Genomic DNA, 57015 nt, shown 5'->3' on the forward strand with positions numbered 1-57015 from the left:
GTCCTCGGTCCGGCCGGCCGTTTCCGACGAGCGCTCAGTGTCTCGGTGCCGGCCGCTGCGGGCGGACACCCCCCACCCCGGCCCCTTCCCGCCGTCGGCGCCTACCGGCCGTCGTCGGCTGAGCAGCGCGCCGCCACGTCGGGCGGCCGTCCTCCCGCGCGGCTGCGGGCCGCCGTCTCACGTAGCTGTAAGGCCGGCGGTGCCGACATGGCTGCGGGCAGTCGTGCCGCTGGGGCGGCACGGGTGGGCGCTGGGGTCCCCCTGCTCGAAGAGCTCGGGGGAGGCACCCGGCCGGCGCCGGTGAGCGGACCTACCCCGGCCGCGACGCCGGGCGCCCCCGAACGCCGGGCCCCTGCCGGACGAAGTCGACGTGCACCACTGGATGCCGGGCACCGGGACGGTCCCGTGTCAGCGCCGGGCGCAGCCCACGCTCAGGCCCGCGGCAGCGACTAGGCTCTGGCCAAGGACGACGTGGACATCAAGGAGGCCGCAGATGACGGCGCCCGGGCGCAGGAGCAGTACCTTTTCTCGGCTGCTGCGGCACGGCTTCACCGACCCGTCCGCCGCCGAACGCCTCCTGGAGGGCACCGACCTCGCCCCCGTCCGCACCGACCCCGTCCTGCTGGAAGCCCTCGGCGGGACCGCCGACCCCGATCTCGCCCTGCAGGGCCTGGCCCGTCTGCTGGAGGCGCAGCCCGATGCGACCGCGCGCCGGGAGCTGCTCGACACCGTCATAGCGGCCAAGCCGCTGCGGGACCGGCTGCTCGGCGTGCTGGGTGCCTCCGCGGCGCTGGCCGACCACCTCGCGCGGCACCCGAAGGACTGGCACGCGCTGGTCACGTACGAGCCCTCCGACCTGCATCCGGGACTCGCGGAGTTCGAGCGCGGTCTGGAGGAGGCCGTCGACCCCGTCTCGCTGCGCGTCGCCTACCGTCGCTGTCTGCTGTCCATCGCCGCCCGTGACGTGTGCGGGACGACGGACGTGGCCGAGGTCGCCGCCGAGCTGGCCGACCTGGCCACGGCGACCTTGCGCGCGGCGCTGGCCATCGCGAAGGCGGCCGCTCCCGAGGACGCCGCCGCCTGCCGGCTCGCGGTGATCGCGATGGGCAAGTGCGGCGGCCACGAGCTGAACTACGTCTCCGACGTCGACGTCATCTTCGTCGCGGAGGCGAGTGAGGGGGGCGACGAGGGCAAGGCCCTGAAGGCCGCTGCCCGGCTCGCCTCGCATCTGATGCGGATCTGTTCCGAGACCACCGTCGAGGGGTCCATCTGGCCCGTCGACGCCAACCTGCGGCCCGAGGGGCGCAACGGCCCGCTGGTGCGGACCCTGGCCAGCCATCTCGCGTACTACCAGCGCTGGGCCAAGACCTGGGAGTTCCAGGCCCTGCTCAAGGCCCGGCCCGTCGCCGGTGACGCCGAGCTGGGGCGGGCGTACATCGAGGCGCTGGAGCCGCTGGTCTGGCAGGCGGCCGAGCGGGAGAACTTCGTCGCCGACGTGCAGAAGATGCGGCGGCGGGTCGTCGAGAACATCCCGGTGGCCGAGGTGGAGAGGGAGCTGAAGCTCGGGCCAGGGGGGCTGCGCGACGTCGAGTTCGCCGTCCAGCTCCTTCAGCTGGTGCACGGGCGCGCCGACGCCTCCCTGCGCAGCGGTACGACGCTGGACGCGTTGCAGGCGCTCGCGGCGGGCGGGTACGTGGGCCGTGCGGACGCCGTCCAGCTCGACGACGCCTACCGTTTCCTGCGGTCCATGGAGCACCGGATCCAGCTGTTCCGGTTGCGCCGGACGCACCTGGTACCCGAGGACGACGCCGATCTGCGCCGCATCGGACGCTCACTGGGGCTGCGCACCGACCCGGTGACCGAGCTGACCCGCGAGTGGAAACGCCACACCGGTGTCGTACGACGCCTGCACGAGAAGTTGTTCTACCGGCCGCTGCTCGACGCGGTCGCCCAGCTCGCGCCGGGGGAGGCGCGGCTGAGCGCCAAGGCGGCCAGGGAGCGGATGATCGCCCTGGGGTACGCCGATCCGGCCGCCGCGCTGCGGCATCTGGAGGCGCTGGCGTCCGGTGTCACCCGCAAGGCCGCCATCCAGCGGACGCTGCTGCCGGTGCTGCTGGGGTGGTTCGCGGACTCCGCCGACCCGGACGCCGGGCTGCTGAACTTCCGCAAGGTGTCGGACGCGCTGGGGAAGACGCCCTGGTATCTGCGGTTGCTGCGGGACGAGGGCGCGGCCGCGGAGAACCTGGCGCGGGTGCTGTCCGCCGGGCGGCTCGCTCCCGACCTGCTGATGCGGGCGCCGGAGGCCGTGGCGCTGCTCGGCGACGGGGACGGTGGCGGGCTGGCGCCCAGGTCGCGCGGCCATCTGGAGCAGGAGATCCTCGCGGCGGTGGGACGTGCCGAGAACGCCGAGCAGGGCGTCACGGCGGCCCGTGGCGTGCGCCGCCGCGAGCTGTTCCGCACCGCCGCCGCCGACATCGTCGGTTCCTACGGCACCGAGACGCAGTCCGCCGAGGCCGACCAGGGCGCTCTGGTGGACCGGGTCGGCGCTGCCGTCTCCGATCTGACGGCCGCCACCATCGCCGGCACCCTGCGGGCCGTCGTGCGCGAGGGGTGGGGCGACACGCTGCCCACCCGGTTCGCCGTCATCGGCATGGGACGCTTCGGCGGCCACGAACTGGGCTACGGCTCCGACGCCGACGTGCTGTTCGTGCACGAGCCGCGGGACGGGGTCGACGAGGGGGAGGCCGGCGCGGCGGCGAACAAGGTCGTCGCCGAGATGCGGCGGCTGCTGCAGATCCCCAGCTCCGACCCGCCGCTGCTGATCGACGCCGATCTGCGCCCGGAGGGCAAGTCCGGGCCGCTGGTGCGCACCCTGAAGTCGTACGAGGCGTACTACCGTCGCTGGTCGCTGACCTGGGAGTCGCACGCGCTGCTGCGGGCCGAGCCGGTCGCCGGGGACGAGGAGCTGGGGCGCCGGTTCGTGGAGCTGGTCGATCCGCTGCGCTACCCGGCGGGCGGGCTCGGGGAGGACTCCGTGCGGGAGATCCGGCGGCTCAAGGCCCGGATGGAGTCCGAGCGGCTGCCGCGCGGCGCCGATCCCAAGCTGCACACCAAGCTCGGGCCGGGCGGGCTGTCCGACGTCGAGTGGACGGTACAGGTGCTGCAGCTGCGGCATGCCCGGGAGGTTCCGGGGCTGCGCACCACCCGGACCCGGCAGGCCCTGGCCGCGGCCCTGGACGCCGGGCTGCTGTCGGCCGAGGACGCGGAGATCCTGGACGAGGCGTGGGTGCTGGCCACCCGGGTGCGCAACGCGGTCATGCTGGTACGCGGGCGGGCCGGGAACACCTTCCCCACGGAGAGCCGCGAACTGGCCGCCGTCGGGCGCTACCTCGGCTACGGCCCCGGGCACGTCGGGGACATGCTCGACGCCTACCGGCGTACGACACGCCGGGCCCGGGGCGTCGTCGAGGAGCTGTTCTACGGCGGCTAGCGGGCCGCCGTGACCGGTTCCCGCGCTGCCTCGCGGGCCACCTGCCGCGGCAGGGCGTACGGCAGGGCGCCGTACCACAGGCGGGCCACCGTGAAGCCGAAGGCCAGGCACAGGACGCCGCCCACCGCGTCCAGCCAGAAGTGGTTGGCTGTGGCCACGATGACCAGCAGGGTCGCCGCCGGGTAGAGCAGGCCCAGGACGCGCGCCCAGGGCGTCCTCGCCAGTGCGAAGATCGTCAGGCCGCACCACAGGGACCAGCCGATGTGCATCGACGGCATCGCCGCGTACTGGTTCGACATGTGCTTCAGGTCGCCGGAGGCCATCGAGCCCCACGTCTGGTGGACCATGACCGTGTCGATGAAGTGGCTGCCGTTCATCAGCCGGGGCGGCGCGAGCGGATACAGGTAGTAACCGGCCAGGGCCACACCCGTCGTGGCGAACAGGACCAGCCGGGCCGCGCCGTAGCGCCCCGGATGGCGGCGGTACAGCCAGACCAGCACGCCGATCGTGACGATGAAGTGCAGGGTGGCGTAGTAGTAGTTCATCCCGATGATCAGCCAGTTCACCGAGTTCACGGCATGGTTGACGGACTGCTCGAAGGCGATGCCGAGTTGGTGCTCCAGCCGCCAGATCCAGTCGGCGTTGCGCAGTGCCTGCCCGCGCTGCTCCGGCACGGCGTTGCGGATCAGCGAGTACGTCCAGTAACTGACCGCGATCAGAAGGATCTCGAACCACAGCCGCGGGGCCCGCGGGGTGCGCAGCCGGCCGAGCGGGCCTGTGCGCGAAGCGGCCGTGACGGACTGCGGGAGGGCCTCTTCGCGGCCTTCCGGGGTCGTCACGGTCGTCTCACCCATGAACACGAATTCTGCCAGAAAAGCCTTCTCCGACCGATCATCCTCCGGTCGGGTCCAAAGCGCACCTTCTCCACCCTGCGGACGACTTGGGTGTCCGTGACCCCCTACGGGCGGTTTCGCGTGCCGCCCTACGGGCGGCGGTTCCGGTCGCCCGGCGCCGAGGCAGTGGAGCCGCGCACCACCAGTTCGGGCATGAACACGAACTCGCTGTGCGGTGCGGGGGTCCCGCCGATCTCCTCCAGCAGCGTGCGCACGGCCGCCTGGCCCATCGCCGGGACCGGCTTGCGGACCGTCGTCAGCGGCGGGTCGGTGAAGGCGATCAGCGGCGAGTCGTCGAAGCCGACGACGGAGATGTCCGTGGGGACCTCCAGGCCCCGCTGGCGGGCCGCCCGTATGGCGCCGAGCGCCATCATGTCGCTGGCGCACACCACGGCCGTGCAGTCGCGGTCGATCAGCGCGGTCGCGGCCGCCTGTCCGCCCTCCAGCGTGTACAGCGAGTGCTGGACCAGCTCCGTCTCGATCACGTCCGGGGCCAGTCCGAGCTGGTCCTGCATGGCCCGCACGAACCCCTCGATCTTGCGCTGGACCGGCACGAAACGCTTCGGGCCGAGGGCGAGGCCGATCCGGGTGTGGCCGAGCGAGGCCAGGTGCGTGACCGCGAGGGCCATCGCAGCGCGGTCGTCGGGGGAGATGAACGGCGCCTGCACCTTGGGCGAGAAGCCGTCCACGAGCACGAACGGCACACCCTGGGCGCGCAGCTGCTCGTAGCGCTGCATGTCGGCGGTGGTGTCGGCGTGCAGCCCGGAGACATAGATGATGCCGGCCACCCCGCGGTCGACGAGCATCTCGGTCAGCTCGTCCTCGGTGGAGCCGCCCGGGGTCTGTGTGGCGAGCACCGGGGTGTAGCCCTGGCGGGTCAGCGCCTGGCCGATGACCTGGGCCAGGGCCGGGAATATGGGGTTCTCCAGCTCCGGGGTGATCAGTCCGACGAGGCCCGCGCTGCGCTGGCGCAGCCGCACGGGCCGTTCGTAGCCCAGCACGTCGAGCGCGGCCAGCACGGACTGGCGGGTGGTGGCGGCGACGCCGGCCTTGCCGTTCAGGACGCGGCTGACGGTCGCTTCACTCACCCCCGCCTGAGCAGCGATGTCGGCAAGCCGTGTGGTCACGGCACCGGACTGTACCGGCCGGATCCCGGCTTGCACACCGACCGGGCGCCGGGGGCGGGCCGTCGAACGTCCCGCGGTGGGCTGCTGCGTCATCGCGCTCCCTCGTGCAATCGGCGGCAAGAGCTTGCAGAGTCTTTCACAGGGCGGCTACGCCCCGTGCAACCCGCGTAAACAACAGTCTCACAGCGGTCTCATGTCGGTCGAGTCCCGATCACGCCCGGGTAACTTCGGAGATGTCTTGCACTTTTTTGCTGCAAGGTCTTTCGTGACGCTTACATGGCTGTTACGTTCACGTCGCCCGACGGCAAGCAAAGGCGCAGTCGGCACCACTCGGGCTTTCACCTCAAGGAGAACTCATGCGGCGTGGCATAGCGGCCACCGCGCTGGCGGCGTCCCTCGCGCTGGCGGCGACGGCCTGCGGCGGCAGTGACAGCGGCGACAAGGCCGACGGGCCGGTCACCATCACCTGGTGGGACACCTCCAACGCCACCAACGAGGCCCCCACGTACCAGGCCCTGATCAAGCAGTTCGAGGCCGCGAACAAGGACGTCAAGGTCAACTACGTCAACGTCCAGTTCGACCAGGCCCAGAACAAGTTCGACACCGCCGCCGGCTCCAAGGGTGCCCCCGACGTGCTGCGCTCCGAGGTCGGCTGGACCCCGGCCTTCGCCAAGAAGGGCTACTTCCTGCCGCTGGACGGCACCGAGGCCCTCGCCGACCAGGCCAAGTTCCAGCCCAGCCTGATCAAGCAGGCCCAGTACGAGGGCAAGACCTACGGCGTGCCGCTGGTCACCGACACCCTCGCGCTCGTCTACAACAAGCAGCTGTTCGCCAAGGCCGGCATCACCGAGGCGCCCAAGACCTGGGACGACCTGAAGAAGGCCGCGGCCACCGTCAAGGACAAGACCGGCGTCGACGGCTACTGGGGCTCCACCCAGGCCTACTACGCCCAGCCCTACCTCTACGGCGAGGGCACCGACACGGTCGACGCCGCGGGCAAGAAGATCACCGTGAACTCGGCCGCCGCCAAGAAGGGCTACGGCACCTGGCTGAGCCTGTTCGACGGCAAGGGCCTGCACAAGGCCGACACCACCGCCGACGCCTACGCCCACATCCAGGACGCGTTCGTCAACGGCAAGGTCGCCGCGATCATCCAGGGTCCGTGGGAGATCACCAACTTCTACAAGGGCTCCGCCTTCAAGGACAAGGCCAACCTGGGCATCGCCACCGTCCCGGCCGGCTCGGCCGGCAAGGCCGGCGCCCCGACCGGCGGACACAACCTGTCGGTCTACGCGGGCTCGGACGCCGCCCACCAGAAGGCGGCACTGAAGTTCGTCAACTTCATGACCTCCGCGAAGTCGCAGACACAGATCGCGCTGAAGAACTCCACGCTGCCGACGCGTGACGACGCCTACACCGCCGAGGTCAAGGCCGACCCGGGCATCGCCGGTTACCAGACCGTCCTGCCCGCCGCCCAGCCCCGCCCGGCGCTGCCGGAGTACAGCTCGCTGTGGGGCCCGCTCGACACCGAGCTGCCCAAGATCGCCGGCGGCAAGGAGTCCCTGGACAAGGGCCTGAGCAACGCGGAGACCGCGATCACCAAGCTGGTCCCGGACTTCAGCAAGTGACCCCGCGTGGCCGCCGGATCCCCCGTCTTGAGCGGGGGGAGGGATCCGGCGGCCACCGGCCTGTGCGCCGTACTCCCTGATCGTCTTCGAAGGTGTCGAGAACCATGACAGTCGCCCAACGTCTCAAGCACGGCTACCAGAAGCACTGGTACGCCTACGCGATGGTCGCCCCCGTGGCCGTCGTGCTCGGCGTCCTCGTCGTCTATCCGCTGGTCTACGGCCTCTACCTCACGCTCACCGACGCCAACAGCCTCAACACCGCCCGGACGATCGGCGTCAACCACATCGACGCCACCTACAAGTTCATCGGGCTGGACAACTACCAGGACATCCTCTTCGGCCCGACGGCGTACGACCGCTTCTGGTCGCACTTCATCTGGACGATCGCCTGGACGGCGCTGTGCGTCGCCCTGCACTACACGATCGGCCTCGGCCTCGCGCTGCTGCTCAACCAGAAGCTGCGCGGCCGCACCTTCTACCGGCTGATGCTGATCGTCCCCTGGGCCGTGCCCACCTTCGTCACGGTCTTCGGCTGGCGGATCATGCTCTCCGACGGCGGTGTCATCAACACCTTCCTCGACGCCCTGCACCTGCCCTCGCCGGCCTGGCTGGAGGACACGTTCTGGCAGCGGTTCGCCGCGATCATGGTGAACACCTGGTGCGGTGTGCCGTTCATGATGGTCTCCCTGCTCGGCGGCCTGCAGTCCATCGACGCCTCCCTGTACGAGGCCGCCGAGATGGACGGTGCGAGCGCCTGGCAGCAGTTCCGCTACGTCACCCTGCCCGGCCTGCGCTCGGTCAGCTCCACCGTGGTCCTGCTCGGCATCATCTGGACCTTCAACCAGTTCGCGGTGATCTTCCTGCTGTTCGGCGCCACCTCCGCGCCCGACGCCCAGATCCTCGTCACCTGGGCCTACTACCTCGGCTTCGGACAGCAGCCGCGTGACTTCGCCCAGTCCGCGAGCTACGGCATGCTGCTGCTGGCCATCCTGATCGTCTTCACCTCCTTCTACCGCCGCTGGCTGAACCGCAACGACCAGCAGCTCGCGATCTGAGGCAGGAGCCCTCCTCATGACCACGACCACAGTCGAGACCTCCGCCGCGGTGACCGAGAAGACCTCCACGGGCGCGCCCCGCACGGTGCGCGGCCGCGGCAAGCGCTCACTCGCCGCCACCTTCGCCTCCCACGGCCTGCTGATCGGCGCGAGCGTGATCGCCCTTCTGCCGGTGGCCTGGCTGGTGTTCCTCTCCCTCGGCCCGGACAAGGACGACTATCTGCACCCCGGCCGGATCTGGGGGAAGATGACACTGGACAACTACTCCTTCGTCCTCCAGCACACCAGCTTCTTCGACTGGCTGAAGAGCTCGCTGATCGTCTCCCTCGGCACCACCGTGATCGGCGTCCTCGTCGCCGCCACCACCGGCTACGCCGTCTCCCGCATGCGCTTCCCGGGCTACCGCAAGTTCATGTGGGTCCTGCTGGTCACCCAGATGTTCCCGGTGGCCGTGCTGATGGTGCCGATGTACCAGATCCTGTCCGAGCTGCAGCTGATCGACAACTACCTCGGTCTGATCCTCATCTACTGCTCGACCGCGGTGCCGTACTGCGCCTGGCTGCTCAAGGGCTACTTCGACACCATCCCGTTCGAGATCGACGAGGCCGGACGCGTCGACGGCCTGACCCCGTTCGGCACGTTCGCGCGGCTCATCCTGCCGCTCGCCCGGCCGGGTCTGGCGGTCGCCGGCTTCTACAGCTTCATCACCGCCTTCGGCGAGGTCGCCTTCGCCACCACCTTCATGCTCGACGACAGCAAGTACACCCTCGCCGTCGGCCTGCAGAGCTTCATCAGCGAACACGACGCGCAGCGCAACCTCATGGCCGCCACCGCGGTCCTGATCGCGATACCCGTCTCCGCGTTCTTCTACCTCGTGCAGAAGAACCTCGTGACCGGCCTCACCGCCGGCGGCACCAAGGGCTGACACCCGTCAGCGACGAGCTCCCGCGCGCCTGACCGCGCGGGCAGGCGGCCGCGGTACTCATCCGACCCCGCTGCACCGCGGCCGCCTCACCCTCCTGCCGCCGTCACCCACAGACCCGATGACCGCACTCTCCTTACGCATCAAGGACGTCATGACCCAGCACTCCCCGGCACCGAACTCGGCCCTCGCCACTGTCGCCCAGCGCCGCGACTGGTGGCGGGAAGCGGTGATCTACCAGGTGTACCCGCGCAGCTTCGCCGACAGCAACGGCGACGGCATGGGCGACCTGGAGGGCGTACGCTCCCGCCTGCCGTACCTGCGCGACCTGGGCGTGGACGCCGTCTGGCTGAGCCCCTTCTACGCCTCCCCGCAGGCCGACGCCGGTTACGACGTCGCCGACTACCGGGCCGTCGACCCCATGTTCGGCAACCTGCTGGACGCCGACGCGCTGATCCGCGACGCCCACCAGCTGGGCCTGCGCATCATCGTCGACCTGGTCCCCAACCACTCCTCCGACCAGCACGAGTGGTTCAAGCGTGCCGTCGCCGAGGGGCCCGGCTCCCCGCTGCGCGAGCGCTACCACTTCCGCCCCGGCAAGGGGGAGAACGGCGAACTGCCCCCCAACGACTGGGAGTCCATCTTCGGCGGCCCCGCCTGGACCCGGGTGGCCGACGGCGAGTGGTACCTGCACCTCTTCGCGCCCGAGCAGCCCGACTTCAACTGGGACCACCCGGCCGTCGGCGACGAGTTCCGCTCCATCCTGCGCTTCTGGCTCGACATGGGTGTCGACGGCTTCCGCATCGACGTCGCCCACGGCCTGGTCAAGGCCGACGGCCTGCCCGACCTCGGCAGCCACGACCAGCTGAAACTGCTGGGCAACGATGTCATGCCGTTCTTCGACCAGGACGGCGTCCACACCATCTACCGGCAGTGGCGCACGATCCTCGACGAGTATGCGGGCGAGAGGATCTTCGTCGCCGAGGCCTGGACCCCGACCGTCGAGCGCACCGCCAACTACGTCCGCCCGGACGAGCTGCACCAGGCGTTCAACTTCCAGTACCTGGCCACCGAGTGGGACGCCGAGGAGCTGCGCACGGTCATCGACCGCACGCTGGACGCCATGCGCCCGGTCGGCGCCCCCGCCACCTGGGTGCTGTCCAACCACGACGTCACCCGGCACGCCACCCGCTTCGCCAACCCGCCCGGCCTCGGCACCCAGATCCGCACCGCCGGCGACCGCGCGCTGGGCCTGCGCCGGGCCCGCGCCGCCACGCTGCTGATGCTGGCGCTGCCCGGTTCGGCCTACGTCTACCAGGGCGAGGAGCTGGGTCTTCCGGACGTCGTCGACCTGCCCGACGAGGTGCGCCAGGACCCTGCGTACTTCCGCGGCGCGGGCCAGGACGGCTTCCGCGACGGCTGCCGGGTGCCCATCCCCTGGACCCGGACGGGGTCGTCGTACGGCTTCGGCAGTGGTGGCAGCTGGCTGCCGCAGCCGGAGAACTGGGGCGAGCTGAGCATCGAGGCACAGACCGGCGTGGAGGGGTCGACGCTGGAGCTGTACCGCTCCGCGCTCGCCGCCCGCCGCGAGCACCGCGACCTCGGCGCCGGTGACAGCGTGGAGTGGCTGCGCGCTCCCGAGGGCGTCCTCGCCTTCCGCCGGGGCGACTTCGTCTGCGTCGCCAACACCACGGGGGAGTCCGTGACGACTCCGGTATACGGCCGCGTGCTGCTCACCAGCGGTGAGGTGACCGAGGCCGGCGGCGAGGCGAAGGTGCCGGCCGACACGACGGTGTGGTTCACCACCGCCTGAGCGGCGGCCCCTCCCGGTTCGAAAGAATCTTCAACAACTTCATCCGGCCCGCTGCCTTTTCAGGCGGCGGGCCTTTAACATCTGCGTCACCGCAAGTTTGCTGAAGCTTTCAGCAAGCCCTTACGCGGTTCCCCACATGCCTTCAAGGACGAAGGAACCCCACATGGCACGCAGAACCCTCGCCGGGGCCGCCGCACTCGCCGCGGCACTTGTCATGACCCCGGCCGCCGCGCACGCTTCCCCGCCCGGCACCAAGGACGTCACGGCCGTCCTCTTCGAGTGGAAGTACGACTCGGTCGCCAAGGAGTGCACCGGCACCCTCGGCCCCGCCGGCTACGGATACGTCCAGGTCTCCCCGCCCGCCGAGCACATACAGGGCTCCCAGTGGTGGACGTCGTACCAGCCGGTGTCGTACAAGATCGCCGGGCGGCTCGGCGACCGGACCGCCTTCCAGAACATGGTCAGCACCTGTCACGCGGCCGGTGTGAAGGTCGTCGTCGACACCGTCATCAACCACATGTCGGCCGGCAGCGGCACCGGCACCGGCGGTTCGTCGTACACGAAGTACAACTACCCCGGGCTGTACTCGTCGTACGACTTCGACGACTGCACCAGCCAGGTCAGCAACTACCAGGACCGCTGGAACGTCCAGCACTGCGAGCTCGTCGGCCTCGCCGACCTGGACACCGGCGAGCCCTATGTCCGCGGCGCGATCGCCGGGTACATGAACGACCTGCTCTCCCTCGGCGTGGACGGCTTCCGCATCGACGCCGCCAAGCACATCGACGCCGCCGACCTGGCGAACATCAAGTCCCGGCTGACCAACCCGTCCGTCTACTGGAAGCAGGAGGTCATCTACGGCGCGGGCGAGGCCGTCCAGCCGACCGAGTACACCGGCAACGGCGACGTCCAGGAGTTCCGCTACGCCTACGACCTCAAGCGCGTCTTCAACAACGAGAACCTCGCCTACCTGAAGAACTACGGCGAGGGCTGGGGCTACATGAACAGCTCCGTCGCAGGAGTCTTCGTCGACAACCACGACACCGAGCGCAACGGCTCCACCCTCAACTACAAGGACGGCGCCAACTACACCCTGGCCAACGTCTTCATGCTGGCCTGGCCCTACGGCGCCCCCGACATCAACTCCGGCTACGAGTGGTCGGACGCCGACGCCGGGCCGCCCAACGGCGGCACGGTGAACGCCTGCTGGCAGGACGGCTGGAAGTGCCAGCACAAGTGGCCGGAGATCATCCGGATGGTCGGCTTCCGCAACGCCACCCGCGGCGAGGCCGTCACCAACTGGTGGGACAACGGCGGCGACGCGATCGCCTTCGGACGCGGAGCCAAGGGCTTCGTGGCCATCAACCACGAGTCCTCGAGCCTCACCCGCACCTACCAGACGTCCCTCCCGGCCGGGACGTACTGCAACGTCCAGAACAACACCCCGGTGACGGTGAACGGCTCCGGCCAGCTCACCGCCACCCTCGGCGCCAACACCGCGCTCGCCGTCTACGCGGGCAAGCCGAGCTGCTGAGCTCCCCCCAGCCGGGCCCACGGCACTCCTGCACGGCCGCCGTGGGCCCGGCCCGGTGGGATCGCCAAGCGGAGCAACAGCGCGTGCGCGCGTGCGGTCCGGAACGGAGGCTGGCGTCATGAGCATCCGTCCGTGGGTCGTCGTCGAGGCGCCAGACGATCGCGGCCTCCGCCGGGTCATCGTGGGGGGCAGTGCCGCGGGCAGCGTCTGGTCGCTGCGCGAGCTGCGGAAACTGCTGGAGCGTCTCGGTTACCCGGACGTCGACGTGGAGGACTCCGCCTCGGTGTGCTGGCGCGGAGGGGGCAGCGGCACCTGGCCCGACCGGCCCTACCGGCGGCGCACGACCATGGTCGTCATGATGGCCGGGCTGATCGCCTCCGGGATCCTCAACGCGATCATCGGCTGGCCGGACGCCTCCGGCGCCCTGACGTTCGCCCAGCGCATCGCCGGGGCCGTGCTCGTGCTGACCGGTGTGGTCCAGTGGGCCGGGGCGGCGCTGGTGCCCGACCACCGGGGCCGGCGGGAGGTCAGGGCCTCGGGCGCGATCATCCTGCTCGGCGCCGTCATCGCACTGGCCACGGACAGTCTTCTCTTCCTGCTGTGGCTGGAGGAGAAGGAGATCACGCCCTACCTGTTCGCCTTCATACCGCTGGGGTGCTGGGCAGTGTGGGCTTGTGTCCTGTTGATCAGGGAGAAAGCCTGGACAGGGCTGCCGCACCCCAATAAGTTCGTGGCGGGTTTTTATGCGACAGCGCTGCTGTCCGCGGTCAGCCTCGCGTACTCCACCCTGTACCAGCCCACGACGGCTCCCCTGCGTTTCTCCCTCAAGGCGGAATTCGGGAGGGCCCGCCAGGACCGTTCTCTCCCTTTCGTGCAGATTCCGCTGACACTCTCCGTGAAGAACACCGGAGACGTGTCGGTGTACGTCATCGTGAGCGACTTCAGCGTATACGGGAGAACCGCCAGGTATTCCGAGTCGGGGGACAACCTGTCGCGGACGTGGAGGGAGAGCGTCGGCAAGGCGGAGGAGGCGGAACGGTACGTCGATCGACTCTCCTACAAGTCGCTGAGCAGCGGACGCGTGAAGGACCCGGGTGAGGTGCTCGAGGCCGGGCAGGAGGACACCCTGGAGCATGTCTTCGAGATCCCCAGGGACGTGCCGTACGACCTGCTGGACGTCGACCTGCAGATCACCTACATGAGGAAGGACCGGGGCCGGATCGATGTCGACCACTACCGGAAACCGTACGCGTCGTGGCGGCATCCCCGGTACGCCTGCCGCGCTGTCGAGTGCAAGGGCGCGGACACGCTCACCTACGTCGCCAGGATCCGGCACGACAACAACCTCGTCAACGTGACCCGGGCACCGCTCTATGTGACGGCATTCTGGTCTCCGAGCGCTCCGCCGGTGTACTCCATCTCCTCTTTCCACTTCGCAGGCGGCTCGATCGATTATGGCGCGCAGAAGAGAGAACTGAGGAAATTCGGAATCGCGACCCGGCATGCCACGGCCGAGGTGTCCGTCGCGGAGCTGCTGAGATTCATACCTGCTGAGCCGCGTTGACCCAGTTGCCCGACTTCACGCCCGCCTCCTGGTCGAGCTGCCTCGCCGCCTGGAGGCAGTGGAGCGCGGGCACGCCGAGGGACGAGAAGATGTCGTTCGCCGGGAGCGAGTGGGCAAGCTGGGGGATCATCTGCTTGATGGCCAGCGCGGTGTCGTCGAGCTTGTCGTTCCGCAACTGGGCGAACACGTCCAAGGAGTCGTTCCGCGCTTCCTGGGACTTCCAGAAGTCCTGGACCCCCTCGCTGTCCCACGTGTGCGGCGTCAGGCGGTCCAGATACTTGGCGAGGGCCGTGTCCGGGACGGACTGGAAGACGGAGTTGGTGCAGAGCTCGGCCGCCTTGCCGAGCGGTTCGTCCGGTAGGCCCTGATCGGAGATCGCCTGCTTCAGCTCCTTCTCCAGGCGGCGCTTCTTGTCCGCCGCCCTCGGGTCGCCGGGCTGTGACGCACTCGCCTCCTGGGCGCTTTCCGCGAGCCCCTTCCGGCTGTCCTCGGAGGTGTCCGGGTTGGTCGCGGTCTCCAGTGCGGTCGCCACCAGCAGCGTCGATGTCGGCTGAGCGCCGGCGGGGGCACCGGTCCTGCCCTCCCCGTTCGCCGTGCCCTCCTGCACGGACGAGAGCACGTTGTTCGCGGCCCCGACGAGGTTCTTCTCCACCTCCGGTGGCGTGTCCTGGCCGGCGACGATCCCCAGTACGGACGCCGACCTGGCCACGACCACGGCGAGCATGCCGCTCTCGGGCGGTGTCTCCGACCCGTTCGCCGCGGCCAGGGCGGCGGCCACCTGCTGCACCATCCCGGTCAACCGGTCACGCACCGCGGCAGGTGTGTCCGGGTCGTCGATCACCTTCAGCGCGGCGGTCACCTGCTGTCCGCTGCGGACGGCTCCGTCACGCTCCTGCGGCGGGGTCTGCGTGTCGTTCACCGCCTGCAGCACGTCGGCCAGATGCTGCACGCTCGGCACCAGCTCGTCGGGGACGTCGGCCTTCTTGCCTTCCAGGTCCGCCGCCACGCTGCCGGCCACGTTCTGCTGCTGCTTCAGGGCCGTGGTGGCCGGTGCGCCACCGTCGTGCGGGCCGGTCGGCGGCGTCTCCGGCGGCGGGGGTGGCGGAGGTGGCGGAGAAGGCGGGGGCGGCGGAGAAGGCGGGGGCGGAGAAGGCGGGGGCGGCGGAGACGGCGGGGGCGGCGGAGAAGGCGGGGGCGGCGGAGACGGCGGCGGTGGCGGGGATGGCGGGGGAGGGGGCGTGGAGTCGGCCCGGGCCGAGAAGGGGAGGCTGCCCCCGGCACCGTCGGGAGCCGCGGCCGCCGCGGGTACCGGGCCCATGGTCAGCGCCATCGCTGTGACCACGGCGGATGCGCCGGCCAGGGGGAGGATGTGTCGCGGGGTGGTTCTGGTCATGGTGGATCCAGAGGGGTTCGCACACGGACTGCGCCACACCAGCCACGATTCCCCCATCCGGCGTACTCCGCAACGTCAGCGCGGCCCCCGGTGAAAATTCTTGCTGGGCGTTTCAGACCTCTTGCTGTAAGTCTTTCGTCGGCGATACGGTCCCCGCGGGCGCACGCAGCGCAGCCCGCGCCAAGACGCCGGGGTCGGACCCGAACGAGCCGTAAGCACAAGGAGTCTCCGCCTGTGATACCGAGATGGCCGGCGCCCGGGACGCGCCGCAGTGCACGGAGCAGACGAGCCGCAGCCGTCACCGCAGCCGCCCTCGCGGCCGCGCTGGTGCAGCCGCTTGCCGCCCACGCCGACCCCCCGCCCCCGCCGCCCTCCGACGCGGCGCTCGCCGCGCAGCCCGCCCGGCACGACGCCACCCGCGAGCAGTTCTACTTCGTCATGCCGGACCGCTTCGCCAACGGCGACCGGACCAACGACCAGGGCGGACTGACCGGTTCACGCCTGGCCACCGGCTACGACCCCACCGACAAGGGCTTCTACCAGGGCGGTGACCTCAAGGGCCTGACCCAGCGCCTCGACTACATCAAGGGCCTGGGCACCACCGCCATCTGGATGGCGCCCATCTTCAAGAACCGGCCCGTGCAGGGCACCGGCGCTGGGGGTACCTCCCAGGCGTCAAGCACTGGGGGAGCCTCGGCCGGCTACCACGGTTACTGGATCACCGACTTCACCCAGGTCGACCCGCACTTCGGCACCAACGACGACCTCAGGAAACTCATCGCCCGGGCCCACGCCAAGGGCATGAAGGTCTTCTTCGACGTCATCACCAACCACACCGCGGACCTCGTCGACTACGAGCCCGCGTCCTACGACTACCTCTCCAAGGGCGCCTTCCCGTACCTCACCAAGGACGGCCGCCCCTTCGACGACGCCGACTACGCCGACGGCAAGCGGGCCTTCCCCGCCGTGGACGCCGCCTCCTTCCCGCGCACCCCGAAGGTCACCAGCCCGGCCAAGGTCCCGGCCTGGCTCAACGACCCGACGATGTACCACAACCGCGGCGACTCGACCTATGCCGGCGAGTCCACCACCTACGGCGACTTCTCCGGCCTGGACGACCTGTGGACCGAACGTCCCGAGGTCGTGCGCGGCATGGAGAAGATCTACGAGCGGTGGGTGAAGGACTTCGCCGTCGACGGCTTCCGCATCGACACCGTCAAGCACGTGAACATGGAGTTCTGGACCCAGTGGGCGACGGCGCTCGACAAGTACGCCGCCGCACACGGCCGTAGGAACTTCTTCATGTTCGGCGAGGTGTACTCCGCCGACACGTCCGTCACCTCGCCGTACGTCACCCAGGGCCGGCTGGACGCGACCCTCGACTTCCCCTTCCAGGACGCGGCCCGCACCTACGCCTCGCAGGGCGGCAGCGCGCAGAAGCTCGCGAAGGTCTTCGCCGACGACTACCGGTACACCACCGACAAGGCCAACGCCTACGAGCAGGTCACCTTCCTCGGCAACCACGACATGGGCCGCATCGGGTCGTTCCTGAAGCAGGACAACCCCAAGGCACCCGACGCCGAACTCCTCGCCAAGGACAAGCTCGCCAACGAGCTGATGTTCCTCTCCCGCGGCAACCCGGTCGTCTACTACGGCGACGAGCAGGGCTTCACGGGCTCCGGCGGCGACAAGGACGCCCGCCAGACCATGTTCGCCTCGAAGGTCGCCGACTACCTCGACGACGACGAGATCGGCACCGACCGCACCCACGCGAGCGACGCCTACGACACCTCCGCACCGCTCTACCGGCAGATCAGCGCCCTCGCCCAGCTCCGCAGGGCCAACCCTGCGCTGACCGACGGCGTGCAGCAGGAGCGGTACGCGGCCGACGGGCCCGGCATCTACGCCTTCACCCGTACCGACGCCCGCACCGGCCAGGAGTACGTCGTCGCGTTCAACAACGCCGGCTCCGCGCAGACCGCGACCTTCGCCACCGGGTCCGCGGACATGACGTACCGGGGCATCCACGGCGCCGACGGCACGCTCACCACGGACGGGGACCGCAAGCTCAGCCTCACCGTCCCGGCCGGATCCGCCGTCGTCTACAAGGCGGCCGGCAAGCTCGCCGCCCCCGCCGCCAAGCCGTCCCTCACCCTCACGGCTCCCGCGCCCGGCGCCACGGGCATGGTGGACCTCACCGCCGACGTGAACGGCGGCGCCCTCGACCGCGTCGTCTTCGCCGCCCAGGTCGGCGACGCCAAGTGGCAGATCCTCGGCTCCGCCGACCACGCGCCCTACAAGGTCACCCACACCCTCGGCAAGGACGTCCCGGCCGGCACCGCCCTGCGCTACAAGGCCGTCGTGGTCGACTCCGCCGGGCACACCGCGAGCGCCACGGCGAGCAGCACCACCGGCACCCCGCCCGCACCCGAGGTGCCCACCGCCTCCTCGCGCGACTACGCGGTCGTGCACTACAAGCGTGCCGACGGCGACTACACGAACTGGGGCCTGTACGCCTGGGGCGACCTCGCCGACGGCGAGGCGACGAACTGGCCGGCCAGCCACCCCTTCAACGGCCGCGACGCCTACGGGGCCTTCGCCTACGTCAAGTTGAAGCCGGGCGCCTCGAACGTCGGCTTCCTGGTCATCGACAAGGACGGCAACAAGGACGTCTCCTCCGACCGCTCGATCGACGTCACCAAGACCGGCGAGGTGTGGATCGAGCAGGGCAAGACCGACGTGTCGACGCAGCGGCCCGCCTACCCGGCGCAGGACACCACCAAGGCGGTCATCCACTACCACCGGGCCGACGGTGCCTACGACGGCTGGGGTCTGCACGTCTGGACGGGCGCCGCGAACCCCACCGACTGGACCAAGCCGCTGCAGCCGGTGCGCACGGACGCCTACGGGGCCGTCTACGAGGTGCCGCTCGCGGCCGGTGCGACCAGTCTCAGCTACATCCTCCACAAGGGCGACGACAAGGACCTGCCCACCGACCAGTCCCTGGACCTGAAGAGCAACGGGCACGAGGTGTGGCTGCTCGCCGGGCAGGAGAAGTACCTGCTGCCGCAGCCGCAGGGCTCCTCCGCCGCGCTCGACCTCGCCACCTCCAAGGCGGTCTGGATCGACCGGGACACCGTCGCCTTCAACGGCTCCGAGGCCGCCGCGTCCACCCAGCTGCTGTACTCCCGCGACGGCTCGATCACCGTCAAGGACGGTGCCCTGACCAGCGATGACGAGCGCTGGATCCGGCTGTCCAGGAGCACGCTGACCGACGCGCAGAAGGCGAGGTTCCCGCACCTGAAGGACTACACCGCCTGGTCCGTCGACCCGCGCGACCGCGACCGGGTGCGTGCGGCGCTCCAGGGCCAGCTCGTCGTCTCGCAGCGTGCGGCCAACGGTGCCGTACTGGCCGCGACCGGCGTGCAGATCGCCGGCGTCCTGGACGACCTGTACCCGGGCGCGGCCAAGGCCCACCTCGGCCCGACGTTCCGTGCCGGGAAGCCGACCCTCGCCGTGTGGGCGCCGACGGCGCAGAGCGTGTCGCTGGAGCTGGACGGCTCGCTCAAGGCCATGCACCGCGACGCCGCGACCGGCGTCTGGTCCGTCACCGGCCCGGCCTCCTGGAAGAACAAGCCGTACCGGTACGTCGTGAAGGTGTGGGCGCCCAGCGTCCGCAAGGTCGTCACCAACCAGGTCACCGACCCGTACTCCCTCGCCCTGACCGCCGACTCCGCGCGCAGCCTGGTCGTCGACCTCGACGACAGGGCCCTCGCGCCCAAGGGCTGGTCCACGTCGGCCAAGCCGAAGGCCGTGCCGCTGCGGGACGCGCAGATCCAGGAGCTGCACATCCGGGACTTCTCGGCCGAGGACCCGACCGTCCCCGCCCAGGACCGCGGCACCTACCGGGCCTTCGCCGACACCGGCAGCGACGGCTCGAAGCACCTGCGGGAGCTGGCCCGGGCCGGCACCTCCTACGTGCACCTGCTGCCCGCGTTCGACATCGCGACGATCCCCGAGAAGAAGGCCGACCAGGCCACCCCGGACTGCGACCTGGCCGCCCTTCCGGCCGACTCCGACCGGCAGCAGGAGTGCGTGACGAAGAGCGCGGCGAAGGACGCCTACAACTGGGGATACGACCCGTACCACTACACGGTCCCGGAGGGCTCCTACGCCACCGACCCGGAGGGCACGGCCCGCACGGTGCAGTTCCGTGAGATGGTCCAGTCGCTCAACCGGGACGGGCTGCGCGTCGTCATGGACGTCGTCTACAACCACACGGCGGCAGCCGGGCAGGCGGACACCTCGGTGCTGGACAAGGTCGTGCCCGGCTACTACCAGCGGCTCATGGCCGACGGCTCGGTGGCGACCAGCACCTGCTGCGCGGGCACCGCGCCCGAGAACGCCATGATGGGCAAGCTGGTCGTCGACTCGATCGTCACCTGGGCCAAGGAGTACAAGGTCGACGGGTTCCGCTTCGACCTCATGGGCCACCACCCGAAGGCCAACATCCTGGCAGTCCGCAAGGCGCTGGACGCGCTGACCGTCGCCAAGGACGGCGTCGACGGCAAGAAGATCATCCTGTACGGCGAGGGCTGGAACTTTGGCGAGGTCGCGAACGACGCCCGTTTCGTGCAGGCCACGCAGGCCAACATGGCCGGCACCGGCATCGCCACCTTCTCCGACCGCGCCCGTGACGCCGTGCGCGGCGGCAGCCCCTTCGACGCCGACCCCGGCGTCCAGGGTTTCGCCAGCGGGCTGTACACCGACCCGAACTCCTCCACGGCCAACGGCACCCCGGCCGAGCAGAAGGCCCGCCTCCTGCACGACCAGGACCTGATCAAGGTCGGCCTGTCCGGGAACCTGGCGAAGTACCACTTCACGGACTCGGTCGGCAAGGAGGTCACCGGCGCCGAGATCGACTACAACGGCGCTCCCGCCGGGTACGCGGCCGACCCGGGCGACGCCCTCGCCTATGTCGACGCGCACGACAACGAGGCCCTCTTCGACGCCCTCGCCTACAAGCTGCCCGTCTCGACGAGCGCCGCCGACCGGGCCCGGACGCAGGTCCTGGCGATGGCCACGGCCACCCTCTCGCAGGGCCCGGCGCTCTCCCAGGCCGGCACCGACCTGCTGCGCTCGAAGTCGCTCGACCGCAACTCCTTCGACAGCGGCGACTGGTTCAACGCGATCCACTGGAACTGCGCCGACGGCAACGGCTTCGGCCGCGGACTGCCGCCGGCGGCCGACAACGCCTCCAAATGGCCGTACGCCAAGCCGCTGCTGGGGACGATCACGGTCGGCTGCCCGCAGATCGACGGCGCGTCCGCCGCGTACCGGGACCTGCTGAAGATCCGGACGACCGAGCCGGACTTCTCCCTCGCGACCGCCGCGCAGGTGCAGTCCCGGCTCTCCTTCCCGCTGTCCGGGAAGGACGAGACGCCCGGAGTGATCACCATGCGCCTCGGTGATCTGGTCGTCGTGTTCAACGCGACGCCCGAGCGGCAGGAGCAGCGGATCGCCGGCCTCGCCGGGACGGCGTACGGGCTGCACCCGGTGCAGGCGGCGGGGGCCGATCCCGTGGTCAAGGGCGCGTCCTACCAGGCGGCGACCGGCACCTTCGCCGTTCCGCCCCGGACGGTCGCGGTCTTCCGGCACGTGGACTGAGCGGACGGTCGCGGTCTTCCGTCACTAGGCTGACCGCGACCGCCGTAGAACAGGAGTGCCCATGCCGCAGATCACCGTCGACTACTCCGAGCGCCTCGCCGACGCCTTCGACCGGCCCGGTTTCGCCCGGGCCGTGCACGAGGCCACGGTCGAGATCGCGGCCGCGAAGCCGCCGGCGTGCAAGACGCAGTTCCGCCGGACGGAGGACACCGTCGTCGGCCCGGACACCGAGGGCCACGCCATCGTGCACGTCACGATCGGCCTGCTGGCCGGCCGCACCGAGGAGACCAAGGCGCGGCTGGCCGAGCAGGTGCTGGAGCTGCTGCGGCAGCACGTGAAGCCCACCGACGGCCTCGCGCTGCACGCCTCCGCGGAGGTCCGCGACCTCGACGCGTCCTACCGGAAGTACGACGCCTGAGCGAGCGCGGTCGGTCGGGCTCGCTGTCTAGGCGAGCGCGACGTCGGTCGGGCTCGCTGTCTGGGCGGCGAGCGAGATGAGCCGGGTGACCAGGTCCGCGAAGGGCCCGTCGCCCGGCTCGTCCTTGATCACCCGGCGCAGCAGCGCGCCCATCTCCTCGTCGTAGGCCGCGCTCACCGCGAGGAGCGCGGCGAAGTCGTGCACCAGCTGCGCCTCCAGCTCCGCGCGCGGGATGCGCCGGCCGTCCAGCCAGATCAGTGCGGTGGACTCGGCGAGCGAGATCCAGGAGCGGATCACCAGCTCCAGACGGGCCGGCGGTTCCTCGACGCCCAGGTGCGAAAGGATCTGGACATAGGCGGCCTGCCGTACGGAGTCGATGAGCGCGTTGGTCGTCGACGAGCCCACGGCCGGGCCGCCGCGCATCAGCGCGGAGAAGCCGGGGCCGTGGTCGTCGACGAAGTCGAAGAAGCGGGACATCACCCGCAGCAGCCGGGCGCCCAGCGGCCCCTCGCGCGGCTCCACGAAACGGGCCGCCAGTTCGTCCGAGGCACGCTTCAACGCGGCCTCGTACAGGCTGAGTTTGCCGGGGAAGTAGTGGTAGACGAGCGGGCGTGAGATGCCCGCGGCCGACGCTATCTCGTCGATGGAGACCTCGTCGGGCGAGCGGCGGCTGAACAGCTCGAGGGCGACGCCGATCAGCTGCTGCCGTCGCTCCTCGACGCCCATGCGGCGGCGTACCCCGGTAGTCATGCGAACACCTTACCGATCGGATCCGGCCGCCCACGGACCCGATCGGCCACGGAGGTTCACATGTCGAGCACCAGCCGTTCGCCGCGGGCGCGGGAGACACAGATCAGCATGGAGTCGTCGCGCTCCGCGTCCGTCAGCAGCTCGTCGCGGTGGTCCACCTCGCCCTCCAGGACCCGCTGCTGGCAGGTGCCGCAGAAACCCTGCTCGCAGGAGTAGGCGGTGTCGGGGAGTTCGGCGCGCACGGCGGCCAGCACGGTGGTGTCCTCGGACACGGTCACCACCCGCCCGCTGCGGCGCAGTTCGACCTCGAAGGCGGCGCCGGACGCCGACTTCGGTGTGAACCGTTCCATGTGGACGTGCGGCACCCGCTGCTCCACCGCCGCCATCAGCCCCTCGGGCCCGCAGCAGTACACGGCCGTGTCCTCGGGCAGTTCACCGAGCCACGCGTCGAGGTCCGGCAGTCCGGCCTCGTCCTCGGCGACGACGGTGACCCGGTCACCGCCCAGCTTCCCGAGCTCCTCCAGGAACGGCATCGAGGCCCGGCTGCGGCCGCCGTACAGCAACCGCCAGTCGGCGTCCTCGGCGGTGAGCGCGCGCAGCATCGGCATGATCGGGGTGATGCCGATGCCGCCGGCGACGAAGACGTGCCGCGGTGCCCCCGTCAGCGGGAACCGGTTGCGCGGGCCGCGGACCTCCAGCTCCATGCCCTCGCGCACCTGCTCGTGCACCTCGCGTGAGCCGCCCCGCCCGTCCTCCACCAGCCGTGTGGCCACCGTGTAGGAGGAGGTGTCCTCGGGGTCGCCGCACAGCGAGTACTGCCGCACCAGGCCCGACGGCAGCACCAGGTCCAGATGCGCGCCGGGCTCCCAGCGCGGCAGGTCGTGTCCCTCCAGGCGGAGTTGGACGACCCCGTCGGCGATTTCCTCGCGCCCGGTCACCAGCAGCGTCAGCGCCCGCGACCGGGGCTGCCCGCTGATCGGCGTCTCCAGTGCGGGCATCGGCCACAGCGGCGAGGCCTGGACTCGGCGGCGCAGCGCCCGCCGGGCGAGCAGCGCGGCCCCGGCGACGACCACGACAGTGCGCAGTTTCGGCATCAGGCGGTCCTCTTCTCTGCCGCGCGGGCTGCCGGGGAGGAGGCGAGGTAGGCGACGGCCTGCTCGGTGCAGCCCTCCTGGGAGGGGTGGTAGGTGCGGCTGAGATAGCGCGGGATGGACCTGAGCATGTCGCCGGTCGACGGCAGCAGGCCCTGCCGGCCCCGCGTGTACAGATCACGCAGGCTGGGCCTGGCGTCCAGCAGGGTCGGGTCGTTCTCCATGAAGAACCGCACCCCGCGCTGCCACAGGAACACCAGTGCCGTGAACGCGGTCGCCCAGGTCCGCGCCCGCCGCCGGTAGCTGCCGTCGACGTGCAGGAACAGGTCGAAGGCGACCGAGCGGTGCTCGACCTCCTCGGCGCCGTGCCAGCGCAGCAGGTCCAGCATCGTCGGGTCGGCGCCGCGCCGGTCCAGTTCCTCGGCGCCCAGCACCCAGTCGCCGAGGAAGGCGGTGTAGTGCTCGATCGCCGCGATCAGCGCGACCCGCTCCATCAGCCACCAGCGGCGTGCCCGGCCCGGCGGCAGTGTCCGGTCGCCGAGCAGCTTCTCGAAGAACCAGTCGACCTGCGCGGTGTACGGCGTCGGGTCGAGCCCCTGCTCGCGCAGGTGCGGCAGGACCTCGTCGTGGGCCTGGGAGTGCATCGCCTCCTGCCCGATGAACCCGATGACGTCCTCACGCAGCCGCTCGTCCCGGATGTAGGGCAGCACCTGCTTGTAGACGTGCACGAACCACCGCTCCCCGGCCGGCAGCAGCAGATGCAGCACATTGATGGTGTGCGTGGTGAACGGATCCCCGGGCACCCAGTGCAGCGGCGTGTGCTCCCAGGAGAAGGACACCTTGCGGGCCTTGAGCGCTATCCGCTCCGCCTCGACCGGCTGGGGGACCCGAGCGGCCTGCTTGTTAGACATGGCGTCAATGTACTGATGGGTAGGCCGAGGGGGAACCCCTCCTGCGCGACCTTGTTGACGTCACTGTCAGCAGCCCGTGTGGCCGTCCGGCTGCCGCACGTCGCGTGACCTAGTGCAGCCCGCCGATCTCCCGGCCGTCGTTCAGGGTGCCCTTCAGCTCCGCCTGCAGGCCCTGCTTGCCGCGCGCCGCGAGGACGTGGCCGTCCGCGCTCGTGCGCAGACCGCCCGTGGTGCTGATCGACGCCGTGTCCTTGCCGCCCGCGGCGAGCAGGTACCAGGTACCGCCCTGCGACTTCCACAGCACCCCGGCGAGCACCTGCGGATCGCGCGGACCGCACGCCGGCACGTCCTCGGCCTTCGCCGCGACCGCCCCGTAGGTGCCGCCCGGGGTGTGGAACTGCGCCAGCACCCGCGCCCCGCCGCCCCGCCAGGTCTCCGCCCGCGTGCACACCCAGTCGGCGGTGCCGCCCCCGCCCGGCAGCTTCTGCTCGGCGTACTGCCACGCGTTCACGGAGCTGACGCCCTGCGAGCGCACAGCGCCCAGCGAGCAGGCGTACGGCGCCCACGCACGAAGGCTCTCGGCGCCGGACACCTCGCGCTCCTTGCCGGGGTGGCCCGCGGTGAGGCGGGCGGGCATGAGTTCACCGAGGTCGGTCAGGACATGCGTGCCGCTGTCGTCGGTGACCTGCAGGGCGTTCCACGACGTGCACGGGCCGGTCCTCGTCGCCGGGCTGGCCATCGGCGAGGTGACCCCGTCGGTCAGGGCCAGGTCCCTCGCGTCGGCGGCCGGCTTCATCAGGTCCCGCTCGGCCGTCTTCGTCACCCACGGGGCGGTCAGATAGCGGACGTTGCCGTCGGCCCGGCCCAGCACCACCGCGGCCGCCCCGGTGCCGCTCGCGCCGTCCGCGCGGGCGAAGTCCAGCGCCGCGCCCTGCGTGCCGTCCTTCGGCTCGGCATAGCGGGCGATGCGCAACCCGTCGTAGAGGATCACCACGTGCGCGTTGTCGACGGTGCCCGCGTACAGCAGCTGCGGCGGGCCGGCCGGGCCGCCGGAGGCCGTGCCGGGCGTCGCCGAGACACGAACCGTCTCACCGGGGCGGGCCCACACGGCGAGGGCGCGGCGCAGCAGGGACGTGTCACCGGTGAGGTCGCCGCGCGCCGGCCACAGTGAGAAGTCGGTGCGCGACGCCGTCTTCCACGCACTCGGCGTGGCCTTCACCAGCCGGCCCGGGTCGAGGGCGGCCTCGGCGGCCGGGTTCTGCGCGTATGCCGGGGCGGCCGCGCCGTCCGGTCCCCAGCCGCCGCCGGGCAGCGCCACCAGCGCGCCGCACACGGCGAGGGCCGCGGCGGCGGCGAGCGCGGCCCTCGTGTGCTGGCGCCGGCGCATCAGATCGGTCGGCCGGGCCTGCAGCGAGCACGGATCGAACTCGGGTGAGGTCAGCAGCCCGTACCGCGCGGGCACGTCGTCGGCCTCACGCAGCGCCGCGCCCACGTCCTTGACCCCGGCCGCCGTCAGGACGCGGCGCACCTCGTCGTCGGACAGCTGCTCCAGGCCGCGCAGCGCGTAGACGGCACGCGCCGGGGCGGGCAGCGCGGACAGCCGCTGGTCAAGGGCGAGTTCGTCGGCGCCGCCCGAGCGCGGGAACAGGCGCAGTCCCCACACCTGCGGCAGCAGCGGCGGCAGCTGGGGCCGCCTGAGCCGGCCGAAGCGCCCGGACGGCAGCCCCGCCTCCAGCGCCGCGCGCAGCACCTGCCGGCGTACGAAGGCGTACCCCGGGTCGCCGTCGCGCCCCGTGGACTGGGCCGGGACGGCGGCGGTGGCGGCCTTGCCGCGAGGCAGGGCGCGCTGGGTGAGGGCGTGGGCGGTCAGGACGCGCCGGCCGCGGCCGAGGCCCGGAGGCAGCACCAGATAGGCGAGCCGCACCAGCCGCGGGTAGTGCTCGACGAGCGCGGCCTCGGCCTGCTCGACGTCGACGACCGGGCCGGCGGGGGACGATGAGGGGCGCGGGGCGACATCCTGTGACTGCACGTTCAGCAGAACGAGCGAATCGGTGGATGGTCACCGCCGCCCGGGTGACTCAGTCCTCGGGCTCCACGAGCAGACGGGCGTAGTTCGCCATCGACCGCTGGTAGCGCGGCAGATGGGGGGCCAGGGCGCCCAGCACCAGCGACAGCCCCTCGCGGTCGCGCCCGAGGCCGGACAGGCACAGCGCGAGCGTGGCGCGTACCGCGTCGTCCAACTCGTCCGAGGGAGCGTCCAGTTCGGGCGTCAGCAGCTTGACGCCCTCCTCCGGCTGCCCGATGTTGCGCAGGGAAGAGGACAGCTGGATCTTCGCCCGCCGGCCCCGGTACCCGTCCAGGCCGCGCGCCAGCGCCTCCCGGTACAGCGGAACGGCCCTGTCGGAGTGGCCCGTCGAGTCGAAGGCGCAGGCCCGCTCGAAGGGGCCCACCGGGCTGTCCTCGGGCAGCTCGGCGACGAGCGCGTCGATCCGGGCACGGAACTCGGCGGCCCGCTCCTCGGGGTAGTCGTCCAAGGCGGCCCAGGCCGCGGTCATCCGGTCTTCCCAGTCCTGGTTCACCGGCCCACTCTCGCACAGGGGTACGGATCGGTGACAGCGGGCGAAAGGATTGAGCGCGAGGCCCGCGGCAGCCGTATCGACAGGCGTCCCGCACCCCCGGACCCCGGAGGAAACACATGAGGCTGACCCGACCGTTGCTCGCCGTGACCGGCGCCCTGGCCGCGCTGGCGGTCGCGGGCTGCGGCGCCGGCGGCGGCCACGACGACGCCGTACCGCCGACGGCCACCGGCAGTCTGGAGCACCTGGCCGCCGAGGCGAAGTGCCGGCCGGACATGCAGACCGACGCCGACGAGATCCGCCAGGCCATCTGCACCACCACTGCCGGGAAGTTCGTGCTGGCCACCTTCGCCACCGACCGCGGGCAGCGGGAGTGGATCAACGAGGCGAAGGACTACGGCGGTCACTACCTCGTCGGCCGCAAGTGGGTCGCCGTCGGCGACGACGGGGTGGTCGGCGCGCTGCGCTCCACGCTGGGCGGCACCATCGAGCAGGGCAAGCAGCACGGGGGAGGGCACTCCGGTCACCACTGATCGGGTGCGCGGCATACGAAAGCCGGCGGTGGGGGAGTGGCACCGCCGGCTTTCGCATGTGGGGGGTCAGGGGGTCACTGGCATTTCTGCCCCTGGTTGATGCAGTTCGCGATCTTGCTGTTGAGATTGCCGTTCATCACGTTGATGAAGTCGTCGTGGTCCGTGATCGCCTTGTGCAGCTGCTCCGGGAAGCCGTCGACCGCGTAGGCGTTCTTCACCTGGCCGTTGCTGATCACCGGCGCCGGCACGTCGTACACCAGGCGCATGGTCAGCTGCGGGATCGCCTTGAAGCCGTTCTTGCAGCGGCCGCTCGCGTCGGCGAACGCGACGTGGGTGCGGTGGTTGGCGCTGTCGATGTTCTGGCCGTCCCAGCAGGACTGGAAGGCGAAACTGCGCACCACACTGCTGCCGGCGGGGCAGATCGGGTACTTGTCGGTGAGCTGGACCTTGTTCTCGAAGCCGGTGCAGCTCCAGTGCGCGTTGGCGTTGCCGGGCCCGTTGGTGAAGGCCTTGGCGTCACCGGTGATGATCCGCAGGAACTGCGGCATCGCGACGACCTTGCCGACCGGGTTGCCGACGAACTTGATCTGCGCCTGCCTGGCGAGCAGGATCTTGCCGACGTTGCCCTCCTTGCCGCCGCCGTCGTTGTTCTGGTCGAAGTCCTGCGTGCCGTCCTGCACCCGCAGCACCGGCCAGTAGTACGACGACTTGTCCTGCTGGTTCTGGCAGGTGGTCTCGGCCGCGGCGAAGGTGCCGTTGTTGGCGAAGGCGTCGTTCGACTGGTTGCCGACGTAGTCGTGCAGGTGGTGCGCGCCGTTCTTGACGCCCGGGGCCACGATCACGTTGTCGGTGTTGTGATTGCCGTTGGCGTTCACCCCGCACCGGGTGGTGAAGGTGCCGACGGAGGCGTTGCGCATCCTGCGGGGCTTGGCGGGGACGTTCGGCTGGACCTTGGTGATGTCGACGAAGTCGGCGGCGGAGGGGCCGTTGCCGGCCTGGCCGCCGCTGTTCTGGCCACCCTGCTGACCGTTGTTCTGGCCACCGTTGTTCTGGCCGCCCTGTTGCTGGCCACCGTTGTTCTGGCCGCCCTGTTGCTGGCCGCCGTCCATCTGGCCGCCGTTGTTCTGGCCGCCGGTCGTCTGCGGCTGGTCGGCGGGGCTGGCCGTGCAGGCGGCGAGGTCGTCCAGGCGGCCGGGGGCGTTGCCGCCGACCCGGTTGATCTCCAGCTGGATGCGGTCGATGATCGCCGCCCGCCGGTCCTTCAGCGGCTGGAGGATGGAGTTCTGCACGAAGCTCGCGTCGCGGGTCTGCGCGTCGCGCGTCGTCGCCAGCCGCTGGTAGGCGTCGGTGATCTGGCGGTCCAGGTTCGCCAGTTCACCGTCCACCTCCGTGCGTGCCTGACCCGGCACGTCCGTGAGCTGCTGACCGACGTCCGGGCAGGAGATCGTCGCCACCTGCGCGGCCGCCGCCTTGGTGCGGTTGCCCCAGGAGTCGTGCGACTCGTGGGCCGACGCGTAGAAGTTCGCCCAGATCAGCCCGCCCCCGCCGAGCGCTAGGGCCGCCGATGCGGCTATGGCCTTGCCGGCCATGGACGAGCGGCGTTTTCGTGTGTTGCGTGCCATGGAACTCCTCTGACTTCCGTGCGGGCTTCCGGGGCGGCAGCGAGGCGCCCGAGGGGTGAAGCGGCGCCCTTGGATACGCAAGCGGCTCCAGTGGTGTTCAAAGCCCGTGAGGATTCAGTGGAGTTGCAGGTCGGCGACGGTGGTCCGGGAACGCCGGCTCGCCGTCGTCGTTCGTCGCTCGTCGCGCGGAACAGTCCCGCCGGGCGCGACGGGTGTCCGCACGGGGCCGGGGACCCCGTCAGGGGGTGGTGCCGGATACACCCTCGTCGATGCCGAGCACCTTCGCCTCGGCCTCCGGGTCGAGCCCCTTGGCCGTGCGGTCCGCACGCATCGGTGCCGCGCCGCCGAGGTCGCGCAGCCAGCGCCAGGTGTCGGCGACGGTCTCCTCGACGGGACGGCAGCGCAGGCCCGTGGCGAGGGCCCGGGAGACGTCCGCGCGGTGCAGCGCGTCGTGCAGGTCACTGTCCGGCGGCACCCACACGGGCAGCTGCACCCACGGCTCGATGCCCGCGTCGAGGATCGTCCGCGGGTCGGTCCAGCGCAGGTCGGCCGGGCCCGAGGTGGCTTGCACACAGGACTCCAGCAACGCGCCCATGGTGGCGTGTCCCGAGGGGCTGATCAGGTTGTACGGCCCGCTCAGTTCCTGCTCCACCGCCCCGAGCGTCCACCGGGCGAGGTCGCGGGCGTCGATGAACTGCAGCGGCAGCTCCCGGGGGCCGGGCGCGAGCACGGGGCCGCCGCGCGCGATCCGGTTCAGCCACCAGGGCAGCCGGCCGACGTTCTCGTACGGCCCGAGGATGAGCCCCGCCCGCAGCAGCAGCGAGCGGTCCGCGCCGAACTCCGCGACGGCCGCCAGCTCCCCGCCGCGTTTGTCGCGCCCGTAGTCGGTGTGGTCGGCGTCGGGGGCGGCGCCCTCGACGAGCGGCGCGTCCTCGCCGTACCCGGCGGGGCGCGGCCAGGTGTACACCGAGCAGCTCGAGACGTACACATGCCGTCCGGCGCGCTCCCGCAGCAGCCGTGCCGTGTCCCGGACCGCGCGGGGCGCCGCCGACCAGGTGTCGACGACGGCGTCCCAGTGCTCGTCCGTGCCGGCCAGGGCCGCGAGGCCGTCGGGGGCGGTGCGGTCGCCGTGCAGCGACCGCACCCCTTCCGGGGCCGCGTGCCGCCCCCGGTGGAAGACGGTCACCTCCCAGCCGTGGTCGAGGGCCGCCTCGACCACGGCCCGCCCCACGAACTCCGTACCGCCCAGCACCAGAAGTCTCATGCCGACGACTGTGCCGGAGCCGGGCGTGGGACGGAACCGTGTTCTGCTCGCGGCAGAGGTGTCAGCGGCCGGCCGGCGGCGCGTACTTGTAGCCGACGCGGCGCACCGTCTGGATCGCCTTGCGGTGCTCGGCGCCCAGCTTGCGGCGCAGGCGGGCGACGTGGACGTCGACGGTGCGGCCGTCGCCCACGTGGCCGTATCCCCACACCGTGGTGACCAGCTGGTCGCGGGTGTGCACCCGGTGCGGGTTGGCCACCAGATGGGCGAGCAGCTCGAACTCCAGGTAGGTCAGGTCGAGTTGGCGTCCGCCGACCCAGGCGGTGCGCTGCACGGCGTCGATCCGCACGAGCGGCTCTTCGAGGGCCGGGCCGAGCGCGTCCGGCTCCGGCTGGTCCGGCACGGCCACCGGCAGGAACGGCGGCTGCTGGTCGGCCGGGACGAGCACCAGGTAGCCGACCATCGGCGGCCGGCCGGGCAGTGCGGGCAGGGCGTGCTGCGGGGCCGGCAGCCAGGTGGCACCGGGCGGCAGGAAGTCCGCAACGTCGACCACCTCGTCCCGGTCGACGGCGCGCAGCCGGTGGCGGGCGGCCGGGGCGGGGGCAGGGGCGGGCAGGGTGGCGGTGCTGAGGGAACGAGTGGTCGCCATGAGAGGTCAGCTCTTTCGCGCGAGAAGTTCGTCGTTCGTCGGACAGGTCGACGGCGGCGACTCGTGGTCGCGTCGCGTCGGGGGACGTACGGCTTGTCGCGCCGGCCGAAGGCCGGGGTTACGGCTTTAGAGGGCCGGCGCGTTCGTCGCGCGGCAACACACCCGGTCGAAGTCGTGGTGCTGACGGGAAGGCCAGAAGGGCTCGAGGTCCTGGCGACCTGTCGCGGAGTACTTCTGGAAGCTGGCCATGGACTTATTGAAGCAGACGTGAGCCGTTAACAGGAGCCCTCCTCTCACTGTGTGGACACCGAGTGGACACTCATCCGCACCGAAGCCGCCCCGGAGCCCCTCATCCGACCAGGCGTTTGCGCCAGTCCAGGGGTATGACGGTGACCGAACGGCCCGGGTCGCCGTCCCACTGTGTGGACGACCCCGCCTCCTCCAGCGCCGTGACGACCTCGCGCCCGACGGCCGCCGTGGTCTCCTCGGAGCCGTCGAACCCGCCGTAGTGCAACGTCAGTCCGTGCCCCTCGGCGGCGGCGCGGGTCGCCTGGTGGTGGAAGAACACGAAGCCCCGCGTCAGCTCCGGGTCCCTCACCTCACCGCCGATCTCCTCCATGCCGCATCTGCGGCAGCAGGTGAAGTCCTCCCGGGCGATGACGCCGGCCCGCTCCAGCGCGGCGAACGCCTCCGTGAGACGGTCCGGGTCGGTCGGGCCGTCCCAGCTCTCCTGCTCCGACACCCGCTCCAGCCACAGCCGTTCGACCAGCTCGCGTGCCTGGGCGGTGGAGACGGCGTCCTCCATGAGGTGGACGGTCTCCTCCACGAGGCGCTGGATGCCCAGATACCCGTCGGTGAGCATCGCCCGCACATGCTCCCCGGCCTCGGCCGCGACCTGCGCGTCGAGCGGCGGGACCTCCTCGCTCGGCGGCAGCTCGACCGGCTCCCACTCCACGCCCGCGTCCCAGCCGGGCTCCTGGCGCGCCCAGCCGGCCAGCAGCCGGGCCACCCGCTCCGGGTCCGTCAGCTCCGCGCCGAGGAACTCGTCCTCCCCGCGCCGGTGTTCCAGCCGCCAGTCCCCGCCTTCCTCGTGCCACACCTGCGCGAACACCAGCGGCAGGTCCGGTACCCGCTGCACGACGATCCAGCGGTCGCCCGCCTCGCCGATGCGGTGCACCAGAGCCCGCAGCACGTCCGCGGTCGGCCGCAGATGGGTGTCCCCGTACTCCGTCTCGGCCTTGACGGCCAGAGCCCCGTTCATCCCCGCGCCCCCGACGATTCCCGTGCCCCCATTGCTCCCCCTGCCCCCGTCGATCTCCATGTCCTCACGATGACATGCCCCACTGACAGCGCGAGGGGCGTCCACCTCGACGGTGGACGCCCCTCGCGCGAAAAAAGGGGGGTGGATCAGCGGGGGATCAGACCTGGCCGGCCTTCTCCAGCGCCGAGCAGCAGGTGTCGACGATCAGCCGCGTCACGACGTACGGGTCGACGTTGGCGTTGGGGCGGCGGTCCTCGATGTAGCCCTTGCCGTCCTTCTCGACCTGCCACGGGATGCGGACCGAGGCGCCGCGGTCGGAGACGCCGTAGGAGTACTTGTCCCACGGGGCGGTCTCGTGCAGGCCGGTCAGCCGGGCGTCGATGCCGGCGCCGTAGTTCTTGACGTGGTCGAGCGGCTTGGAGCCCTCGCCGAGCGACTCGCACGCGGTGATGATCGCGTCGTAGCCCTCGCGCATCGCCTTGGTGGAGAAGTTGGTGTGCGCGCCCGCGCCGTTCCAGTCGCCCTTGACCGGCTTGGGGTCGAGGGTGGCGGCGATGCCGAAGTCCTCGGCGGTGCGGTACAGCAGCCAGCGGGCCACCCACATCTGGTCGGAGACCTCCAGCGGGGCGAGCGGGCCGACCTGGAACTCCCACTGGCCCGGCATGACCTCGGCGTTGATGCCGGAGATGCCGAGGCCCGCCTTCAGGCAGTTGTCCAGGTGCGCCTCGACGACGTCACGGCCGAAGATCTCGTCGGAGCCGACGCCGCAGTAGTAGCCGCCCTGCGGGGCCGGGAAGCCGCCCTTGGGGAAGCCCAGCGGGTAGCCGTCCTTGAAGAACGTGTACTCCTGCTCGATGCCGAAGATCGGCTCCTGTGCGGCGAACCGCTCCTCGACCCCGGCGAGCAGGGCACGCGTGTTGCTCGGGTGCGGGGTCATGTCCGTGTCCAGGACCTCGCACAGCACCAGGATGTCGTCGCCGCCACGGATCGGGTCCGGGCAGCTGAAGACCGGCCGCAGGACGCAGTCCGAGGAGTGGCCCTCGGCCTGGTTGGTGGAGGACCCGTCGAAGCCCCAGAGCGGCAGCGCCTCCAGGCCGGCGGGGGCGCCCGTGATGATCTTCGTCTTGGAACGGAGCTTGGCCGTCGGCTCGGTGCCGTCGATCCAGATGTACTCAGCCTTGAAGGTCATCGGGGCCACATCCTTAACGTGGGTCTGGCGCACTGCGGGTGCTGCGGCGCTGCGGCACTGGGCGCCGCGGTGGATGTCGGCAGCCTGCCAACAGGCGATTTCCCGTCCATTGCTCGAATGTGAACCCCGTGTTACCTGGGGGTGGTGTGGCGCGTCTCACGTCGCCGGGCGGGCGACTGTGAGGAGGGGCGTGACGGGCGCCTACCACGCCCGAACTCGTATGCGATGCGGTTGAGCTGCCGCAGCGTGGGCCTGCAGCCCCCTGGCTCAGGAGCCGTCGGCCGCCGCCTCCCGCACCCCGGCCAGGAAGTCCCGGATCGCCGCCCGTTCACGGTCGTCGTAGTGTGCGAGCAGCTCGACCGTTCGGCCGATGAGCGGTCCGAAGAAGTCCTGGCCGAGCCGTACGGCCCGCTCGTCCACCTCGACGACCACCGTCCGCCGGTCCAGCCGGCCCCGCGCGCGGCGTGCGTGCCCGGCCCGCTCCAAGCGGTCGATGAGGGCCGTCGTCCCGGCCGAGTTCAGCCCCAGCTCGGCGCCGAGGCGACCGGCCGTCATCTCCTCGCCCGCCCGCCGGGCGTCCATCAGCGCGATCAGGGCCCGCACGTCGGTCGGGTGCATGCCGTTGCGCTGGGCGAAGCGGGCACTGTGCAGCCCCAGCTCGACCGCCACCGCGCGCAGCAGATGAACGATCTCCATCTCGGGTTCCTGGGACACCACGGCCGCCTTCCGCTATCGTCTCGCTGAACAAGAATCTTGCTCAGCGAGATAATAGGGGGTGCGGTGTGATGAGCGGCCGGTTCGACCCGGACGGATTCCGGACGGCGTACGACAAGGTCATGGCGAAGTGGCCGGCGGAGCGGGAGACGCTCCTCGTGCCCACCCCGTACGGCACGGCGTACGTCAACGCCTGCGGACCGCGCGACGCGCCCCCGCTGCTGCTCCTGCCCGGCGGCGGAGGCGCGACCTCGGCCTCCTGGTACGCCCAGGCCGCCGAACTGGCCCGCACCCGGCGGGTGTACGCCGTCGACCTGCCCGGAGTCCCGGGTCGCAGCGAGCTGCCCGCCGATCGCCGCCCCCGCACGCCCGACGACCTGTGCGACTGGCTCCAGGCGCTGCTGGACGGCCTCGGCGCCGGCCCCGCGACCGACCTCGGCGCGCACTCCTACGGCGCCTTCGTCGCCCTCCACTTCGCGCTGCGCTCGCCCGAGCGGGTACGCCGCCTGTTCCTCCTGGACCCGACCCAGTGCTTCGCCGGGTTCAAGGCGGCGTACCTGCTGCACGCGCTGCCGATGCTGCTGCGCCCCGCGCCCCACCGCACCCGGGCCTTCCTGGTCTGGGAGGCGTCAGGAGTGCGGCTGGACGCCGACTGGCTGCGGTTGCAGGAGGCGGCCACCGGCTTCCCCGCCGTCAAGCCGGTGACCGGCCCCCGCCCGGCGCCCCAGGCGCTGCGGGGCCTGGACGTGCCGGTCCTGCTGCTCGTGGCCGCGAACAGCAGGACCCATGACCCGCACGAGGTGGCGGCCAGGGCCCGGGCGCTGCTGCCGCGGGCGGACGTGGAGGTCGTACCGGACGTCTCCCACCACGCGCTGCCGCACGCCGCGCCCCCGCATCTGGGCCGCCGCCTCAGCGGTTTCCTCAGCGGCCGGAGCGACGGCAGCGACTGAGGTGATCGGTCGGCTCTACGGGCCTCACCCCACCTTCTCGATCAGCGCCCGGCGGATCAGGAACTTGCCGGGCTCGCGGACCTGCTCGAAGGCCGCGTTGTTCAGCAGCACGCAGCTGCCCGAGACCGAGGTGACCTGGACCGTCGTGGTCTTGTTGTTGTCCAGGTTGGTGACCTTGAGCTTCGTCCCGGCCGGGAACTGGTTGCTGGACGCGGCCGGGGCGCCGCCCTCGCCGGAGAGGGTGACCGTCGACCCCTTGCACACCTGCTGACCGGAGGCGGCCGCACCGCCGCCGTTTCCCGCCCCGGCGGCCTGCGAGGGCGGTGCGGACCCCTGCCCCGTCTGCTGCCCGCCCTGGCCTTGTCGTCCGCCCTGGCCCTGCTGCCCCGACTGCTGTCCGTTCTGACCGGCTTGGGAGTCCTGAGCCGACTCCCCGACCGCGCATCCGGACGCCGCCTGCTTGCGCTTGATCTCCTCGATGACCGCCTGGCGGTTGGCGATCCGCGCCTGCGACTGGGCGTCGGGGTTGGCCCGCTGGCCGTCGATGAACTTCTGGTTGTTGCCGAGAGCGGTGGCGAGCCCCTGGCACACACCCGAGTCCGCGGACAGGGTCCGCGGCGGCGGGGAGGCGTTCGAGGTGCTCGCCATGGCGAAGGCCCCGCCGCCGGCCACCGCAGCGGCAGTGACCAGCAGTGCGAGTTTCTTCTTCGTACTGAGCGTTCTCCTGCGCGACATGCGCGCCTCCTGAAGAGGTAGGGGAGCGTACGCCGCTATGTACGAGATACCGAACGGAGTTACTCAGCGGTCACGGGGACCAGCGAAGTGGCCTGCGTCACAGCGGAGTTCGGTGCGCCCGGCGCCGGCGCCGGGCCGCGGCCGCCGTGCGCCTCAGCGGGACAGCGCGTCCCGTACGGCCTCCTCCGTGCGGCCCACCACCGCCGTGCCGTCGTCGGCCGTGATGATGGGACGCTGGATGAGCTTCGGGTGCTCGGCCAGGGCGCTGATCCAGCGGTCCCGGGCGGACTCGTCCTTCGGCCAGCCCTTCAGGCCCAGCTCCTTGGCCTCGGCCTCCCCGGTGCGGGTGATGTCCCACGGCTCCAGCTGCAGCCGCTGAAGGACCTCCCTGATCTCGTCCTCGCTCGGTACCTCCTCGAGGTAGCGGCGGACGGTGTAGTCGGCGCCCTCGGCGTCGAGCAGGCTGATGGCGCTGCGGCACTTGGAGCAGGCCGGGTTGATCCAGATTTCCATGCAGCTCACGCTACCGGGCGGCCGGAACGGGCCCTCGTCACGGGCGAGTCCTGTTCGAATTCTCGGCGCCTCATCCGCCCCTCCCGCAGCGTCCGTGACGCTGCGCCAATTCCCTTGCCCACCTGCACCTTTGGGTGGCTCTGCGAACCTCCGATTGTCAGTGGTGGACAGTAGAATTGACGTAGTGTTCGAGGGAAGACGCCGGGGCCTCCGGAGACTCCCTGACCGCGACAGGAGGATGCCCGTGCCCGCTGCCGCACTCCACCCGAAGCCGTCCCGCAAGCCGCTGCCGACCCAGTCCACCGCGACCCACCCCGTGCTGTTCGACTCGCCGTACGCGCCGGCGGCGAAGCGTCCGCTGCCGCCGGGCCGTCCGCGCGAGTGGTACATCACGCACAACCGGCGTCTGAAGGCCATGCGCCTGGCCATCGCCCTGCTCGACTCCGGCGTCTACATGCCGGGCCAGGCCCGCAACGAGACGATACGGAGCACGGCGGAGGCGATCGGCGTCCACCCGCCGTCCGACACGACGTGCCACATGGTGCGCGCGCTGATGCGCTACTGCCGGTGAGCCGGTGAATCGGTGACCGATGCCGGGTGCCGTCCTCGGGGGCGGTGCCCGGCGTCGGCCCGGGCCGTAGGCGCCCGCGATGCCCGGCAGCGGCCCGCACCGTACGCGTGGCGGCGCCCGGCGTCGGCCCCACCCGCGTACGGGCGTCGATGCCCGGCGTCTGCGGGGGGCCGGGGGTCGCCCCCGGGCTCAGCCGGCCAACTCCCGCTCCAGCGGCGTCCGGAATCTCGGCGTCACCCGGGTCGTCCCGACCCAGCCCCGCAGCCGCTCCGCCTCCGCGGCGATCGCCGCCTCGGCCTCACGGCCCACACCGTCCTTCTCCAGCAGCCGCCACACGATCTCCCCGTCCGGCCGCTGCGCCCAGCCGCCCACCACGCGGCCGTCCCACCACACCGTCGGCCCGACATTGCCGCTGCGGTCGAACAGCGCCGGGCGCAGACCGGGCGCCAGGAACCAGTCCCGCTGCTGCCAGCCCATCGCGGTGGGGTCCAGCCCCGGCAGCAGGGCCGCCCATGGCTCCGCCGGGCCCTCGCCGGCCGGCTTCTCACCGCCCGGCTTTTCACCGCCCGGCTCCTCGTCGCCCGCGACGACGTATCCCGTGCCTTCGTCCAGGGCCACCTCCCGCGCCCCGATCGCGGTGAGCGCCCGCCGTACCTCCGTCACCCGCCAGCCCGTCCACCACTTCAGGTCGGCCTCCGTGGCCGGGCCGCACACCGCCAGCCAGCGCCGCAGCAGCTCCGCCTGGGCAGCGGCGGCGTCCAGCTCGGGATGCGCGGGGGCCGGGGCCCAGCGGAACTGGCTCGACGTCCAGGACCCCAGCGGGCGCCCCCGGACCACCTTGCCCTCCACGCCGAGGACGCGCAGCAGGCGGGAGGACACCGTGTGCACGCCCTCGTAGCTCTTGCCGGCCGCGTAGGCGAACTGCTCTCTCAGCCGCGGTTCGTCCTTGGCCAGTTCGGCCGCCGTGGCCTGCCCGCGCCGGGCCAGCGCCGCCAGGGCCGACTCCTCGACCTCCTTCAGCCAGGCCGCGTCCGGGGCGCCCGCCGCGGCCATGTCCTTCAGCAGCGAGGCCCGCTCCCGGGCGGCCACCGCGAGACCGGTCGAGGCGTGCACCACGGCCGTCAGCTCCGTCGGGAACACGAACACGGTGTGCCGCATGCCGTGCATCCGCACCAGCGAGCGGTCCTCGTACAGCGCCCGCTCGGTCCCGGCGATCGTCCCCGCCGGGTCCGCGAGCCGCGCGCCCACCGCCAGATACACCGTCGCCGGGTCCGTGCCGTGCAGTGCGACCAGCGCCTCCGCCACCTCCTCCGGCGTCACCGCCCGAGCGCGGGGCGCCAGCCGGTGGCGTACGGCCAGCCGCGCCCGCCGCTCCGCCACGCCGATGTGCCGTACCCGCCCGCTCATGCCGCCTCCGTCCGTCCCCACGCCGGTGCCTGACGCCATCTTCCAGGACCCCACTGACAACGGCCCGCGGACGCGGCCCCCGGAGCCGACCGCCCCTCAGCCGTAGCGTTCCAGCAGCCCCCCGACGTACGCCTCCAGCCGCTCGGCCAGCACCTCCGGCGTCAGATCCGCGCGCCCGAGTTCCCGCCACGGCCCCGCGAGTCTCGCCGCGTCCGGGGCGTAGGCCAGGGCGTCCAGCAGCCGCCAGTACAGGTGGTCCGGGCCGTCGGCGAGCCGGCGCCCGCCGTGGGCCTCGTACCGCTGCCGGAAGGCGAGCCCGTGCTCCGGTCCGTGCAGCAGGGCGAGGGCCGTGCAGCAGTGCGCGACGTCGAGATCGGCCGGGCCCCACGACGTCTCCACCCAGTCGACCACCCCGCTGACCCGCAACTGCGCACCAGACCCGCTGAACAGCACGTTCCCGGGGTGGAAGTCCCGGTGCAGAAAGCAGCCGTCGTACGCCGGCGGCTCGCGGCGCAGCACGTCCACCGCCCGCTCCCACAGCGCGCCCGGCGCGGTGCGCACCCGCTCGGCGGAGGTCCACGCCTCGTAGCGGCGCGGCCGCTCCCGTGGCACCACCCGGTGGATGCGCACCAGCTGGGCCGCCAGCAGGTCCAGGCGCCGGTCCAGCTCCTCCGCGTCGTGCTCGTCGACGCGCACCCGGCCCGGCAGCAGCGTCATGAGGAGGGACGGGTGGTCGCAGTGCTCGGCGCCCGCGTCGACGGCGACCGGCTCGGCCACCGGGATGCCGTCCTCACCGGCGAGCAGCGCGAGCACCGACGCCTCGCGGGCCAGCAGCCCCGGGGCGTGCCGCCGGTAGAAGGGTTTGACGAAGCTGCGCAGCACCAGCGCGCCGCCGTCGTCCAGGGTCAGCCGGCGCATCTGGGAGGTCCACCCGCCCCGCAGCACGCGCGTGTCGGTGACCGTGCGCCCCTGGGGCAGCTGCTTGGCCACCCACGCGCGCGTGGCCGTCCAGCCCCGGTCGTCGGGCCCGGTGAGCACGGCGGTCACGAAGGCCCGCCGGTCCTCGGCATGGTCCCGCAGCCACGTCCCCACTTGGTGGTCCGCGGTGGGCAGTTCGAAGCGCGTGTACTGGGCGCGGGCGGTGAGCGCGTCCTGCACCGCCTCCGTCACCGCCGGCGGGATCACCGCGTCCGTGCCGGGTACGGCGAGCACCGCCCGGCCCTCGTAGGCGCGCAGCGCCTCCAGCGCGCGGGAGGCACGCCAGCTGTCCGGCGTACGCAGGATCGTGCTGAAGCGTCCGTCGCCGTTGCCGAAGGGAAGCTCCCACGCCTCGGGCGCGTACACGGCGGGCGCGCACAGGCCGATCGCGGCGACCCGCTGCGAGTAGTACGCGACCAGGTCGGCCACGGTCTGGCCGCTCATGCTGAACCCGACCAGGACCAGCGGTCCGTCCGGGGCGCAGGCGTCGATCACCGCCACGGCCTGCTCGAAGCGGCGCCGCAGACTCAGCCGCCGCAGCAGGCCGGTGCTCTCGCCGTGCCCGGAGAAGTCGAAGGCCAGCACGCGGCAGCCACGCGCGGTGAACTCGTCGGCCAGCGGCAGCAGCCGCTCCTTGCTGCCGGCACCGGCGCCGTGCAGCAGGACCACGGCCGGGCCGTCGCCCGCTCCGCCGTAGACCCCGCTGAGGCGCTCGCCGTCGACGTCGAGTGTGAAGTCGGACAGGGACTCGGTCATGCGCCCCATTCACTCACACCCCCAAGTGCGCTCGCGCAAAAAGCGGATGCGTCCCTTTCGCCGGTCTCCCTACCCTTCCCGTATGGGCACCATCGTCATGGCCGCGACCGCGGTCCTGGTGGTCCTGGGCTTTTCCGACCCTGTCTGGTGGCTTGCCGCCGTCGCCCTGCTCTGCCTGTACGCGCGGTACGGGCGGGGCACGTCCTCGGCGCCGGACGGGACGCCCCCGGCGTCCCCGGGCTCCGCGCCCGCCACCTACCGGGCGTACAAGGCCCGCCGGGACCAGCAGGCCAAGTGGGAGCGCCGCTACCGCCGCGAACGCCCCTTCGAGTCCCGCCGCCAGGAACGCGCCGAGTAACCGACCACCACCGGAGACGGCAGCCCCCGTGCCTCACAGCGCGGGGGCGCCCCACACCGGGAACCAGCGCCCCAGATCCTGCTCGATCCGCAGGTCGTTCGCGAGGGTGGCCCTGATCTGCAGTTCCAGGGCGTTGTCGCGGCGCTCGGCCGGGCCGGGCAGCGGCGCGAAGGGGTAGAACGTGCCCCGCTTGTACAGGTACACCAGCGCCAGCCGGCGGTCGCGGTCGTCGCGGAAGCCGGCGAGCGAGCACAGCAGCTGCGGGCCGAAGCCGTTGACCTCCATGGAACTGTTCACCGCGTGGAGATCGTTGACGAGCTGGGGCAGCTCGTCGGGGGAGCGGTGGGAGACCAGCCAGGAGTAGCCGTAGGAGTCCTGCGTCAGCCGCACGGGCGGCCCGGTGCGGTCGGTGTCGGCGTCCAGCAGTGCCTGCACCTCCCGGTGCGTCTGCTCGAACGCCGCGCCCTCGACGGTCGCGAAGCACACCGCGCCCTGACCGGTCGGCGTGAAACCGGCTGCCGCCTGGAGCGTCACCGCCGCCGACGGCAGCGCGAAGAGCTGGTCCAGATCGGGCGCGACCGGTTTCGTACGGCCGAGCAGGATGTCCAGCAGCCCCATGCTCAGCCCGTCTTCCCGGGCGCCTGTGCCTCGCCCAGCTCGACGGAGATCCGGGCCAGCAGCTCCAGCCGCTGCTGCAGCGTGGGGTGGGTGGAGAAGTACCGCTCGATGCCGGGCTCGGAACCGGTCGCCGGGGTGAAGTAGAAGGCGTTGAAGGCTTGCGCGGTGCGCAGGTCCTTCGTCGGGATCCGGGCGATGTCGCCGGAGACCTTCGTCAGCGCGGACGCCAGCGCCGAGGGGCGCCCGGTCAGCAGTGCGGCCGCGCGGTCGGCGGCCAGCTCCCGGTAGCGGGACAGGGCCCGGATGAGCAGGAAACTGATCGCGTAGACGGCCGCGGCGACACCGATCACGGCGGCGAAGACGGCGGCGGTGTTCTGGTCGCGGCGGCCGCTGCTGAAGATCTGCGAGTAGAAGGCGAACCGCACGATCAGACCGGCCAGCACCCCGAGGAAGGACGCGACCGTGATCACGGCGACGTCCTTGTGCGCCACGTGCGACAGCTCGTGGGCCAGCACACCCTCCAGCTCGGCCGGCTCCAGGCGCCGCAGCAGCCCCGTGGTCACACAGACCACGGCGTGGTCGGGATTGCGGCCGGTGGCGAAGGCGTTCGGCATGTCCATCTCGGACACCGCGACCACCGGCTTGGGCATGTCGGCGATCGCGCACAGCCGGTCGACGACCGCATGCAGCTCGGGATACTCCTCCCGCTCCACCACCCGCCCGCGCATCGCGAACATGGCGATCTTGTCGGAGAACCAGAACTGCGCCACGAACATCGCCCCGACCAGGACGACGACCATCACCCACGACCTCAGCAGCACGATCAGCGCCGCCACGAACCCCACGTACAGCAGCCCGAGCAGGAACAGCGTGACCGACATCCGCACGGTCAGCCGCCGATCACCGGCAAAGCGGCTCTGCATCTCGCATCACCCCGCAGTAAGGCACTCGCCCCTCTGCCAGTGTGCACCCACGGCTTCCCATCAACGGGTTCCGATCGGCCCTAGCAGAGGCAAAAGGTCACCGGGGGCCGTACGCGTCCAGCAACCGCGTGGCCGCGACTCGCGTGGCCCCGCACCTGTCCGGCGTGAGCAGTCCGGTCAGCCACTCGGCATCCAGGGACCGCGCCGAGGGCAGCAGGGCACGTGTGACCTCCCCCGTACGACACCGCCCGCCGGATCCTCCAGCAGCGGCCACAGGCTCCGTACGTCCACGTCGAGAATGCGGAGCCCGGCCACCGCCTGGGCGCGCACCCGGGGGTCGGGGTGGTGGACCAGCGGCCAGAGCAGACCGGCGTCGGTACGTTCCCCGCACTCCGCGAGCCCGACGACCGCGCCGGGCGGCACCGCGGGACCCTCCGGCGAGGCGCATCGTTGCCGGTACCAGGGCAGCGGGTCGGTTCCGTGCTGCCGTACGACGTAGCGGGCACAGGCTCGCACCAGGGCCGACCGGTCCGCGAGGAAGTCCTCGGCACGCTCGGGGCGCCCCGCCCGCCGCAGCGCGGTGACGCCGGTCGCCCGGGCATGCGGGTTGCGGGCGGTGAGCAGCGGGCCGAGAACGTCGTCGGCGGTCCCGCGGCCTGCCGCCACGGCGGCCAGGGCGGCGTCGCAGCACAGGCGCTGGACGACGATGTCGGTGTCCCGGGCTGCGGTGCCGGCCAGCTCGGCGGCCGAGAGCAGACGGGAGTCGACGGCGAGACGGTGCGGTCGGCGTGGCCGAGCAGCGGGGCCAGCCGCTCGACGGGCGCCGCCCGCAGGACGTCTCCGAGCAACTCGACGCCGTGGTCACCCCGGTACCGTCGGCCGACCAGCAGGAGCAACGGGGCGAGGGCCACGGCGGTGTCGAGGCCGAGAGCGAGCCGCAACAGGGCCCGGGCCCGCTCGCGCACCGGCTCCGCCCAGTCGGCGGCGCGGATCACCAGCAGAGGCAGCAGGGCGGGACGGTGGGCAGCTCGGCCCACGGCCCGCTCCCGGATCCGGCCGTCGCGGTGGCACAGGGCCAGGGCGAGCCGGGGCTCGTCCCACTGTCCGGGATCGGTGGGCAGCTCCCGGCGTCGCCAGTGTCCGTCCCGGACGCCGGCGTCGAGGGCCAGCCAGGCGCCGGGGTCGTCCACGTCGAGCACGTCCCGCACCCGTGCACCGTCGGCGAGCCGCGCCGCCGCTGCCTCACCTGTGTCGGCGAGGACCGGGATCTCAGTACGTCGCCCGCAGTTGTGCCCACCCCAGCAGGGCGATCACCGCGAGGACGCAGGTGAAGACCATCGCCGTCGACGTCCATGACGAGCGGCGGGGGCGTACCGGGTCCGGGTCGGCGCGGAAGGGGACCGGCTCCGGTGGGTTGTCCTTCCAGCGCGCGGCCAGCATGCGGGCGCGGGCCGAGGGCTCCTTGTACTCGGCCGAACGCGCCCAGCGGTGGTCGAACTCCCGGTCGAAATCATCGAGTTCGGGCATGGGAAAACACCCCCCGTGTGTCATGTCCTTGCCCGCATCGTACAGACGACGGCGCCCCCGCCTCCCGGGAGGGGGAGACGGGGGCGCCGGACGCTGTCACCCGCCGATCGCTCGGCGGGTGCCGATCACACGTCGAAGTACAGCTCGAACTCGTGCGGGTGCGGGCGGAGCTGGAGCGGGGCGATCTCGCTCGTGCGCTTGAAGTCGATCCACGTCTCGATCAGGTCCGGCGTGAAGACGTCGCCCTGGAGGAGGAACTCGTGGTCGGCCTCGAGGCGGTCGAGGACCGCGCCGAGCGAGGTCGGGACCTGCGCGACGTTCGCGTGCTCCTCGGGAGCCAGCTCGTAGAGGTCCTTGTCGATCGGCTCGGCCGGCTCGATCTTGTTCTTGATGCCGTCCAGACCCGCGAGGAGCAGGGCGGAGAAGGCCAGGTACGGGTTGCCGGAGGCGTCCGGGGCGCGGAACTCGACGCGCTTGGCCTTCGGGTTCGAACCCGTGATCGGGATACGCATCGCGGCGGAGCGGTTGCGCTGCGAGTACACCAGGTTCACCGGCGCCTCGAAGCCCGGCACCAGGCGGTGGTAGGAGTTCACCGTCGGGTTGGTGAAGGCCAGCAGCGACGGGGCGTGCTTGAGGATGCCGCCGATGTAGTAGCGGGCGGTGTCCGACAGGCCCGCGTAGCCGGCCTCGTCGTAGAACAGCGGGTCGCCGTTGCTCCACAGCGACTGGTGCACGTGCATGCCCGAGCCGTTGTCACCGAAGATCGGCTTCGGCATGAAGGTCGCCGTCTTGCCGTTGCGCCAGGCGACGTTCTTCACGATGTACTTGAACAGCTGCAGGTCGTCCGCGGCCGCGAGCAGCGTGTTGAACTTGTAGTTGATCTCCGCCTGGCCGGCGGTGCCCACCTCGTGGTGCTGGCGCTCGACCTGCAGACCGGCCTTGGCCAGCTCCAGGGAGATCTCGGCGCGCAGGTCGGCGAAGTGGTCGACCGGCGGGACCGGGAAGTAACCGCCCTTGTAGCGGACCTTGTACCCGCGGTTGTCCTCGAGCGCCCCGGTGTTCCAGGCGCCGGCCTCGGAGTCGATGTGGTAGAAGGACTCGTTCTCCGAGGTCTTGAAGCGCACGGAGTCGAAGACGTAGAACTCGGCCTCGGGGCCGAAGTACGCCGTGTCGGCGATCCCGGTCGACGCGAGGTACGCCTCGGCCTTCTTCGCCACGTTGCGCGGGTCACGGGAGTACTGCTCGCCCGTGATCGGGTCGTGGATGAAGAAGTTGATGTTGAGCGTCTTGTCGCGGCGGAAGGGGTCCACCCGCGCGGTCGACAGGTCGGCGCGCAGCGCCATGTCGGACTCGTGGATGGCCTGGAAGCCGCGGATCGACGAACCGTCGAACGCCAGCTCCTCGTCGGGGTCGAACGCCTCGACGGGCAGCGAGAAGTGCTGCATGACGCCCGGCAGGTCGCAGAAGCGGACGTCGATGAACTTGACGTCCTCGTCCGCGATGAACTTCTTGGCCTCGTCGGCGTTCTGGAACATCCAGCTCCTCCTACTCCCGACCGCCTCGCCGGGGGTGGTTGATCGGTCGTGCGGCCAGTGCGGTGGCACACGCTCCACTCGACCCTAGGGACGGGTGATTTCTCGGGCGTGACCCATTTGTTTCGCCGAAGTTAACCGGCTCCGCCACCAGGCTAGCCCCGACACACCCCGCCGTGCCCCGGTCATATACGGGCGCAGTACCGTGTACGGGTGGACAACAGGCAAGCAATCGGATCGTGGCTGTCCGGGCCCCGCGCGGCCATGGAGGACGCGGGAGCCGACTTCGGTTACCGGGGTCAGCAGCTCGGTCTGCCGGAGAGCGGACCGAACTCGATCGCCCGGCCCGGCCGGCGGCTCGGCGCCCTCGCCATCGACTGGGGCCTGAGCTTTCTGATCGCATACGGTCTGATCACGGACGGGTACAGGATCCCGGCCACGAGCAACTGGACGCTCCTGGTCTTCTTCGTACTGAGCGTCCTGACCGTCGGCACGGTCGGCTTCACCCCCGGCAAGCGCCTGCTCGGCCTCCGGGTCGTCGCGCTGGAGACCGGCACGGTCAACCCGCTGCGCGCCCTGCTGCGCTCGGTGCTGCTGTGCCTGGCGATCCCGGCCCTGATCTGGGACCGCGACGGCCGCGGCCTGCACGACCGGCTGGCCAACACCGTCGAGGTGCGGATCTAGCCCACGCGAGTGCCTACGACGAAGGGGGCGCCCGGTGATCACCGGGCGCCCCCTTCGTCGTACACGGGGACTCAGCGGCCCCTCGGGCCGCCCTTCGGGAGCCTCATGCCCTTCGGCATCGGGCCCTTGGGCAGCGGCATGTTGCTCATCAGGTCGCCCAGGGCGCGCAGACGGTCGTTGGTCGCGGTCACCTGCGGGCCGGTGAGCACGCGCGGGAACTTCAGCATGGTGGTGCGCAGCTTCTTCAGCTCGACCTGGCCCTCGCCGGTGCCCACCATCACGTCGTGCACGGGCACGTCCGCCACGATGCGGTTCATCTTCTTCTTCTCGGCGGCCAGCAGCGTCTTCACGCGGTTCGGGTTGCCCTCGGCCACCAGCACGATGCCGGCCTTGCCGACCGCGCGGTGCACCACGTCCTGGTTGCGGTTCATCGCCACCGCGGGGGTGGTGGTCCAGCCCCGGCCGATGTTGTCCAGGACCGCCGCCGCGGCGCCGGGCTGGCCCTCCATCTGCCCGAAGGCGGCCCGCTCGGCGCGGCGGCCGAACACGATCGCCGACGCGAGGAAGGCGAGCAGCAGGCCCAGGATGCCGAGATAGATGGGGTGACCGATCAGGAAACCGATCGCGAGGAAGACACCGAAGGTGATGATGCCGACAGCCGCGAGTACCAGACCGATCTTCTTGTCGGCCCGACGGGTCATCTTGTAAGTGAGAGCGATCTGCTTCAGTCGCCCTGCGTTCGCAGCGTCCGCTGCGTTTTCCTTCCTCGCCATGCCACGAAGTCTACGTGGCCCCGGGAGTGCCGACGACGGCAGTGCCCGCCGGCCCGCGCCGCCGGCCCGCGGCGGGTGGGCGAGGCCGGTCAGGAACGCGCGGTGGTGGACTGCTTCAGGAAGCGCTCCGCCTCCACCCGGTCCTTGGCCCGGCGGCGGTCCTCGAGGACGGACGTCCAGGCGTTGCGGCGGGCGGTGCGCTGGCCGCTGCTCATCAGCAGCGACTCGACGGCGCGCAGCGCGTCGGTGAAGGACGGGATGGCGGTGGCGCGGGTGCCGTGCGGCATGACGTCGTGGACGGGCGCAGCCTGCATCGTCGAGGTCCCCCCTCGTGATGGGTGTACGGGGCGTGATACCAGGGTCACTGTTTGGTGTTACCAGGACGTGACCGACCGGTCAAACGCGCATGAAACCCAGGAGCGTGGTGTGCGAACGACGACGCGGCCCTGACGAGTGCCCTCATCTGCGAGGACGGTCAGGACCGCGTCGAACCGGTCATTACCGGTCAGTAACGACTTGTGCGTGACTTCACACGGATGGCTCTCACACCGCCTGCGCGGCGATGAACTCGCCTCGCTTCTCGATCGCCATCTGGTAGAGGCGGCCGGCGCGGTACGAGGAGCGGACCAGCGGGCCGGACATCACACCGGAGAAACCGATCTGCTCGGCCTCCTCCTTCAGCTCCACGAACTCGTGGGGCTTCACCCAGCGCTCCACCGGGTGGTGCCGCACGGAGGGACGCAGGTACTGCGTGATGGTGACCAGCTCGCAGCCCGCGTCGTGCAGCTGCTTGAGCGCCTCGCTGACCTCCTCGCGGGTCTCGCCCATGCCGAGGATCAGGTTGGACTTGGTGACCAGGCCGAAGTCGCGGGCCTCGGTGATGACCTTCAGCGAGCGCTCGTAGCGGAAGCCGGGGCGGATGCGCTTGAAGATCCGCGGAACCGTCTCGACGTTGTGTGCGAAGACCTCGGGCCGGGAGGCGAAGACCTCCGCCAGCTGCTCCGGGACGGCGTTGAAGTCGGGGGCCAGCAGCTCGACCTTGGTGCGGCCGGCCTCGCGGTCCGCGGTCTGCTGGTGGATCTGGCGCACGGTCTCGGCGTACAGCCAGGCGCCGCCGTCCTCCAGGTCGTCGCGGGCGACGCCGGTGATGGTGGCGTAGTTCAGGTCCATCGTGACGACGGACTCGCCGACGCGGCGCGGCTCGTCACGGTCGAGCGCCTCGGGCTTGCCGGTGTCGATCTGGCAGAAGTCACAGCGCCGGGTGCACTGGTCGCCGCCGATGAGGAAGGTCGCCTCGCGGTCCTCCCAGCACTCGTAGATGTTCGGGCAGCCGGCTTCCTGGCAGACCGTGTGCAGGCCCTCGCTCTTCACGAGGTTCTGCATCTTCGAGTACTCGGGACCCATTTTCGCCCGGGTCTTGATCCACTCGGGCTTGCGCTCGATGGGGGTCTGGCTGTTGCGGACCTCCAGGCGCAGCATCTTGCGTCCGTCGGGTGCGACTGCGGACACGACCGGCTCCCTAGCGATTGATTCTTCGGCGCCCTCAAGGGTACGCCCGTGGATTTGCATGTCCGGTGCCGCGTCAGGCCGCAGACGGCTCGACCGGGCGCGGCTTGAGGTCCGCGTTCCCCAGGACGTCCTTCAGGTGCCGCTCGGCGACGGGCAGCACGTCCTCGATGGTGACCTCGCGACCGAGTTCGTACGAGAGCGACGTCACGCCCGCGTCGCGGATGCCGCAGGGAATGATCTTGTCGAAGTTGGAGGTGTCCGGGTTCACGTTCAGGGCGAAGCCGTGCATGGTGACACCCTTGGCGACGCGGACGCCCATGGCGCAGATCTTGCGGTCCTCGCGGCGCTGGCCCGCGTTCGACGGGGCGTACTCGGGGCCGTTCAGGCGCGGGTCGAACTCCGGGTCGGTACTGCGCGGGTCGAAGTCGAGCGTGAGCCCTCCCAAGGCGGGGCGCTCCTCGACCGGGTCGCCCAGCACCCACACACCGGCCCGGCCCTCGACGCGCGAGGTCTCGATGCCGAACTCGGCGCACACCCGGATCATCGCCTCCTCCAGACGGCGCAGGTGGGCGACCACATCCACCGGGCGGGGCAGCTTCTGGATCGGGTAGCCGACCAGCTGGCCCGGACCATGCCAGGTGATCTTGCCGCCGCGGTCCACGTCGATCACGGGGGTGCCGTCGAGCGGGCGCTCCTCGGGTGCGGTGCGGCGGCCGGCGGTGTACACGGGCGGGTGCTCCAGGAGCAGACACGTGTCAGGCACCTCGTCCGCGAACCGGGCGGCGTGCACGCGGCGTTGTTCGTCCCAGGCGATCTGGTAGTCGACCATGTCCGCGCCGAACCCCATACGGACGAACCGCAGCTCACTCACGGCAAGCGCCTCCTCGAAGTCGTAAGGCATGAAACGCGCCCACGCCACTGTACGACTGCCTCGGACGCGTCAGCCCTGCGGGCAATCCTCACACGATCGGATGAATGGGTGGGGAAGTGTGCGATCGCCTGTTTACGCTCCGCTACATTCGCGCCGTCCAAGAGGCCATAAGGGCTGCTCACAGGCAATCCGGGCACCTCGCAGGCCTGGAAGGCAGGAGACCGCACCGCAGATGACGGAACGACCCGCGCAGCGCACTCCCAATCGACAGCTCGCCGCGCTCATCGCAGAAGCGGGGTTCTCCAACGCGGGTCTCGCCCGTCGCGTGGACCAGCTCGGGCTCGAACACGGGCTGGACCTCAGATACGACAAGACCTCCGTCACGCGGTGGCTGCGGGGGCAGCAGCCGCGCGGGACGACCCCGGCGCTGATCGCCGAGGTGTTCACCCGGCGGCTCGGGCGGCGGCTCACCGCCCAGGATCTCGGGCTCGACGCATGCGCCCCCGTGTACGCCGGGCTGGAATTCGCCGCGACCCCGGACGAGGCGATCGACATCGTCAGCGGGCTGTGGCGCAAGGACTCCGGCAACCATGCCGAGCTGCGGAAGATCGCCTTCACACCGGCGGGTCTGGTGGTGCCGAGCCGGGACTGGCTGATCGGCCGGTCCGACGACAAGGTCGCACGCGGTGAGCCGCCCGTGCGGGTGCCGGCCCAGGGGCGGCCGGCGGTGGTGCCGCAGCAGCGGGGGCGGGCCGAGCGGCCGCCCGCCGTGCGGGTCTCCGGCGGGGACATCGCGGCGCTGCGGTCCGTCGCCGAGCTGTTCCGCACGCTGGACGACACCTACGGGGGCGGACATGCCCGGCAGGCGCTCGTGCGGTACCTGGAGCACGAGTGCGAGCCCATGCTGCGCGGGGTGTACGGGGAGCAGACCGGACGCCGGCTGTTCGTCGCGGCGGCCGATCTGACGCGGCTGGCCGGATGGACGTCGTACGACATCGCCGCGCACGGGCTCGCGCAGCGGTACTTCGTGCAGGCGCTGCGGCTCGCCCAGGCGGCGGGGGACCGGGCGTACGGGGCGTACGTGCTGGTGACGATGAGCCGGCAGGCCGTGTATCTCGGGCACGGGCGGGAGGCCGTGCAGCTGGCGCGGGTGGCGCAGCAGGGGGTGGGGACGGGGGTGCCGCCCGTGGTGCAGGCGCTGCTGCACGCGGCGGAGGCGCGCGGGCACGGGGTGCTGGGAGAGGTGCGGTCCTGCACCGCGTCCCTGGTGCGGGCCGAGCGGGCGCTGGAGGCGGCGCGGGGCGGGGACGAGGTGCCGCACTGGGCGCGGTTCTTCGACGAGGCGCAGCTGGCGGACGAGTTCGGGCACTGCCACCGGGATCTGCAGCAGTTCCGGGCGGCGGCGCAGCATGCGGAGCGGTCGTTGCAGTTGCGGGCGAGCGGGGGCGGGTACGCGCGCAGCCGGCTGTTCTGCACCGTGGTGCTGGCGACGGCGCGGCTGGGGCTGGGCGAGCTGGAACAGGCGTGCCGGCTGGGGGCGGAGGCGGCGGGGGCGGCCGCGGAGATGCGCTCGGCGCGGGCGGTGGAGTATGTGCGGGAGTTCGAGCGGCGGTTGGAGCCGTATCGCGATGCGGCGGCTGTTCGGGGATATCGAGAGCGGGTTGCTGCGCTGGCTTAGCGGGTGATGCCTGCGGCCGGGTGCGTTGTCGTGTGCGGGTGTGTGGTGGCTGGTCGCCGTTGCCTGCGGCGCCTGGTTGTGTTTCGGCTGCGGGTGCGTTGTGGCTGGCCGCCGTTGCCTGCGGCGCCTGGTTGTGTTTCGGCTGCGGGTGCGTTGTGGCTGGTCGCGCCGTTCCCCGCGCCCCTTTCGCCTGCGGCGGCCCGTTTCCGGCCGGTGGCCGGTTGCGGTCGCGCCTGCGGCCGACTCTGAGTCGGGGCCGGGGCGGGGGGTGTCCGTCCTCGGTCCGGCCGCCCGTTTCCGACGCCGGCACCGTCCGCCGGTGCCGGCCGCTGCGGGCGGACACCCCCCACCCCGGCCCCTTCCCGCCGTACGCGGGTGCCGGCCGTCGTCGCTGCCGGTCCTTTACGCCGCCCGTGGCATCGTGCTCGTGGGGTCCGCCCGGTGGAGGGAGCCGGTCAGGCCCAGGTCTGTCAGGAGGGCCGTCGTGGCTCGGTGGGACGAGTGGAGGGCTCCCTGGACCGTGCTCGTGTCGCGGTGGTCGCCGCAGACGTAGAGGCCGGCGAGGAGCCGTACCGGCTTGCGCAGGTCGTGCGGGGGACGCATCGCCGGGACCGCCTCCGGCGTGTGGTGGACGGCCAGGGTCTCCCAGCGGGCCGTCGACGTGCCGTAGAGGCGGGCCAGGTGGAGGCGGACGGCCGTGTCCACGTCGGCGGGCGGGGCGCCGAGGACGGTGGAGGAGATCAGCGCGCGGCCCGCGGGGGCACGGGTCGGGTCGACGCGGCTGATCACCGCCGTATGGGCGACCGGGCCGCCGCGGTCGGCGTCCAGCAGCAGGGAGGTGTCCGTGCCCGGCGGGTCGTCCGTCGTGTGGTGGACGACCGTCACCGGGTGGAAGGAGGGCACCCGCAGTCCCGGCAGCAGCTCGGCGGCGGTGCGGGCGTCGGTGGCGACCAGGACCGCGCGGCAGCGGAACACGCCGTGTTCGGCGGTCGTCACGGAGGTCGTGGCGACCGACGTGACGCGGACCCCGGTGTGCACGGTGCCCGGCGGCAGGCTGCGGGCCAGCAGCTCCGGCAGAACGTCCGCGCCGCCCTCCGGCAGGCACAGCCGGCCCGCCGCGAACGCGCGCAGGGCCAGGTCGGCGCAGCGGCTGGACGTGGTCAGCTCCGGGTCGCACAGCAGGGCGGCCAGCAGCGGACGCAGGAAGCCCTCCACGGTGCGGGCGGGCAGACCGCGCGCGGTGAGGGACCGGCCGGCCTCCGTCTCCGGGCGGGCGAGGACCTCCTCGATCGGCAGGTTGGCCAGCCGGGTCAGGGCCGGGACCAGCCGGGCCTGGTCGACCGGGGTGCCCAGCGGGGCACTCGCGCGTGCCCGGGGCGCGCCGGCCGTACGGGGCGCACTCGCCAGGGCGCGCACTACGTGAAGTGCGCCGCGTGCGCCCCCGGTGCTCCGTGCGCCCCTGCCGGCCGCGGTGGCACCCGCGTGGTGATGCCGGCCGTCGCTGTGCAGCAGGACGCCGGGGGCGAAGGGACGCACGGCCAGCGCGTCCAGCCCCGGGGTCAGGCGTAGTTCTGGATACGCGGTGGACAGCAGCTGGCCGACGCGGTCGAGCCGGAAGCCGTCGACCTTCTCCGTCGCCATGCGGCCGCCCACACAGGGGGCGGCCTCCAGTACCGCGGTGGTGATTCCTGCGCTGGTCAGCCGATGCGCTGCCGAGAGTCCGGCAACCCCGGCTCCCACGACGACGACGTCTGCCTGGTACGCGGGCTCAAGCACGTGCCCCTCCTCGAGGTTGCGCGGCCGGTGGAGACGTCATGCCCCCAACGGGCGTCCCGGATACCCGAGTTCGGGTCGAGGTTAGGACGGTGATCGGTCAGGGACAGTCGCGCATGGACAGGGCACGGGCGCACGCCGGTCGCATACGGTCACATCCGTCCCTGGTTCTGTCTCACGCCGCGCGGATCGCGTCCTCGATGCCCGGGAAGGCGAACGTGAAGCCCGACCGCAGCAGCCGCGCGGGGAGGACCCGCTGACTGCCCAGGACGTCGCCCGCCATCTCGCCGAGGGCCAGGCGCAGGGCGGACGCCGGGACGGGCAGCAGGGCCGGGCGGTTCAGGACGCGGGCCATGGCCTCGGTGATCTCACCGTTGGTCAGGGGCTCGGGGGCGGTGAGGTTGAAGGGGCCCGACAGGTCCGCGCGGTCCATCAGATGACGGATCGCGGCGACCTCGTCGTGCAGCGCGATGTACGACCAGTACTGCCGGCCGTCGCCCAGCCTGCCGCCGAGCCCCGCCCGGAACAGCGGGAAGAGACGGCCCCACGCGCCGCCCGACCTCGACACCACCAGGCCGGTGCGCGGCAGCACCGTGCGCACCCCGGCCGCGCGCGCCGGTTCCGTGGCCGCCTCCCACTCCACGCACAGCTCGGGCAGGAAGCCGGTGCCGGGCGGCGCGTCCTCGTCCACCGCCCTCCCGCCCGTGTCGCCGTAGATGCCGATCGCGCTGCCGTTCACGAACACCCGCGGCGGCCTGTCCAGGGACGCCAGGGTCCGGGCGAGCGTCCGGGTGCCCTCGACCCGGCTGGAACGGATCCGCGCCTTGTACGCCGCGCTCCAGCGGCGGTCGCCGATCCCGGCCCCGGCGAAGTTGACCACGGCGTCGCAGCCCTCCAGCGCGCCGCCGTCCACGTACGAGCGCTCCGGGTCCCAGCGGACCTCGTCCGGGCCGGCGGGGTCGCGGCGCACCAGACGGACCACCCGGTGCCCCTCGGCGGTCAGGGAACGGGCCAGGGCGCTGCCGATGAGGCCGGACGCGCCGGCCACCGCGATGCGTGCAGGGTGCATGACCCACATCCTCTCCGGCGCCCGCGTAAAACCGCGGTGAGACGCGTGTCCCCGTCCCCGTAGGGTGACCGGCATGCCCGAGTCGAACCCGTCGTTCATACGTACCGCCCGAGCCGAGGACGAGGATGCACTGCGCCGGCTGGACCGTGCCGTGTGGTCCCCCCTGCACGCCGTGTCGGGGCCGCCCGCGCCGGGCGCTCCCTTCTTCCCGGAGGACGCCGGGCCCGAAGCCCATCTGGTCGCCGAGATCGACGGCCGCGTCGTCGGATACCTCCGCCTCGGCACGCCCACCCCGCTCCCCTCGAACGCGCACGTGCGCTACGTCCGCGGCCTCGCCGTCGCAGAGGAGGCGCGCGGCAAGGGCGTCGGGCGGGCCCTGCTGCGGGCGGCCGTGGCGGAGGCCGGCGCCAAGGGGTTCCGGCGGATCACCCTGCGCGTCCTCGGGCACAACACGGTGGCACGCGCCCTGTACGAGTCGGAGGGCTTCGTCGTCGAGGGCGTACAGCCGGAGGAGTTCTACCTGGACGGCGCGTACGTCGACGACGTGATGATGGGCAGGCGGCTGGTCTGACGCCCCCCGGGGCTACGACGTGACCAGGTCGCCCGTGTCCACCGCCTCCGTCGCGTTCGCCGCCTGCCGGGCGTCCTCGGCCACCTCGGCCGCCGTCAGGACGTAGCCCGTCTCGTCGTCCGAGGTGGAGCGGGCGAAGACCACACCGAACACCCGGCCGTCGGTGGTCAGCAGCGGGCCGCCGGAGTTGCCCGGGCGTACCGTCGAGCGGATCGAGTAGATCTCGCGGGTCACGCCGGCGTCGTTGTAGATGTTCTGGCCCGTCGCACGGACCCGGCCGGCGACCGTCGCGGCCTGGAGATCGAGGTCGCCGTCCTGCGGATAGCCCGCCACCACCGCCCGGTCGCCGCGCCGGGCGCCGTCGTCGAAACGCAGCACGGGCGCCTTCAGATCCGGCACGTACAGCACCGCCACGTCCCGGTCCGGGTCGAACAGCACCACCCGCGCGTCGTACGTCCGGCCGACGCCGCCCACCCGTACGCCCGGGTGGTCGATACCCGCCACCACATGAGCGTTGGTCATCACATGCCGCGGCGCGTACACGAAGCCGCTGCCCTCGCGGCCCTGGGTGCCCGCGGCACCCTCGATCTTCACCGTGCTCAGCTTGGCCGCGTCCGTGGCTGCCGCCGTGACGCTGTCCCCGGTGGGCCGGGGCACCTCGGCCGTCGACTCGTTCTCGAACGGGTTGAACACCTGCGGGAAGCCCGCCTGGGTGAGCGCGGACGTGGCCCGCGAGAACCACGCCGGCGTGGTGTCCGGCATGACGTCCTGCACCGCGCCGAGCAGCCGCGAGTCGCGTATCGCACTCGTCACCACAGGAGTGGAGGTCACGCCGAGGACGCTCGCCGCGACCCATGCCACGAGCAGCACGGCGAGCGCGTTGGCCGCCGCCCCGCCGACGCCGTCTGCCACCCGCAGCGGGCCCCGGTCCAGCTCCCGCCGCAGCCGCAGCGCGAGCCGCCCCGCCAGCTCGTGCCCCACCACGGCCGGCACCAGCACCGTGAACACCGCAACGACCGTCGCCGCGGTCGTCCCCGGCGACACCAGACGCATCATCCACGGCAGCACCCAGACGCCCACCACCGCGCCGCCCACGAACCCGGCCAGCGAGACGCACCCGGCCACCAGGCCGCGCCGGTAGCCGGAGCCCGCGTACGCCAGGATCACCAGCAGCAGCACGATGTCGAGCAGGTCCACGAAGCCGCCTCTCTCTCGCCCCTGGACGTGCGGGCCAAGGGCACCCCTGGGTACGCGCGCCAAGGGCCGGATGATCAGCCGTCCATCGAACCGGTCACCGCCGCCGTACCCCGGAAAACGCCCCGGACCAGGACGATGGTTCCACCAGGTGGCACACCACACATCGCGGACCGGCCGCGGCGCGCCCACAGTGGGACCCATGCGTGTCGTGCGAAGAGCGCGCGAAGCCGTCCGGGCCCGCAGCGGTGCCCGGACCGCCGCCCGCGGCGTCCGCCCCCGGATAGCCGGCCCCGCCCTCGCCGCGGCCGCCTGCCTGCCGGGCGTGGCCGCCGTCGTCGCCCTGGTGCTGTGCGCGACCGGCGTGGAGCGTGCCGTCACCGCCCCGCGTCCCGCCTCCCGGCCGCAGGCCGCCCACCCCGCGCCGCACACCGCGCCCCAGCCGCGGATCGTGCCCCGCGCGGCCTGGCTCGGCGCCGCTGTCCGCGGCGGACAGCCGCCCCCACGCTACGACGACCAGGTCGTCGCCGTCTTCGTCCACCACACCGACACCCCCAGCACCTACGACTGCGCCGACACGCCCCGCATCATCCGGGACGTCTACACCGGCCAGACCGGCGGCCGCGACTGGGACGACATCGGCTACAACTTCCTCGTCGACCGCTGCGGCACCATCTACGAGGGCCGCGCCGGCGGCGTCGACCGCCCGGTCACCGGCGCCCACACCCAGGGCTTCAACCACCGCACCGCCGGCATCGCCGCCATCGGCACCTTCACCGGGAGCACGCCGGTGCCGCGCGCCATGACCGACGCCATCGCGGCCCTGGTCGCCTGGAAGCTCGGGCCGGCCGACGTCGACCCGCGCGGCTCCGCCCGTCTCACCTCGAGCAACAGCGGCAGCCGTTTCCCTCGCGGGGCCTCCGCAGCCCTTCCGGTGGTCGCCGCCCATCGCGACGCCTACGAGACCACCTGCCCGGGTGCCGCACTGATCGCCCGGCTGCCGGAGATACGGCAGCGCGCCGCGGCACTGCAAGGCCGGCCGGCCCGGTGAGGAGGCGGCCGGCAGCGAGCGGCGGCCCGGCTCACTCGCGGAAGCGGTACCAGAGCTTCGGGTAGCGCTCCGCCAGTACGCCCTCGTCCTCGAAGTCGACCGGTGTGCCCGCCGGTTCCGAGGGCGCCGGTGGAATGCCCAGGTCGGGGGCGACCGTGCCGGTGAGCTGTTCGTAGGCCTCGTCGGCGGCGTAGCCCAGCTCCTCGCCGTCGCCGTCGATCTCCTCGTCGAAGTCGTCCAGCAGGTCCGCGAGCGCGTCCGGATCGTGCAGGGCGCCCTCGAACACCTCCCTGCCCTGGCCGATCAGCCAGCAGCGGAAGAAGTCGAAGGCGTCGTCGCTGGCGCCGTCCAGCAGCACCCAGGCGGCCCCCCACAGGTCCCAGCGGTAGGCGCGGTTGTAGCGGGCCTCGAAGTGACGGGCGAAGTCGAGGACCGCCTCGGGGTCCTGCTGGAGCAGCCGCTCGACGAGCAGGTCCGCCTGTTCCTCGGGGTCGCCCTCGGCGGCCTCGCGAGTGGCGTCGATCAGCTCCCAGAACTCCGTCTCGTCCATCACGGCTCCAGCATCCTGCGTCGCGGACGGGGGCGCACGCGGAGTGCGCCGGTTCGTCACGGCCGGGCGCTCGCCGCGTCACCTGCGCCGCTGTACAGCCGCGCCAGCCGTGCCGCCTCCTCGGCGAACCGTGCGCGCAGGCCCGCCGGGGCCAGCACCTCCGCCTCCGCCCCGAGTGCCCTCAGTTGGGTGTGTGCGACCTCTTCGGACTCCACGGGCAGCGTCACCGTCACCCGGCCCTCGCCGTCCGGCTCCCCGGCCGACGCCAGCGCCTCCCGAGCGGACACCGCGTCGACGGCCCATCGAAGACCCCGCACACCCTCGGGGGACAGCCGTACCACGACCTCGGTGCGCAGCAGCGAG

Annotated in this window: 49 protein-coding genes (1 of these 49 only partly in view); 17 read left to right on the plus strand and 32 right to left on the minus strand. The window is 71.8% G+C overall.

Annotated elements, in window-relative coordinates:
- Positions 1-493: 493 nt before the first annotated feature.
- On the plus strand, positions 494-3490 hold the full coding sequence (locus ACZ67Q_RS10065) for a bifunctional [glutamine synthetase] adenylyltransferase/[glutamine synthetase]-adenylyl-L-tyrosine phosphorylase (RefSeq protein ID WP_471178986.1): 2997 nt from the start codon (positions 494-496) through the stop codon (positions 3488-3490).
- On the opposite strand, the gene ACZ67Q_RS10070 is transcribed toward ACZ67Q_RS10065, so the two are convergent.
- Both ACZ67Q_RS10070 and ACZ67Q_RS10075 read right to left on the minus strand, forming a co-directional pair.
- On the minus strand, positions 3487-4344 hold the full coding sequence (locus ACZ67Q_RS10070; protein WP_471178989.1) for a phosphatase PAP2 family protein: 858 nt from the start codon (positions 4342-4344) through the stop codon (positions 3487-3489). The genes ACZ67Q_RS10065 and ACZ67Q_RS10070 overlap by 4 nt on opposite strands.
- Before the next feature lie 128 nt (positions 4345-4472).
- Entirely contained in the window at positions 4473-5510 is a 1038-nt protein-coding gene (locus tag ACZ67Q_RS10075) for a LacI family DNA-binding transcriptional regulator (RefSeq protein ID WP_471178992.1), read from the minus strand.
- Positions 5511-5866: 356 nt separating this feature from the next.
- Between ACZ67Q_RS10075 and ACZ67Q_RS10080 the strand changes: the two genes are divergently transcribed.
- From ACZ67Q_RS10080 to ACZ67Q_RS10105, 6 genes are all read left to right on the plus strand, one after another.
- The gene (locus ACZ67Q_RS10080; protein WP_471178995.1) at positions 5867-7138 is read left to right on the plus strand and encodes an extracellular solute-binding protein; all 1272 of its coding nucleotides are present in this window, start codon (positions 5867-5869) and stop codon (positions 7136-7138) included.
- Positions 7139-7242: 104 nt separating this feature from the next.
- Positions 7243-8193 (plus strand): carbohydrate ABC transporter permease, encoded by a 951-nt coding sequence (locus ACZ67Q_RS10085; protein ID WP_471178998.1) that lies wholly within the window; start codon positions 7243-7245, stop codon positions 8191-8193.
- 16 nt (positions 8194-8209) lie between these two features.
- Positions 8210-9118, plus strand: a complete 909-nt coding sequence (locus ACZ67Q_RS10090) for a sugar ABC transporter permease (RefSeq protein WP_471179001.1) — start codon at positions 8210-8212, stop codon at positions 9116-9118.
- A gap of 151 nt (positions 9119-9269) precedes the next feature.
- A complete protein-coding gene (locus ACZ67Q_RS10095) occupies positions 9270-10928 on the plus strand; it encodes a glycoside hydrolase family 13 protein (RefSeq protein ID WP_471179005.1) in 1659 nt (552 codons plus the stop codon).
- 163 nt (positions 10929-11091) lie between these two features.
- A complete protein-coding gene (locus ACZ67Q_RS10100; protein WP_471179009.1) occupies positions 11092-12462 on the plus strand; it encodes an alpha-amylase in 1371 nt (456 codons plus the stop codon).
- Between the two features lie 118 nt (positions 12463-12580).
- Entirely contained in the window at positions 12581-14026 is a 1446-nt protein-coding gene (locus ACZ67Q_RS10105) for a hypothetical protein (protein ID WP_471179011.1), read from the plus strand.
- Here ACZ67Q_RS10105 and ACZ67Q_RS10110 read toward each other — a convergent pair.
- A complete protein-coding gene (locus ACZ67Q_RS10110; RefSeq protein WP_471179014.1) occupies positions 14004-15044 on the minus strand; it encodes a hypothetical protein in 1041 nt (346 codons plus the stop codon). The two genes, ACZ67Q_RS10105 and ACZ67Q_RS10110, sit on opposite strands and share 23 nt — an antisense overlap.
- Before the next feature lie 609 nt (positions 15045-15653).
- On the opposite strand from ACZ67Q_RS10110, the gene pulA reads away from it, so the two are divergent.
- Positions 15654-21086: a pullulanase-type alpha-1,6-glucosidase gene (gene pulA / locus ACZ67Q_RS10115; RefSeq protein WP_471179017.1), complete on the plus strand. Its 5433-nt coding sequence runs from the start codon at positions 15654-15656 to the stop codon at positions 21084-21086.
- A 61-nt stretch (positions 21087-21147) separates the two neighbouring features.
- Positions 21148-21504, plus strand: a complete 357-nt coding sequence (locus ACZ67Q_RS10120; protein ID WP_471179020.1) for a 5-carboxymethyl-2-hydroxymuconate Delta-isomerase — start codon at positions 21148-21150, stop codon at positions 21502-21504.
- A gap of 27 nt (positions 21505-21531) precedes the next feature.
- Here the strand turns inward: ACZ67Q_RS10120 and ACZ67Q_RS10125 are convergent, their stop codons facing one another.
- The 5 genes from ACZ67Q_RS10125 to ACZ67Q_RS10145 form a co-directional block, all read right to left on the minus strand.
- Positions 21532-22254: a TetR/AcrR family transcriptional regulator gene (locus ACZ67Q_RS10125; RefSeq protein WP_471179023.1), complete on the minus strand. Its 723-nt coding sequence runs from the start codon at positions 22252-22254 to the stop codon at positions 21532-21534.
- 56 nt (positions 22255-22310) lie between these two features.
- On the minus strand, positions 22311-23348 hold the full coding sequence (locus tag ACZ67Q_RS10130; RefSeq protein ID WP_471179025.1) for a PDR/VanB family oxidoreductase: 1038 nt from the start codon (positions 23346-23348) through the stop codon (positions 22311-22313).
- Complete coding sequence (locus ACZ67Q_RS10135) at positions 23348-24256, minus strand: metal-dependent hydrolase (RefSeq protein ID WP_471179027.1); 909 nt, start codon at positions 24254-24256, stop codon at positions 23348-23350. The genes ACZ67Q_RS10130 and ACZ67Q_RS10135 overlap by 1 nt, the downstream gene beginning before the upstream one ends.
- A gap of 109 nt (positions 24257-24365) precedes the next feature.
- Positions 24366-26285, minus strand: coding sequence for a hypothetical protein (locus tag ACZ67Q_RS10140; protein WP_471179029.1), 1920 nt, complete (start codon positions 26283-26285; stop codon positions 24366-24368).
- Between the two features lie 49 nt (positions 26286-26334).
- Positions 26335-26811, minus strand: coding sequence for a tetratricopeptide repeat protein (locus ACZ67Q_RS10145; RefSeq protein ID WP_471180081.1), 477 nt, complete (start codon positions 26809-26811; stop codon positions 26335-26337).
- A gap of 140 nt (positions 26812-26951) precedes the next feature.
- On the opposite strand from ACZ67Q_RS10145, the gene ACZ67Q_RS10150 reads away from it, so the two are divergent.
- Entirely contained in the window at positions 26952-27365 is a 414-nt protein-coding gene (locus tag ACZ67Q_RS10150; protein WP_471179032.1) for a hypothetical protein, read from the plus strand.
- A gap of 74 nt (positions 27366-27439) precedes the next feature.
- Here the strand turns inward: ACZ67Q_RS10150 and ACZ67Q_RS10155 are convergent, their stop codons facing one another.
- The 6 genes from ACZ67Q_RS10155 to ACZ67Q_RS10180 form a co-directional block, all read right to left on the minus strand.
- Positions 27440-28987 (minus strand): DUF1996 domain-containing protein, encoded by a 1548-nt coding sequence (locus ACZ67Q_RS10155; RefSeq protein WP_471179035.1) that lies wholly within the window; start codon positions 28985-28987, stop codon positions 27440-27442.
- A gap of 238 nt (positions 28988-29225) precedes the next feature.
- The gene (locus ACZ67Q_RS10160) at positions 29226-30251 is read right to left on the minus strand and encodes an SDR family oxidoreductase (protein ID WP_471179038.1); all 1026 of its coding nucleotides are present in this window, start codon (positions 30249-30251) and stop codon (positions 29226-29228) included.
- A 61-nt stretch (positions 30252-30312) separates the two neighbouring features.
- Positions 30313-30897, minus strand: a complete 585-nt coding sequence (locus ACZ67Q_RS10165) for a winged helix-turn-helix domain-containing protein (RefSeq protein WP_471179041.1) — start codon at positions 30895-30897, stop codon at positions 30313-30315.
- A 349-nt stretch (positions 30898-31246) separates the two neighbouring features.
- Positions 31247-32218 (minus strand): DUF6891 domain-containing protein, encoded by a 972-nt coding sequence (locus tag ACZ67Q_RS10170; RefSeq protein ID WP_471179044.1) that lies wholly within the window; start codon positions 32216-32218, stop codon positions 31247-31249.
- A 97-nt stretch (positions 32219-32315) separates the two neighbouring features.
- Positions 32316-33347: a glutamine synthetase gene (glnII, locus tag ACZ67Q_RS10175; protein WP_471179046.1), complete on the minus strand. Its 1032-nt coding sequence runs from the start codon at positions 33345-33347 to the stop codon at positions 32316-32318.
- A 267-nt stretch (positions 33348-33614) separates the two neighbouring features.
- On the minus strand, positions 33615-34043 hold the full coding sequence (locus ACZ67Q_RS10180; protein ID WP_471179048.1) for a MarR family transcriptional regulator: 429 nt from the start codon (positions 34041-34043) through the stop codon (positions 33615-33617).
- An 89-nt stretch (positions 34044-34132) separates the two neighbouring features.
- On the opposite strand from ACZ67Q_RS10180, the gene ACZ67Q_RS10185 reads away from it, so the two are divergent.
- A complete protein-coding gene (locus tag ACZ67Q_RS10185; protein WP_471179051.1) occupies positions 34133-35011 on the plus strand; it encodes an alpha/beta fold hydrolase in 879 nt (292 codons plus the stop codon).
- Between the two features lie 24 nt (positions 35012-35035).
- Here the strand turns inward: ACZ67Q_RS10185 and ACZ67Q_RS10190 are convergent, their stop codons facing one another.
- Both ACZ67Q_RS10190 and ACZ67Q_RS10195 read right to left on the minus strand, forming a co-directional pair.
- Entirely contained in the window at positions 35036-35746 is a 711-nt protein-coding gene (locus ACZ67Q_RS10190) for an RlpA-like double-psi beta-barrel domain-containing protein (protein ID WP_471179054.1), read from the minus strand.
- Between the two features lie 153 nt (positions 35747-35899).
- Complete coding sequence (locus ACZ67Q_RS10195) at positions 35900-36259, minus strand: arsenate reductase family protein (protein WP_471179056.1); 360 nt, start codon at positions 36257-36259, stop codon at positions 35900-35902.
- A 244-nt stretch (positions 36260-36503) separates the two neighbouring features.
- Between ACZ67Q_RS10195 and ACZ67Q_RS10200 the strand changes: the two genes are divergently transcribed.
- Positions 36504-36830, plus strand: coding sequence for a hypothetical protein (locus ACZ67Q_RS10200; RefSeq protein ID WP_471179059.1), 327 nt, complete (start codon positions 36504-36506; stop codon positions 36828-36830).
- Positions 36831-37019: 189 nt separating this feature from the next.
- Here ACZ67Q_RS10200 and ACZ67Q_RS10205 read toward each other — a convergent pair whose 3' ends face one another.
- Both ACZ67Q_RS10205 and ACZ67Q_RS10210 read right to left on the minus strand, forming a co-directional pair.
- The gene (locus ACZ67Q_RS10205; protein WP_471179061.1) at positions 37020-38237 is read right to left on the minus strand and encodes a winged helix DNA-binding domain-containing protein; all 1218 of its coding nucleotides are present in this window, start codon (positions 38235-38237) and stop codon (positions 37020-37022) included.
- A 96-nt stretch (positions 38238-38333) separates the two neighbouring features.
- Positions 38334-39971 (minus strand): alpha/beta fold hydrolase, encoded by a 1638-nt coding sequence (locus ACZ67Q_RS10210; RefSeq protein WP_471179063.1) that lies wholly within the window; start codon positions 39969-39971, stop codon positions 38334-38336.
- An 82-nt stretch (positions 39972-40053) separates the two neighbouring features.
- Between ACZ67Q_RS10210 and ACZ67Q_RS10215 the strand changes: the two genes are divergently transcribed.
- Positions 40054-40329 carry a hypothetical protein gene (locus tag ACZ67Q_RS10215; RefSeq protein ID WP_471179065.1) on the plus strand — a complete coding sequence of 92 codons (276 nt, stop codon included), beginning with the start codon at positions 40054-40056 and terminating at the stop codon, positions 40327-40329.
- Positions 40330-40362: 33 nt separating this feature from the next.
- Here ACZ67Q_RS10215 and pspAB read toward each other — a convergent pair whose 3' ends face one another.
- From pspAB to glnA, 5 genes are all read right to left on the minus strand, one after another.
- A complete protein-coding gene (gene pspAB, locus ACZ67Q_RS10220; RefSeq protein ID WP_471179067.1) occupies positions 40363-40947 on the minus strand; it encodes a PspA-associated protein PspAB in 585 nt (194 codons plus the stop codon).
- Between the two features lie 2 nt (positions 40948-40949).
- On the minus strand, positions 40950-41870 hold the full coding sequence (gene htpX, locus ACZ67Q_RS10225) for a zinc metalloprotease HtpX (protein WP_471179069.1): 921 nt from the start codon (positions 41868-41870) through the stop codon (positions 40950-40952).
- 177 nt (positions 41871-42047) lie between these two features.
- A complete protein-coding gene (locus tag ACZ67Q_RS10230; protein ID WP_471179072.1) occupies positions 42048-42536 on the minus strand; it encodes a HEAT repeat domain-containing protein in 489 nt (162 codons plus the stop codon).
- Positions 42537-43139: 603 nt separating this feature from the next.
- The gene (locus ACZ67Q_RS10235; RefSeq protein WP_471179074.1) at positions 43140-43397 is read right to left on the minus strand and encodes an SCO2583/SCO2584 N-terminal domain-containing protein; all 258 of its coding nucleotides are present in this window, start codon (positions 43395-43397) and stop codon (positions 43140-43142) included.
- A 125-nt stretch (positions 43398-43522) separates the two neighbouring features.
- Complete coding sequence (gene glnA / locus ACZ67Q_RS10240; RefSeq protein WP_361636987.1) at positions 43523-44932, minus strand: type I glutamate--ammonia ligase; 1410 nt, start codon at positions 44930-44932, stop codon at positions 43523-43525.
- A gap of 210 nt (positions 44933-45142) precedes the next feature.
- On the opposite strand from glnA, the gene ACZ67Q_RS10245 reads away from it, so the two are divergent.
- Positions 45143-45613 (plus strand): RDD family protein, encoded by a 471-nt coding sequence (locus tag ACZ67Q_RS10245; protein ID WP_471179078.1) that lies wholly within the window; start codon positions 45143-45145, stop codon positions 45611-45613.
- 71 nt (positions 45614-45684) lie between these two features.
- Here ACZ67Q_RS10245 and ACZ67Q_RS10250 read toward each other — a convergent pair whose 3' ends face one another.
- The 4 genes from ACZ67Q_RS10250 to lipB all read right to left on the minus strand — a co-directional run bounded on the left by ACZ67Q_RS10250 (position 45685) and on the right by lipB (position 48766).
- Positions 45685-46386, minus strand: a complete 702-nt coding sequence (locus tag ACZ67Q_RS10250) for a DUF4191 domain-containing protein (RefSeq protein WP_471179081.1) — start codon at positions 46384-46386, stop codon at positions 45685-45687.
- An 89-nt stretch (positions 46387-46475) separates the two neighbouring features.
- Entirely contained in the window at positions 46476-46700 is a 225-nt protein-coding gene (locus tag ACZ67Q_RS10255; RefSeq protein ID WP_471179084.1) for an SCO2195 family GlnR-regulated protein, read from the minus strand.
- 229 nt (positions 46701-46929) lie between these two features.
- Positions 46930-47895, minus strand: a complete 966-nt coding sequence (lipA, locus tag ACZ67Q_RS10260) for a lipoyl synthase (RefSeq protein ID WP_471179087.1) — start codon at positions 47893-47895, stop codon at positions 46930-46932.
- A gap of 73 nt (positions 47896-47968) precedes the next feature.
- Entirely contained in the window at positions 47969-48766 is a 798-nt protein-coding gene (gene lipB, locus ACZ67Q_RS10265; protein ID WP_471179090.1) for a lipoyl(octanoyl) transferase LipB, read from the minus strand.
- A gap of 232 nt (positions 48767-48998) precedes the next feature.
- Between lipB and ACZ67Q_RS10270 the strand changes: the two genes are divergently transcribed.
- The gene (locus ACZ67Q_RS10270) at positions 48999-50444 is read left to right on the plus strand and encodes a regulator (RefSeq protein WP_471179093.1); all 1446 of its coding nucleotides are present in this window, start codon (positions 48999-49001) and stop codon (positions 50442-50444) included.
- 402 nt (positions 50445-50846) lie between these two features.
- Here ACZ67Q_RS10270 and ACZ67Q_RS10275 read toward each other — a convergent pair whose 3' ends face one another.
- Positions 50847-52220 carry an NAD(P)/FAD-dependent oxidoreductase gene (locus tag ACZ67Q_RS10275; protein ID WP_471179096.1) on the minus strand — a complete coding sequence of 458 codons (1374 nt, stop codon included), beginning with the start codon at positions 52218-52220 and terminating at the stop codon, positions 50847-50849.
- A gap of 172 nt (positions 52221-52392) precedes the next feature.
- Complete coding sequence (locus ACZ67Q_RS10280) at positions 52393-53286, minus strand: TIGR01777 family oxidoreductase (protein ID WP_471179098.1); 894 nt, start codon at positions 53284-53286, stop codon at positions 52393-52395.
- 73 nt (positions 53287-53359) lie between these two features.
- Between ACZ67Q_RS10280 and ACZ67Q_RS10285 the strand changes: the two genes are divergently transcribed.
- Positions 53360-53857, plus strand: a complete 498-nt coding sequence (locus ACZ67Q_RS10285; RefSeq protein WP_471179101.1) for a GNAT family N-acetyltransferase — start codon at positions 53360-53362, stop codon at positions 53855-53857.
- Positions 53858-53869: 12 nt separating this feature from the next.
- Here ACZ67Q_RS10285 and ACZ67Q_RS10290 read toward each other — a convergent pair whose 3' ends face one another.
- Complete coding sequence (locus tag ACZ67Q_RS10290; RefSeq protein ID WP_471179104.1) at positions 53870-55054, minus strand: MarP family serine protease; 1185 nt, start codon at positions 55052-55054, stop codon at positions 53870-53872.
- Between the two features lie 208 nt (positions 55055-55262).
- On the opposite strand from ACZ67Q_RS10290, the gene ACZ67Q_RS10295 reads away from it, so the two are divergent.
- Positions 55263-56102: a peptidoglycan recognition protein family protein gene (locus ACZ67Q_RS10295; protein WP_471180083.1), complete on the plus strand. Its 840-nt coding sequence runs from the start codon at positions 55263-55265 to the stop codon at positions 56100-56102.
- A 31-nt stretch (positions 56103-56133) separates the two neighbouring features.
- Here ACZ67Q_RS10295 and ACZ67Q_RS10300 read toward each other — a convergent pair whose 3' ends face one another.
- Entirely contained in the window at positions 56134-56652 is a 519-nt protein-coding gene (locus ACZ67Q_RS10300) for a DUF4240 domain-containing protein (protein WP_471179106.1), read from the minus strand.
- A 56-nt stretch (positions 56653-56708) separates the two neighbouring features.
- Positions 56709-57015, minus strand: partial view of a helix-turn-helix transcriptional regulator gene (locus tag ACZ67Q_RS10305; RefSeq protein WP_471179108.1) — the 3' end only. The gene runs 695 nt beyond the window's last position; 307 of the gene's 1002 nt are visible here — the last part of the coding sequence; its start codon lies beyond the right edge, outside the window — the gene reads right to left on this strand; its stop codon occupies positions 56709-56711.

The organism is Streptomyces sp. NPDC036813, from assembly GCF_055609245.1.

Bases quoted from the DNA above. Each gene is read 5' to 3' on its own strand.
- ACZ67Q_RS10250 (WP_471179081.1), bottom strand. From the start codon at position 46,386: ATGGCGAGGAAGGAAAACGCAGCGGACGCTGCGAACGCAGGGCGACTG.
- ACZ67Q_RS10300 (WP_471179106.1), bottom strand. From the start codon at position 56,652: ATGGACGAGACGGAGTTCTGGGAGCTGATCGACGCCACTCGCGAGGCC.
- ACZ67Q_RS10145 (WP_471180081.1), bottom strand. From the start codon at position 26,811: ATGACCGCGGCCTGGGCCGCCTTGGACGACTACCCCGAGGAGCGGGCC.
- ACZ67Q_RS10065 (WP_471178986.1), top strand. From the start codon at position 494: ATGACGGCGCCCGGGCGCAGGAGCAGTACCTTTTCTCGGCTGCTGCGG.
- ACZ67Q_RS10085 (WP_471178998.1), top strand. From the start codon at position 7,243: ATGACAGTCGCCCAACGTCTCAAGCACGGCTACCAGAAGCACTGGTAC.
- ACZ67Q_RS10190 (WP_471179054.1), bottom strand. From the start codon at position 35,746: ATGTCGCGCAGGAGAACGCTCAGTACGAAGAAGAAACTCGCACTGCTG.
- ACZ67Q_RS10150 (WP_471179032.1), top strand. From the start codon at position 26,952: ATGAGGCTGACCCGACCGTTGCTCGCCGTGACCGGCGCCCTGGCCGCG.
- ACZ67Q_RS10280 (WP_471179098.1), bottom strand. From the start codon at position 53,286: ATGCACCCTGCACGCATCGCGGTGGCCGGCGCGTCCGGCCTCATCGGC.
- ACZ67Q_RS10195 (WP_471179056.1), bottom strand. From the start codon at position 36,259: ATGGAAATCTGGATCAACCCGGCCTGCTCCAAGTGCCGCAGCGCCATC.
- ACZ67Q_RS10215 (WP_471179065.1), top strand. From the start codon at position 40,054: ATGGGCACCATCGTCATGGCCGCGACCGCGGTCCTGGTGGTCCTGGGC.
- ACZ67Q_RS10205 (WP_471179061.1), bottom strand. From the start codon at position 38,237: ATGAGCGGGCGGGTACGGCACATCGGCGTGGCGGAGCGGCGGGCGCGG.
- ACZ67Q_RS10235 (WP_471179074.1), bottom strand. From the start codon at position 43,397: ATGCCCGAACTCGATGATTTCGACCGGGAGTTCGACCACCGCTGGGCG.
- ACZ67Q_RS10070 (WP_471178989.1), bottom strand. From the start codon at position 4,344: ATGGGTGAGACGACCGTGACGACCCCGGAAGGCCGCGAAGAGGCCCTC.
- ACZ67Q_RS10160 (WP_471179038.1), bottom strand. From the start codon at position 30,251: ATGAGACTTCTGGTGCTGGGCGGTACGGAGTTCGTGGGGCGGGCCGTG.
- ACZ67Q_RS10210 (WP_471179063.1), bottom strand. From the start codon at position 39,971: ATGACCGAGTCCCTGTCCGACTTCACACTCGACGTCGACGGCGAGCGC.
- ACZ67Q_RS10165 (WP_471179041.1), bottom strand. From the start codon at position 30,897: ATGGCGACCACTCGTTCCCTCAGCACCGCCACCCTGCCCGCCCCTGCC.
- glnA (WP_361636987.1), bottom strand. From the start codon at position 44,932: ATGTTCCAGAACGCCGACGAGGCCAAGAAGTTCATCGCGGACGAGGAC.
- ACZ67Q_RS10090 (WP_471179001.1), top strand. From the start codon at position 8,210: ATGACCACGACCACAGTCGAGACCTCCGCCGCGGTGACCGAGAAGACC.
- ACZ67Q_RS10170 (WP_471179044.1), bottom strand. From the start codon at position 32,218: ATGGAGATCGACGGGGGCAGGGGGAGCAATGGGGGCACGGGAATCGTC.
- glnII (WP_471179046.1), bottom strand. From the start codon at position 33,347: ATGACCTTCAAGGCTGAGTACATCTGGATCGACGGCACCGAGCCGACG.
- ACZ67Q_RS10120 (WP_471179020.1), top strand. From the start codon at position 21,148: ATGCCGCAGATCACCGTCGACTACTCCGAGCGCCTCGCCGACGCCTTC.
- ACZ67Q_RS10180 (WP_471179048.1), bottom strand. From the start codon at position 34,043: ATGGAGATCGTTCATCTGCTGCGCGCGGTGGCGGTCGAGCTGGGGCTG.
- ACZ67Q_RS10125 (WP_471179023.1), bottom strand. From the start codon at position 22,254: ATGACTACCGGGGTACGCCGCCGCATGGGCGTCGAGGAGCGACGGCAG.
- ACZ67Q_RS10080 (WP_471178995.1), top strand. From the start codon at position 5,867: ATGCGGCGTGGCATAGCGGCCACCGCGCTGGCGGCGTCCCTCGCGCTG.
- ACZ67Q_RS10130 (WP_471179025.1), bottom strand. From the start codon at position 23,348: ATGCCGAAACTGCGCACTGTCGTGGTCGTCGCCGGGGCCGCGCTGCTC.
- ACZ67Q_RS10155 (WP_471179035.1), bottom strand. From the start codon at position 28,987: ATGGCACGCAACACACGAAAACGCCGCTCGTCCATGGCCGGCAAGGCC.
- ACZ67Q_RS10100 (WP_471179009.1), top strand. From the start codon at position 11,092: ATGGCACGCAGAACCCTCGCCGGGGCCGCCGCACTCGCCGCGGCACTT.
- ACZ67Q_RS10255 (WP_471179084.1), bottom strand. From the start codon at position 46,700: ATGCAGGCTGCGCCCGTCCACGACGTCATGCCGCACGGCACCCGCGCC.
- ACZ67Q_RS10270 (WP_471179093.1), top strand. From the start codon at position 48,999: ATGACGGAACGACCCGCGCAGCGCACTCCCAATCGACAGCTCGCCGCG.
- htpX (WP_471179069.1), bottom strand. From the start codon at position 41,870: ATGCAGAGCCGCTTTGCCGGTGATCGGCGGCTGACCGTGCGGATGTCG.
- ACZ67Q_RS10105 (WP_471179011.1), top strand. From the start codon at position 12,581: ATGAGCATCCGTCCGTGGGTCGTCGTCGAGGCGCCAGACGATCGCGGC.
- pspAB (WP_471179067.1), bottom strand. From the start codon at position 40,947: ATGGGGCTGCTGGACATCCTGCTCGGCCGTACGAAACCGGTCGCGCCC.
- ACZ67Q_RS10095 (WP_471179005.1), top strand. From the start codon at position 9,270: ATGACCCAGCACTCCCCGGCACCGAACTCGGCCCTCGCCACTGTCGCC.
- ACZ67Q_RS10285 (WP_471179101.1), top strand. From the start codon at position 53,360: ATGCCCGAGTCGAACCCGTCGTTCATACGTACCGCCCGAGCCGAGGAC.
- ACZ67Q_RS10135 (WP_471179027.1), bottom strand. From the start codon at position 24,256: ATGTCTAACAAGCAGGCCGCTCGGGTCCCCCAGCCGGTCGAGGCGGAG.
- ACZ67Q_RS10185 (WP_471179051.1), top strand. From the start codon at position 34,133: ATGAGCGGCCGGTTCGACCCGGACGGATTCCGGACGGCGTACGACAAG.